At 53.6% G+C, this 57,671-nt stretch carries 41 protein-coding genes (2 of these 41 cut by a window edge); 20 read left to right on the plus strand and 21 right to left on the minus strand.

Annotation, left to right across the window (positions count from 1 at the left end; genetic code table 11):
• Together paaC and paaD are read left to right on the plus strand one after the other, a co-directional pair.
• Positions 1 to 513, plus strand: partial view of a 1,2-phenylacetyl-CoA epoxidase subunit PaaC gene (paaC, locus tag C8N40_RS10975; RefSeq protein WP_108211826.1) — the 3' portion only. Its footprint begins 243 nt before the window's first position; the window shows 513 of its 756 coding nt (coding positions 244-756); its start codon lies beyond the left edge, outside the window; it ends in the stop codon at positions 511 to 513.
• Between the two features lie 104 nt (positions 514 to 617).
• Positions 618 to 1,103: a 1,2-phenylacetyl-CoA epoxidase subunit PaaD gene (gene paaD / locus C8N40_RS10980; RefSeq protein ID WP_108211827.1), complete on the plus strand. Its 486-nt coding sequence runs from the start codon at positions 618 to 620 to the stop codon at positions 1,101 to 1,103.
• Between the two features lie 73 nt (positions 1,104 to 1,176).
• On the opposite strand, the gene C8N40_RS10985 is transcribed toward paaD, so the two are convergent.
• The 3 genes from C8N40_RS10985 to C8N40_RS10995 all read right to left on the minus strand — a co-directional run bounded on the left by C8N40_RS10985 (position 1,177) and on the right by C8N40_RS10995 (position 5,150).
• A complete protein-coding gene (locus C8N40_RS10985) occupies positions 1,177 to 1,980 on the minus strand; it encodes an META domain-containing protein (protein ID WP_108211828.1) in 804 nt (267 codons plus the stop codon).
• Positions 1,981 to 2,215: 235 nt separating this feature from the next.
• Positions 2,216 to 3,949 (minus strand): M3 family oligoendopeptidase, encoded by a 1,734-nt coding sequence (locus C8N40_RS10990; RefSeq protein WP_108211829.1) that lies wholly within the window; start codon positions 3,947 to 3,949, stop codon positions 2,216 to 2,218.
• Between the two features lie 115 nt (positions 3,950 to 4,064).
• The gene (locus C8N40_RS10995) at positions 4,065 to 5,150 is read right to left on the minus strand and encodes a ferredoxin--NADP reductase (protein ID WP_108211830.1); all 1,086 of its coding nucleotides are present in this window, start codon (positions 5,148 to 5,150) and stop codon (positions 4,065 to 4,067) included.
• A 259-nt stretch (positions 5,151 to 5,409) separates the two neighbouring features.
• Between C8N40_RS10995 and C8N40_RS11000 the strand changes: the two genes are divergently transcribed.
• The 3 genes from C8N40_RS11000 (at position 5,410) to C8N40_RS11010 (ending at position 7,673) form a co-directional block, all read left to right on the plus strand.
• The gene (locus C8N40_RS11000; protein WP_108211831.1) at positions 5,410 to 5,979 is read left to right on the plus strand and encodes an HNH endonuclease; all 570 of its coding nucleotides are present in this window, start codon (positions 5,410 to 5,412) and stop codon (positions 5,977 to 5,979) included.
• Positions 5,980 to 6,033: 54 nt separating this feature from the next.
• Positions 6,034 to 6,741 (plus strand): peptidoglycan DD-metalloendopeptidase family protein, encoded by a 708-nt coding sequence (locus tag C8N40_RS11005; RefSeq protein ID WP_108211832.1) that lies wholly within the window; start codon positions 6,034 to 6,036, stop codon positions 6,739 to 6,741.
• A gap of 89 nt (positions 6,742 to 6,830) precedes the next feature.
• Entirely contained in the window at positions 6,831 to 7,673 is an 843-nt protein-coding gene (locus C8N40_RS11010; RefSeq protein WP_108211833.1) for a mechanosensitive ion channel family protein, read from the plus strand.
• A 401-nt stretch (positions 7,674 to 8,074) separates the two neighbouring features.
• On the opposite strand, the gene C8N40_RS11015 is transcribed toward C8N40_RS11010, so the two are convergent.
• Positions 8,075 to 9,283, minus strand: coding sequence for an ABC transporter permease (locus C8N40_RS11015; RefSeq protein ID WP_108211834.1), 1,209 nt, complete (start codon positions 9,281 to 9,283; stop codon positions 8,075 to 8,077).
• Between the two features lie 65 nt (positions 9,284 to 9,348).
• Here C8N40_RS11015 and C8N40_RS11020 point away from each other — a divergent pair, with 65 nt between their 5' ends.
• From C8N40_RS11020 to C8N40_RS11030, 3 genes are read left to right on the plus strand one after another with little or no spacing between them, the layout of a single operon-like run.
• Positions 9,349 to 10,575, plus strand: coding sequence for an exo-beta-N-acetylmuramidase NamZ family protein (locus tag C8N40_RS11020; protein ID WP_108211835.1), 1,227 nt, complete (start codon positions 9,349 to 9,351; stop codon positions 10,573 to 10,575).
• Positions 10,576 to 10,577: 2 nt separating this feature from the next.
• Positions 10,578 to 11,504 (plus strand): methionyl-tRNA formyltransferase, encoded by a 927-nt coding sequence (gene fmt, locus C8N40_RS11025; protein WP_211318079.1) that lies wholly within the window; start codon positions 10,578 to 10,580, stop codon positions 11,502 to 11,504.
• A gap of 3 nt (positions 11,505 to 11,507) precedes the next feature.
• The gene (locus C8N40_RS11030) at positions 11,508 to 11,996 is read left to right on the plus strand and encodes a dihydrofolate reductase (protein WP_108211836.1); all 489 of its coding nucleotides are present in this window, start codon (positions 11,508 to 11,510) and stop codon (positions 11,994 to 11,996) included.
• A 69-nt stretch (positions 11,997 to 12,065) separates the two neighbouring features.
• Here the strand turns inward: C8N40_RS11030 and porU2 are convergent, their stop codons facing one another.
• Both porU2 and C8N40_RS11040 read right to left on the minus strand, forming a co-directional pair.
• Positions 12,066 to 17,105, minus strand: coding sequence for a putative type IX secretion system sortase PorU2 (porU2, locus tag C8N40_RS11035; RefSeq protein ID WP_108211837.1), 5,040 nt, complete (start codon positions 17,103 to 17,105; stop codon positions 12,066 to 12,068).
• Between the two features lie 25 nt (positions 17,106 to 17,130).
• On the minus strand, positions 17,131 to 18,228 hold the full coding sequence (locus C8N40_RS11040; protein WP_245905080.1) for a putative type IX sorting system protein PorV2: 1,098 nt from the start codon (positions 18,226 to 18,228) through the stop codon (positions 17,131 to 17,133).
• Positions 18,229 to 18,511: 283 nt separating this feature from the next.
• On the opposite strand from C8N40_RS11040, the gene C8N40_RS11045 reads away from it, so the two are divergent.
• Both C8N40_RS11045 and C8N40_RS11050 read left to right on the plus strand, forming a co-directional pair.
• Entirely contained in the window at positions 18,512 to 18,850 is a 339-nt protein-coding gene (locus C8N40_RS11045) for a PadR family transcriptional regulator (RefSeq protein WP_092099323.1), read from the plus strand.
• A 2-nt stretch (positions 18,851 to 18,852) separates the two neighbouring features.
• On the plus strand, positions 18,853 to 21,357 hold the full coding sequence (locus C8N40_RS11050) for a PspC domain-containing protein (protein ID WP_108211838.1): 2,505 nt from the start codon (positions 18,853 to 18,855) through the stop codon (positions 21,355 to 21,357).
• A gap of 476 nt (positions 21,358 to 21,833) precedes the next feature.
• On the opposite strand, the gene C8N40_RS11055 is transcribed toward C8N40_RS11050, so the two are convergent.
• From C8N40_RS11055 to mce, 3 genes are all read right to left on the minus strand, one after another.
• Positions 21,834 to 23,282, minus strand: coding sequence for a CCA tRNA nucleotidyltransferase (locus C8N40_RS11055; protein ID WP_108211839.1), 1,449 nt, complete (start codon positions 23,280 to 23,282; stop codon positions 21,834 to 21,836).
• 174 nt (positions 23,283 to 23,456) lie between these two features.
• Positions 23,457 to 24,032: an L-threonylcarbamoyladenylate synthase gene (locus tag C8N40_RS11060; protein WP_092099326.1), complete on the minus strand. Its 576-nt coding sequence runs from the start codon at positions 24,030 to 24,032 to the stop codon at positions 23,457 to 23,459.
• A 101-nt stretch (positions 24,033 to 24,133) separates the two neighbouring features.
• Positions 24,134 to 24,535, minus strand: a complete 402-nt coding sequence (gene mce, locus C8N40_RS11065; RefSeq protein WP_108211840.1) for a methylmalonyl-CoA epimerase — start codon at positions 24,533 to 24,535, stop codon at positions 24,134 to 24,136.
• 181 nt (positions 24,536 to 24,716) lie between these two features.
• Here mce and C8N40_RS11070 point away from each other — a divergent pair, with 181 nt between their 5' ends.
• From C8N40_RS11070 to C8N40_RS11085, 4 genes are all read left to right on the plus strand, one after another.
• On the plus strand, positions 24,717 to 25,931 hold the full coding sequence (locus C8N40_RS11070) for an IscS subfamily cysteine desulfurase (RefSeq protein ID WP_108211841.1): 1,215 nt from the start codon (positions 24,717 to 24,719) through the stop codon (positions 25,929 to 25,931).
• Between the two features lie 88 nt (positions 25,932 to 26,019).
• Positions 26,020 to 26,433, plus strand: coding sequence for a Fe-S cluster assembly scaffold IscU (gene iscU, locus C8N40_RS11075; protein WP_108211842.1), 414 nt, complete (start codon positions 26,020 to 26,022; stop codon positions 26,431 to 26,433).
• A gap of 14 nt (positions 26,434 to 26,447) precedes the next feature.
• Positions 26,448 to 26,855 carry a hypothetical protein gene (locus C8N40_RS11080; protein ID WP_108211843.1) on the plus strand — a complete coding sequence of 136 codons (408 nt, stop codon included), beginning with the start codon at positions 26,448 to 26,450 and terminating at the stop codon, positions 26,853 to 26,855.
• A 12-nt stretch (positions 26,856 to 26,867) separates the two neighbouring features.
• Complete coding sequence (locus C8N40_RS11085) at positions 26,868 to 27,194, plus strand: HesB/IscA family protein (RefSeq protein WP_092099331.1); 327 nt, start codon at positions 26,868 to 26,870, stop codon at positions 27,192 to 27,194.
• Between the two features lie 77 nt (positions 27,195 to 27,271).
• Here the strand turns inward: C8N40_RS11085 and C8N40_RS11090 are convergent, their stop codons facing one another.
• From C8N40_RS11090 to C8N40_RS11120, 7 genes are all read right to left on the minus strand, one after another.
• Entirely contained in the window at positions 27,272 to 28,111 is an 840-nt protein-coding gene (locus C8N40_RS11090; protein ID WP_108211844.1) for a thermonuclease family protein, read from the minus strand.
• 87 nt (positions 28,112 to 28,198) lie between these two features.
• A complete protein-coding gene (locus tag C8N40_RS11095; RefSeq protein ID WP_108211845.1) occupies positions 28,199 to 30,205 on the minus strand; it encodes a tetratricopeptide repeat-containing sensor histidine kinase in 2,007 nt (668 codons plus the stop codon).
• A gap of 113 nt (positions 30,206 to 30,318) precedes the next feature.
• Positions 30,319 to 33,972, minus strand: coding sequence for an AAA family ATPase (locus C8N40_RS11100; RefSeq protein WP_108211846.1), 3,654 nt, complete (start codon positions 33,970 to 33,972; stop codon positions 30,319 to 30,321).
• A 36-nt stretch (positions 33,973 to 34,008) separates the two neighbouring features.
• Positions 34,009 to 34,623 (minus strand): hypothetical protein, encoded by a 615-nt coding sequence (locus tag C8N40_RS11105; protein ID WP_108211847.1) that lies wholly within the window; start codon positions 34,621 to 34,623, stop codon positions 34,009 to 34,011.
• Between the two features lie 133 nt (positions 34,624 to 34,756).
• Positions 34,757 to 35,989: an exonuclease SbcCD subunit D C-terminal domain-containing protein gene (locus C8N40_RS11110; RefSeq protein ID WP_108211848.1), complete on the minus strand. Its 1,233-nt coding sequence runs from the start codon at positions 35,987 to 35,989 to the stop codon at positions 34,757 to 34,759.
• Between the two features lie 194 nt (positions 35,990 to 36,183).
• The gene (locus C8N40_RS11115) at positions 36,184 to 36,582 is read right to left on the minus strand and encodes a rhodanese-like domain-containing protein (protein WP_108211849.1); all 399 of its coding nucleotides are present in this window, start codon (positions 36,580 to 36,582) and stop codon (positions 36,184 to 36,186) included.
• A 96-nt stretch (positions 36,583 to 36,678) separates the two neighbouring features.
• The gene (locus C8N40_RS11120) at positions 36,679 to 36,978 is read right to left on the minus strand and encodes an ArsR/SmtB family transcription factor (RefSeq protein WP_108211850.1); all 300 of its coding nucleotides are present in this window, start codon (positions 36,976 to 36,978) and stop codon (positions 36,679 to 36,681) included.
• A 1,006-nt stretch (positions 36,979 to 37,984) separates the two neighbouring features.
• On the opposite strand from C8N40_RS11120, the gene C8N40_RS11125 reads away from it, so the two are divergent.
• Together C8N40_RS11125 and C8N40_RS11130 are read left to right on the plus strand one after the other, a co-directional pair.
• A complete protein-coding gene (locus C8N40_RS11125; protein WP_146173551.1) occupies positions 37,985 to 38,662 on the plus strand; it encodes a T9SS type A sorting domain-containing protein in 678 nt (225 codons plus the stop codon).
• 66 nt (positions 38,663 to 38,728) lie between these two features.
• Entirely contained in the window at positions 38,729 to 39,145 is a 417-nt protein-coding gene (locus tag C8N40_RS11130; protein ID WP_146173552.1) for a hypothetical protein, read from the plus strand.
• Positions 39,146 to 39,213: 68 nt separating this feature from the next.
• On the opposite strand, the gene C8N40_RS11135 is transcribed toward C8N40_RS11130, so the two are convergent.
• Positions 39,214 to 40,065: a universal stress protein gene (locus C8N40_RS11135; RefSeq protein ID WP_108211853.1), complete on the minus strand. Its 852-nt coding sequence runs from the start codon at positions 40,063 to 40,065 to the stop codon at positions 39,214 to 39,216.
• Between the two features lie 259 nt (positions 40,066 to 40,324).
• Entirely contained in the window at positions 40,325 to 42,544 is a 2,220-nt protein-coding gene (locus tag C8N40_RS11140; RefSeq protein ID WP_108211854.1) for a bifunctional alpha,alpha-trehalose-phosphate synthase (UDP-forming)/trehalose-phosphatase, read from the minus strand.
• Positions 42,545 to 42,934: 390 nt separating this feature from the next.
• On the opposite strand from C8N40_RS11140, the gene C8N40_RS11145 reads away from it, so the two are divergent.
• Complete coding sequence (locus tag C8N40_RS11145) at positions 42,935 to 43,534, plus strand: DUF2179 domain-containing protein (RefSeq protein WP_108211855.1); 600 nt, start codon at positions 42,935 to 42,937, stop codon at positions 43,532 to 43,534.
• Between the two features lie 138 nt (positions 43,535 to 43,672).
• Here C8N40_RS11145 and glgB read toward each other — a convergent pair whose 3' ends face one another.
• Genes glgB through C8N40_RS11160 form a run of 3 tightly spaced genes read right to left on the minus strand, consistent with a single transcriptional unit; the run spans position 43,673 to position 51,368 of the window.
• Positions 43,673 to 45,991 carry a 1,4-alpha-glucan branching protein GlgB gene (gene glgB / locus C8N40_RS11150; RefSeq protein WP_245905081.1) on the minus strand — a complete coding sequence of 773 codons (2,319 nt, stop codon included), beginning with the start codon at positions 45,989 to 45,991 and terminating at the stop codon, positions 43,673 to 43,675.
• On the minus strand, positions 45,984 to 49,322 hold the full coding sequence (treS, locus tag C8N40_RS11155) for a maltose alpha-D-glucosyltransferase (protein WP_108211856.1): 3,339 nt from the start codon (positions 49,320 to 49,322) through the stop codon (positions 45,984 to 45,986). Before treS ends, glgB begins: the two co-directional genes overlap by 8 nt.
• 24 nt (positions 49,323 to 49,346) lie before the next feature.
• Positions 49,347 to 51,368, minus strand: coding sequence for an alpha-1,4-glucan--maltose-1-phosphate maltosyltransferase (locus C8N40_RS11160; protein WP_108211857.1), 2,022 nt, complete (start codon positions 51,366 to 51,368; stop codon positions 49,347 to 49,349).
• Positions 51,369 to 51,583: 215 nt separating this feature from the next.
• Here C8N40_RS11160 and treZ point away from each other — a divergent pair, with 215 nt between their 5' ends.
• The 3 genes in view from treZ to treY are tightly spaced (at most 3 nt apart) and all read left to right on the plus strand, a layout consistent with a single transcriptional unit that may run on beyond the window.
• Entirely contained in the window at positions 51,584 to 53,434 is a 1,851-nt protein-coding gene (gene treZ, locus C8N40_RS11165) for a malto-oligosyltrehalose trehalohydrolase (protein ID WP_108211858.1), read from the plus strand.
• Positions 53,435 to 53,437: 3 nt separating this feature from the next.
• A complete protein-coding gene (locus C8N40_RS11170) occupies positions 53,438 to 55,861 on the plus strand; it encodes a DUF3536 domain-containing protein (RefSeq protein WP_108211859.1) in 2,424 nt (807 codons plus the stop codon).
• Positions 55,862 to 55,863: 2 nt separating this feature from the next.
• A protein-coding gene (gene treY / locus C8N40_RS11175) for a malto-oligosyltrehalose synthase (RefSeq protein ID WP_108211860.1) crosses the window boundary here: on the plus strand, positions 55,864 to 57,671 show its 5' portion. It continues 898 nt past the right edge of the window; 1,808 of the gene's 2,706 nt are visible here — the first part of the coding sequence; its start codon is at positions 55,864 to 55,866; its stop codon lies beyond the right edge, outside the window.

A 57,671-nucleotide genomic window follows, 5' to 3' on the forward strand; every position in this document is an offset into this window, starting at 1 on the left:
CAGCTGGTAGAGCTGCCAAATGGCGAGTATGATTTCAGTTTGATCCGCCACTTCCTCTACGACAATGCCGAGTTCATCCGCTTCGAGATGCTGGCCCAGTCAAGTTACGAGCCAATTGCCAAGGTAGCCACCAAGCTCAAAGGGGAGGTAAAATACCACGTGCTGCACGCCAATACCTGGATCAAGAACCTCGGCTCCTCCACGGAAGAAGCCATCCTTCGCTTGCAATCCTCGCTTAACGAGGCGCTGCCTTATGCGCTGGGGATGTTCGAAAAATCGAAGTATGAGCAGGAACTGATTGATACGGGTGTGTATGCCGGAGAAGAAGCGGTGAAAGCGGAATGGCTCAAGCGCATACAGGCTGTCATCGAGAAAACGGAGCTGAAGCTGCCTGACCTGGAAAGCACAGCACCCAAGTATGGCGGACGCTACGGCGACCACACTGAGCACCTGCAGCCGCTACTGGACGAGATGGCCGAGGTATTTAAGATCGACCCGACAGCTGAATGGTAATTTTTTTGACGAAGGACTATGTGACAAAGGACAAATGACTCTGTTTATCAGTAAAGCATCTCTTTTGTCCTTTATCACACAGTCTTTTGTCTGGAATCAAAAGTATGAACCTGACCAAAGAACACATATTAACCCTGCTGGAGGAGGTGAAAGACCCGGAGATACCGGTGCTGTCGCTGGTGGATTTGGGGGTGATCACAGGCGTGGACATTTCGGAAGAGGGGCACGTAACCGTGAACATGACGCCCACCTTCGCCGGCTGCCCGGCCATGGACTACATGAAAAAGGACGTGGAGCGCACGCTGGAGAAGCATGGCATCGGCAAGTATACGGTTAACATGAGTTTCGACAAGCCCTGGGACAGCAACAAGCTTAGCGAGCGAGGCCGGCAACACCTTAAAGAATTTGGCCTTGCCCCACCGCCCAAGTATGACCTGATTCTGGACCTGGATATTCTGGAGCACGTCAGGTGCCCTTACTGCGACAGCGAGGACACAAGCTTGAGAACCCCATTCGGCCCTACGCTTTGCCGCTCCATGCACTACTGCAACAACTGCCGCCAGATGTTTGAGCAATTTAAGCCGCTATAATCAGCCTATAAAGTATAAACCAGCAGCGCCGGCTAAAGTATAGCCGGCGCTGCTGGTTTACAGAAAGTATAAATTACTTCTGGGGCTGCAGGACCATGACCTCAGTTCCGTTATGCAGCAGCCGCAGCTTATCGTTCTCAATTTTATACTCAAACTCGCGCTTGCTCAGCTCCTGCAGCACCTGGCTCTCTATGTCCATGTCCGGACAGGCCATGCGGGTGGCAGCTATCGCGCCGAAGTATAATTTTTTGCCTCTGGCTTCCATGCCTCCGGAAATTCGGTTGCAGCCTGCGTTGCCAGACACGCTGCTTTCAGACAGAGAAAAGCTTAGGAATGGTACACGCTCAACGGCCACCTCTTTCCCACGGAGCTGCTGCAGCACCCAGGTTCCCTCCAGCCTGGCGTCGCTGAGGTAGTTGCCGCAGCCGCTATACTCCTGCCCTTTGTAGCGCACCGTTACCGTATAGGGGGATTTTTTACCGGACATCGTATCCTCGCAGGGCTGGCGCAGCAGCCGTACTTCCAAAGGCCCGGAACTTGTCTGTGCTTTGTAGATAGTTCCTTCCTCCCCGGGAATCCTTTCAGCAGCCGGCATTGGTACTTTTATACTTTCTTCTCCCTCACTCAGCGTTTTAAACACGAGCTGCCCTTCCTCATCCAGCTCCAGCGACCAGAACGGCTCGTTTCCTGTGGCAACAAAATCAATGCCCCGCTCAAATTTCTCTTGCCAGAGCTTCGGGTTGTCCTCCACCTGCTCTGCTGTGGGCGTTTGTTGGGAAACGCTTTCCTGAGCAGTAACCGCTTTTTTGGAGGCGCAGGAACTGACCATCATAAGTATAAACAGTGACAGGGGCAGGTAAAAATTGGTTTTTAACATAGTTTTAGTAGAATAATTGGGTAAAATAATAAACGCTTTCCGCTCTGCTGCGGACGCTCAACCCCAAACCAAAAGCTATGCCAGTATTAAGCTTCTGCTATACTTTGTCTTTGCCAGGAATACCACTACAAAAGTAACCCTCCGGCAATCAGCCTTATACCTGTAAAAAAAGAATCGCCCCGCTGCCAAGTAATGACAGCGGGGCGATTTATAAGTATAAACAGAGAGTCTGTATTTATAGCTTCTCCATTTCGCCGCGCACAAAATCCACCAGGCTCTTGATGTACTCGGTGCTGAAGTCGAACTTAATGCCGGCTGCCTCATACACCTCGCCGATGGAGACCGTGTAGCCCAGGCTCAGGGCGCGTTTGTAAGCCGCCAGCCCTTCGGCAGCGTTCTCCTTATAGTTCTTCCAGACAGCGATGGCGCCGAGCTGGGCCATCGCATACTCGATGTAGTAGAACGGTACCTCGTAAATGTGCAGCTGTTTCTGCCACATAAACGGCTTATACTTCTCCAGCCCCTGCCAGCTTACGGTTCTGTGGTTGAATGTCTCGAAAATGTTGAGCCATTCCTGGTGGCGCTGCTCCTGCGTTTGCTCCGGATGCTCGTAAATCCAGTGCTGGAACTTATCCACAGTGGCCACCCACGGGAAGGTTTCCAGTACGCTTTCCAGGTGCGTTTTCTTGGCGCGGCGCAGCTCGTCCTCATCCTCGAAGAAAGCATCCCAGTAATCCATGGAGATTAGCTCCATGGACATAGATGCCAGCTCTGCCACCTCTGACGGCGGATGCTTGAAGGAGTTAAGCCACAGGTCGCGGGTAAGGAAGGAATGCACCGCGTGGCCGCCTTCGTGCAGCATTGTGATCACGTCGCGCAGGCTGGAGGTAGCGTTCATAAAGATAAACGGCACCCCGATCTCATCCAGCGGGTAGTTGTAGCCACCCGGCGCCTTTCCTTTTCTCGATTCCAGGTCCAGATGTCCCATCTCGCGCATGATGGCCAGGCAGTCGCCCAGGTAGGTATCCAGCCTGTAGAACACCTGTATGGTTTTCTCCAAAAGCTCCTCCCCTTTCTTAAAGGGCTCCAGCGGTTTTTTGCCACTCGGGTCTACGTCCAGGTCCCATGGCCGGAGCGTATCCAGCCCCAGCTGTTGCTTGCGCTCTTCATCGATTTGCGTGAGCAGCGGCACGATGGTTTCCTCTATGGATGTGTGGAAGTCGAAGCAATCCTGCGGCGTGTAGTCGAAGCGGCCCATGGCGGCAAACATATAGTCGCGGAAGTTCTCAAAATCAGCGTTGGCGGCTACCTGGTGGCGCAGCTTTAACAGCTCGTCGAACAGGTTGTCCAGCTTTTCGTGATCCTGGTAGCGACGCTCCTGCACCGCGCGCCAGGCCTCTTCCCGCACCGCACGGTCTGTGCGCTTCAGACGGTCTGCGGCACGCTGCAGGGTCATTTCCTCGCCATCCAGCGTCACGGTCATGGCACCGGTAATGGCCGCGTAGTGCTGCTGCTTGGTGCTGATCTCCGTTTGCAAGGGCACGTTCTCTTCCCGGAAAATTTCCAACGCCCGCTCTACTCCCCGCAGGTAAATTTTGTACTTTTCCTTGTCGAGCCCGTTGACGTACGGCGAGTGCATCAGCTTCAGATTCAGCTCGTGGTCCAGCGGCGCAATGTTGGGCTCTATCTCCGAAACGAAGTACTGAAAAGCCTGTGTGGTTTCCTCATCCTGCGTGTTGCAGGTCATGCGGATGTAGCGCCAGCCAAGGTCCTCAGAAAGCACGCTCTCAAGCTCGCTGCGGTCATGCATCCACTGCTCCAGCTCTTCTACGTTGTTTATTGGGCGGGCTTTTAACTCCTCAAAGTATGGTTGTATAGTTTCCCATTTCTCCACCTTAAAATCCTCGGACAGGTAGGTACGCGGCAGACGCTTGGGCAGGGTAAGGTCAGTTGTTTGTTGTATTGTCATTACAGCAATGTATATTTCAGAAGTACAATATAGGCACTTCTTACGAAAGTACAAATAAATAAGCAGAACCTGGAAATGTTTCCAAAGATTCTGCTTCTGTATACGTTTTTATGGACTATCCTATCTCAATAACTACGTTAGGAGTTAGCGGATGCCCCACACAGTTAAGGGTATAGCCCTCTTCCATCTCGGCATCAGAGAGCCCCTCGCGCTCTTCCAGGTGCACCTTTCCGCTCAGGCATTTGCCGCGGCAGGCGGTGCAAAGGCCGGCCTGGCAGGAGTATGGCAGGTCGATGTCCTGCTCCAGGGCTGCCTCCAGTATGGTCTGGTCCGGCTCCACCACAAAGCTATATTCGGTGCCTTCGTAAATTACCGTCACGGTCTGGGTGGTAATCTCCCCGTCATCTTCTGATGAAACCACGGTGCCGTGCTGCTCCTGCTGTTGCTTGTCCTGCAGCTTGTTGCTCACGAAACTCTCCCGGAAAATCTGGTCTGCCGGCACATGCAGCACATTCAGCGCGTGCCGCACTTCGTCCATCATACCTTCGGGTCCGCACATAAAGTATACGCCGTTGCTTATCTTGGCCAGCTGCAGGCGCTCCAGTATCCGGATAATCATACTTTGGTTCATGCGGCCGCGGTAGTCGCAGGCCTGCCTGGGCTGGCTGTAGATGTAGACCACACGCAGGCGCTCCGGGTAATCTGCCTCCAGCTGCTGCAGCTGTTCCTTAAAGATGACGGAATCCTCGTTGCTGTTGCCGTAAAGCAGCGTCACCTTGCTGCTGGGCTCCTCGTGCAGCACCGCCTTCAGGATGGACATAAGGGGCGTGATGCCGCTGCCGGCACCGAACAGCAGCACCTGCCGCTGGTTGGTGGGGGCGCAGGTAAGGCAGAAATTACCGAGTGGCTCCATCACCTTCACCTCCTGCCCCACCTGCAGGGTGTCCAGCAGGTAGTTCGACACCAGGCCGCCCTCCACGCGCTTTACCGTTACCGACAGGCGCGGGGCCTCGTGCGGGGTGCTGCACAGGGAGTAGGAGCGGCGCACTTCCTTGCCCTCGATGGGCAGTATAAGCGTCAGGAACTGGCCGGGCTTGTAGTCTATTTTCTGTTTCTGGGGATGTTCAAAATGTATGGTGGCGGCGTCTGCCGTTTCGTGTGTAATCTCTACAACCTTCAGGTTTAGATAAGGGCTACTCATGTTAGTGTATACTTTGCTCTGATTAGTCTTGTTGTAAAACTTCTTTTGGTGCTGAAAGTTACGACAATCCCTCCTGTTACAGGAAAGTATCGTATAAATTTTAGGATGCGGGTGCCGGCTACACAATAATATTTTTGAATATTAGTTGTAAAATATATTAAAAAAAAGCTGAACTTTACCGAACGCTGCCATGGCGATGGTTCCCACCTGTGCCCATGCTTGTGTAATCAACGCATCCTTTTAACATGAAAACAACAACATGCTGTACAAACTAACGCTAAAAAACTGTGAAAAAACGGTAGTGGTGGACGACACTACTTATGACTACATCCAAAGCAATGCATACCTGCAACAAATTGAGTTTCTGAAGCACCTGCGCATCCACTCCAACGGGTATGCCTTCTTCCAGAAAAACTGGCCGCTCAAGAACGGGAAATACCGCAACGAGACCATTTATCTGCACAAGATGATTGGCGAGCAACTGCTGGACAAGCCGGAGAGCGACCTGAAGCTGTACGTGCACTTTAAAAACGGCAACAAGCTCGATTGCCGCCGCGAGAACCTGGAGTGGGCCCCGCTCTGCAAAATCGTGCGCAACACCACCAAAACCGAGAACAAGCTCGGGGTGCGCGGCGTGCACAAGGAGGCTCAGAAATACCGGGCCATCATCCACCATAACAAGCAGCGTATCAACCTGGGCACTTTCGAGACCCTGCAGGAGGCCGCCCTGGCTTACAGCAGAAAATCGGAAGAGCTCTTCGGTAAAACCAAAAGCCTGAAAACCTTCTCCAAAGTGCTGGAGGAAGAGGAGTCTGCACCATTAAGCTAATTCTGCTTAACTTGCATAAAAGGTACTTCCTTTACGTGCCTTTTATGCAAGTATATGAACGAAGAGACAACCCTTAGCGACCTATTAAAGCTTCACCGCCACACCTTCGCCCCTGTTCTGGACACTGACCTGAACGCCGACAGCGTGTGCTTACTCGACTTTTCCGAAAAAAACGAGCTGCTGCAAGAAACCGACCTGCAGGATACAGTTGCTTTCAATGCCGCCGTGGCGCAGCTGCTGCAACAGCAACAGGCCACCACAGGCGTAGGGGGTTATCTGGAGGACCGCTTTATTTACCGCCGCAGCCGCCATTTTGATGCCGAGACCCAAAGCCGCAACCTGCACCTGGGCGTGGATGTATGGCTTGCTGCCGGCACAGCAGTTTATACCCCGCTGGACGCCACCCTGCACAGCTTCCAGGATAACGACAACTTTGGCGATTACGGCCCGACCATCATCCTGCAGCATGAGCTGGAGGGGGTAAGGTTTTATACCTTGTACGGGCACCTGAGCCGCGCCTCTCTGCATGGCCTGCGAGCAGGGCAACGCTTTTCCAAAGGCGAAAAAATAGCCGAGGTGGGACCCTACCCTGAAAACGGGCATTGGCCGCCGCACTTGCACTTCCAGGTTATTGCTGACATGGGTAACAGGTATGGCGACTACCCTGGCGTGGCCACCACAGCAGAGCGAGCCAAGTATGCGCAGCTATGTCCCGACCCCAACCTGGTGCTGAACTGCCGCCACCTGCCGCCTTGCTACTGAGTTCTTAAACACGCATAATTCCCTGTAATTCGAGCCATCAACTTTAAACTCTCAACTTTAAACTCTCAACTTTTAACTCATAACAACCTATGGTACTGGATTTTGATTCTATCCGGGAGATGATCGTGAACTTTGCCGTGCTGTATGGCCTGAAACTGCTCGTAGCCATTTTCCTGCTGGTTATTGGCGCCTGGGTTATCAAGCGGCTGAAGACCTTCCTTAACAACATCATGCTGCGCAAAAGCGTTGATGAGTCGCTGCGGCCTTTCCTGCTAAGCATACTCAGCATTGCGCTGTGGGTGCTGCTGCTTGTGCTGGTTATTGCTCAGCTGGGTTTAGAGATGACCTCCTTTATTGCGGTGCTGGGCTCCGCCGGCCTGGCCATCGGCCTGGCCTTGCAGGGTAGCCTGGCAAACTTTGCCGGCGGGGTGCTCATACTTACCATCAAGCCTTTCCGGGTGGGCGATTTTATAGAGGCGCAGGGCCAGAGCGGCACCGTTCAGCAAATCAACATTTTCAACACTGTCCTGAAGACCGCTGACAACAAAACCATCTTTATCCCCAACGGCCCGCTGGCTTCTGCGGTGGTGGTCAACTATTCGGTGGAGAGCACGCGCCGCGTAGAGCTGCTCTTCACAGTATCTGTGAACAATGACATTGGCAAGGTACGCCGGTTGATAACAGAGCTGATAAGCCAGGATGAGCGTGTGCTGAAGGAGCCGGCCCCGGCTATTGTGGTTACGAATTTTGCAGAGCATTCCATTACGATAAGCACCCGCATCTGGTGCAAGCGCGAAGACTACTGGGCACTGTACTGGGACATGAATGAGCGCGCTAAGGATACTTTCGAGCGAAATGACGTCGCCCTTCCGGTGCCACGCCGCGAGGTGCTGCAGCAGAGCGGAGGCGCACCGGCCAAAGCAGCGGTTTAAGGGTTTCTCAAAGTATAAAGCAGCCTTCTCACGGCTGCTTTATACTTTGGATATGCCTCTTTATACTTTGGTTCCGGCTTTTAAAAGGCAGCTTGCAGCAGCATAAGCACAAGCGCTGCAAAAAGCCCCACAGTAGTTAGAAGCAGCACCCTGGAGTTTCCATACTTCAAAGAATAAAGGCTACTTAAGGAGAGTGTCAGAAAGATAGCACCCCAGCTAGCCGCCACTATTGTATACAACTCCGGAGACTTATAGAAGTATGGCACAGGACCTTCGTGGCAATGGGGTAACCGCTAGTTTCAACTCGCACTGCTATCCGGTACCACTCCTCCAGGTTCATCCAGCTAAGCGCAGCGGCACCTGTTAGTAAAGCAACTGCAGTAAACCTGAGTTTGCCGGTTTTAGTCAAACTTTATCGCTTTTACCGGTTTGATGCGGGCAATCATGGCGGCAGGTATAAGGATGGCCAGCATGGTCAACACCAGGGTAAGTATGTTCAGGATAAGGATGGCCGGAATGTTCCAGTTAATCGGCACGCGGTCCATGTAGTAGTTTTCCGGGTCCAGCGGAATGATCTCGAAATAGTATTGCACCGCGCAGAAGCCTATCCCGATGATGTTGCCCCACAGCAGGCCCTTGAGCGTCAGCTTGAGGCCCCTGAAGTAAAACACCTGCCTTATCTGCGCGTCGGTGGCCCCCACGGCCTTCAGCACGCCAATCATGTTTATCCTTTCAATGATCATGATAAACACCGTGGAAACCATGTTGAATGTAGCTACGAAAATAATGAGCACCAGAAAAATCACCACGTTCTTCTGCAGCAGCCGGAGCCAGTCAAACAGCTGCGCGTGGCGATCAGTGATTTTCTCGAGCTGCAAATCGTAATTCATACTTTCAAACACCTGCTCTGCGGCCTGGTCTATCTGCTCAAAATCGTGGAGCACAACCTCTACCCCGCCCACCAGCGTGTCCGGCCAGTTGTTCAGCTCCCGAATCAGCCGGATATCCCCGATCACGAAAACCTCATCGAATTCCTCCAGCCCGGTATTGTAAATGCCGGTAACCTGCAGCTTGCGGGCGCGGGGCGGGTTCTGGATAAAGTAGAAAATCGCCTCATCGCCCACACCCAGTTTTAGCTTGCTGGCTATACTCTTGCTCACCAGCACGTTCAGCGAGGCAGCCGTATCCGGGAAGGAGATCAGCTTGCCGGCCTCCAGGTTCTGCTGCATGGCGGTCATGTCATAATCCTTATCTACGCCTTTCACCACCACGCCCAGCACCTCGTCTTCTGTTTTGATAATGGCTGTTTTGCGGGCAAAGCCTTGCACTTTTTTGATACCCGGTATTTCCTCCGTCACGCCGATGTTCTGGCTGATGGGGGCGCCTTCGTAGGAATTATTGGTATCATACTTGCTGATTTGCAGGTGCGCGCCAAAGCTGAAGATCTTGTCCCGGATCTCGTTGCGGAAGCCCTCAAGTATGGCAAAAGACACAATCATGATAGCAATGCCTGCTGCTATACTTATAATTGCTATTTTTGTAACCGACTGCGTGAAGGAGCCGGCCTGTACTTCTGATATTTTATCGGATATGTATTTGGAGATGTTCACGCGTGTAAATCAGATTAACGGCCTTAAAGATAGGTATCAATTTTGACTTCTACCTTAGAAAAACGATGACAAACCCTTACCTGCTACTATCCGCATCTTTGCTGCTCGCCCTGGGCGGCTGCAACGCAAAGCAAGTTCCTGCCAACACGACTTCCGAAGTGCAGGCCACAGCCGCTGCCCCTGCTCCCGAACAAGCCCAGCCACTTAAGCTAGGTGCCGAGCAAATGGAGCTATACTTGTCCCAGCTACAGGGTAAGCGCGTTGGTATGATTGTGAACCAGACCTCGATGGTCGGTCAAACGCACCTGGTGGACACGCTCCTGAGCCGCGGAATAGAGATAAAAACAATTTTCGCCCCCGAGCACGGCTTCCGCGGGGAGGCTGACGCAGGCGCGCACATTAAGGATGGCACCGACTCCCGAACCGGCCTGCCCATCATATCGCTTTACGGCAGCAATAAAAAACCAAAGCCCGAGCAGATAAAGGACCTCGATGTGCTCCTGTTCGACATTCAGGATGTGGGCACCCGTTTCTATACGTACATCAGCACCATGCATTACGTGATGGAGGCCGCCGCCGAAAACGGCAAGGAAGTACTGGTGCTCGACAGGCCAAACCCTAACGGACACTACGTGGATGGACCTGTTTTGGAGAAGGAGCACATCTCGTTTGTAGGGATGCACCCCATTCCGATTGTGCACGGCCTGACGGTAGGCGAACTGGCGAACATGATAAACGGGCAAAAGTGGCTGGATGGCGGGCGTCAGGCAAAACTGACGGTTATCCCGATGGACAACTACGACCACAACATGCCATACAACCTGCCCGTAAGGCCTTCACCTAACTTGCCTAACGCCCAGTCTATTGCGCTGTATCCATCCATTTGCTGGTTCGAAGGTACGGATGTGAGCGTGGGCCGCGGCACCCCTACGCCGTTCCAGATCATCGGGAGCCCATATTATCAGAAAAAGGATTTCAGCTTTACGCCGGTTAGCACGCCGGGCGCCACTAACCCGCCGCATAAAGACGTCACCTGCTATGGCCTGGACCTGACAGACCCGTCGCATGCCCAGCCGTTCACACTGGCGTACCTGCTGGAGATGTACAACAACTCTACTAACAAGGAGAAGTTCTTCAACAACTTCTTTGAGAAACTGGCCGGCACATCAGACTTGCGCAAACAGGTAATTGCCGGTAAAACGGAGGCTGAGATAAGAGCCAGCTGGGAGCCTGCGCTTACCGAGTACAAAACGTTGCGTAAGCAGTACCTGCTTTACCCGGACTTTAACTAAGCATGAGAGATTTACGCATCGTGTTTATGGGTACGCCGGATTTTGCCGTGCCTACCCTGCAGACACTCGTCGAACATAAGTATAAGGTCGTAGCCGTTATCACCGCACCCGACAAACCGGCCGGCCGTGGGCAAAAGCTCAGCCAATCGCCAGTGAAGGAGTATGCCGTGGCCCAAGGAATCCCGGTACTGCAGCCGACAAACCTCAAGTCAGAGACGTTTCTGGAGGAGTTGCGAAGCTACAAGGCTAACCTGCAGATTATCGTCGCTTTCAGAATGCTGCCGGAGGCGGTTTGGGCCATGCCCGAGCTTGGTTCTTTTAATATCCATGCTTCCCTGTTGCCGCAGTACCGCGGCGCGGCGCCCATCAACTGGGCCATCATCAACGGCGAGAAAGAAACCGGCGTTACCTCCTTTTTCCTCAGGCACGAGATTGATACCGGTGACATGATTTTCCAGGAGCGCGTGCCGATACTGGACGGGGACGATTTCGGGACACTGTACGAGAAGCTGAAGTATACCGGAGCGGAGCTTGCCCTGCGAACGGTGCAGGCCATAGAGGGCGGTCAGGTGCATACGCAGCCACAGGTAGTTTCTGCCGAAACCAAGGCTGCCCCGAAGATCTTTAAGGATACCTGCCAGATTAATTGGAATCAACCTGCCGAACAGGTGCGCAACTTTGTACGCGGCCTGAGCCCCTACCCTGCTGCCTGGACCATACTGAATGGCAAGAACTTCAAGATTTTTAAGGTAGAGGCATTAGAAAGTACAGGTTATACATCCGAGCCTGGCGCCATCCATACCGATAACAAAACGTATCTGCACATACAGACAGCAGCCGGGGCCATCGCCATACTTGACCTGCAGATGGAGGGCAAAAAGCGCATGCCGGTGCAGGACCTGCTGCGCGGGTATAAATTTGACTTATAAGCTATGCTAGCCATTATAGTAGCCGCTGCAGAGAACAACGTCATCGGGAAAGACAACGACCTGATATGGCACCTGCCAGCCGATTTGAAGCATTTCAAAAGCCTGACCATGGGGCACCCGATGATCATGGGTCGCAAAACCTTTGAGGCGATTGGCAAACCGCTTCCCGGCCGAACCTCCATCATCATCACTTCCCAGAAAAACTATCAGGCGGAAGGCTGCGTGGTGGTCCATTCGCTGGAGGAGGCCATTGCTAAAGGCAAGGGGCTGGATACCGAGCAGGTGAGTATCATTGGGGGAGCGAATGTGTACAAGCAGGCATTGCCGCTGGCTGACATCGTATACCTGACGCGTGTGCATGCAAGTTTTGAGGGTGATGCTTACTTTCCGGAGTTGCCAGACGATGCGTGGCAGGTGGTAGAACAGGAACACCACGAGCCGGACGAAAAGAATAAGTATAGCTATACTTTTCTGACGCTGAAACGGAAATAGTAAAGTATAAAGTATAAAAAAGGGGCGCTGGTTTCAGCGCCCCTTTTTTATACTTTATACTTTGTGCGGCTAGCGCAGGATATAAAGCTTACCGTAGCCGTTCTTAAAGGCGCCATCGCCGAAGGTGTGGCGGTGCTTCATCTCCTCCTCGCCCCTGGTCATCACCACACGGTAGAGGTAAACCCCATTGGCCAGTTTATCACCATACATATCGGTGCCATCCCAGGCATACTCCGTTTTATTGTTACCGATGCGCAGCGGCCCAAGTTCCTCCTTCATGATTTCCTTCACCACCTTGCCCGTTACCGTCAGGATCTGGATTTTGATATTCTCCGGGATAGTGCCGCCGGTGATAGTGAAGATAAAGTTGGTTTTAGTGGAGAACGGGTTGGGGAACGGGTAAAAATTCGAGATACTCGACTCGCCCACCACCTTAAAGCCAATCTTATACGGAGAAACACCCGACTCTTTGCCAACCGCATCGGTAGCCCTTACCTGCAAAGTATAGCTGCCATCTGGCAGCTTGGCAGGTTTATACTCCAGCTTAAAGTCGTTTGTCTCCGTGGCCGGTGTGTAGGTTACTTCAGGGTTATTCACCAGGTTGATTTCCTTCTGCACCTGTTCGCCATCAATCAACACCACCGACATCTTGGACGGATCCTGTAGGAAAACATGACGGTTCTCGTCTTTCACCGTCACACTAATCAGCGGGCTCGGTGAGACAATATCTCCGTCGAGGATGTGAATGCCGTCAAAGGCCACATCCATAATCGGGTGCAACCTGGATTTCACACCGAAGTCTACCTCGTATATATTGTTAGAGTACTCCTGCTCCAGGATGAGGCGTGGGTTTACATAGAAACTTATTCTGTAATCGCCGTCCAGTTCAGAGGTGGCAAGCGTATGATTAAAATATACTGTTTCGTTTGGCCCCACCGGCTTTATTTTAAAGCGCGAGGTAGTGGAAGAAATGCCACTTCCAGAAAAGACTACCTCTACTGTAAGCGAGTCCGTAAAGGCTGTAGAAGTAACGTTTTGGAAAGCCATAGGCACCGTCAAGGTTCCCCTGCCGGCCAGTTGCGTCAGTTCTTCACTGCTTGCCTTCACCAGATCGGGCCTTATCACGCCTTCCGGAACCGGATCATACAGTATAAACCACTCCTTCAGTTGCGGCGCTGTACGCATGGTGGCATCTGACAGGAATGCTGACAGCTTCAGGTTCGGGTACTGCTTAGCATCAATGTGCGAAATATCAAAGTTCCTCGCATTTACTTCATCCACCAGCATAACTTCCTCTCCGGCAGTATTTATACCAATCAAGCTCAGCTTATACTTGTCATCCCCGCCCGCATAAGGCTTGATGTCATGATGTAGCGACCCCCATTTCAAAGCCGGACCAATTATAGTCGAAGTAATGGTTCCAGACTGACGGTGCGACTCCAGCGTTAAATTTAATTCTGCACTCTGTGCTGCTCTAGGTGTACCTCCCTCCCTCTCAGCCTCCTCTCTTGAAAAGGTCCTCTCCTGGGCGGTGCCTGGAGCTGCCCCCTTACGGCCAACAATTACAAACGGGTCACCTGTCTTTAACCCATCCACCAGTTTGGAACCAATGCTTCTAAGGGCTGCCTTCGCATCTTCCGGGAAAGCATCGAAAGGCACGTTATGCACAGACATAATGGCAACATGATATCCTTCCGGTACGGCGTCTATAAACCGTTTGATTTTAGCCCTGTTTGCTGCAGTGTTTAAGTTATTTGTATCGAATAAGTAAGGGGTAGCTCTACAGCCTGCGGTACCTCCTAAATTAGTAACCGCCTCCAACGTCACATCATTAAACACAACCATGTATAAACGGGGAATCGTGTTAGTAGTTGGATAGCCACATTGCCAGCTAATCTCCTCGTAACCATCAATATAAAGACCATATGGAGGATTGGTAAATTTAATATCCCCTCCCACCGTAATCAGGCTTAGAAATTTTCGTACTTCTTTAAATTCCCATTTACCGGTGCCCTGATCTAGTGGCTTAAAGGCTTCCGCTCTGGCCTCTGTAAACTGGCCCTTATGGCTTTGGGACCACCCTGCATCAACTTCGGGAATATGCCTGAAAGAGTTCTTAACCCATAATGTATCTTCCCCAATACTGTAGGTATTAAAACGTGCCCGCCAGAAGTACACGATGCTGTCGCTCTTGCTATTAATCAGGTTAACATCCCAGGTGGCAAAGCTAGCCTTTTCAGCAGTAGCCGATTTCCGCCAAGGGCTATTAAAGGTGGCTGATGTGTCTATCTCAAAAACAACTCCTCTGGACTCCTTTGCCACCAAAGACTGGACTGCCAGTGTAACATTCGTATTGCTGACGATACTATACTTGAGCGGGTAAACCGTTGCCAAGTTGTTTGAAGATAGGAATCTTTGATAGGTAAGCGAGTTATTATCTTCGTTTAGCTCTTCTATCAATTCAGGGCTATCTAATTTCACTTCAAAAATATTCATCCCTGCAATTGAAGGCCCCGAGTTTGGAAGCTTTATAGCAGCCCTATTCTGATTGTATATTGGTCCTATTTTAACAGAATCATAAACTGCAAACTGGTTGTCGGGGAAAGTACGCTTTACAGATAAATAGATAGAGTCCGTGATGGCTTTACCCAAGTTTTTAACATCAAACTCTAATACTATCGTATCTGCCAAGGCCGAAGCATTATTTCCCGAAGCGTCTTTCAAATAAAAGCTGTTTTCTTTGATTAAAAAATCCGGTTTCGATGGATTGTACAAGTGCACGGCAGGATCGCCTTGTAAAACGTATTCCAGCGCCATTGAAACGGCAAAGTCGCTGGTACCTCTATATTTAGCACGCTCAATTACTCTTCTGGATACCTCCTGCTGCACCTGACCAAGTGTTTTTCCCTGAAATGCCTCATCAGTAAGGCCTGCCTCATAAAATGCTACTGAGTACTCATGTAGATAATAATCATATCCCGTAGCTACGTGAGCAATAAATGCAATGGCACCTTTATCGGGCGTATTAAGCCAATCCTCTCCAAGAGACCTTTCAGTACCCATACTTGTACCTACATACGAATTGCCGATATTACACCCATTAACTAATATCACAGGATATTTGCCTTTGTTTCTATAGTTTGATGATGGTATAGACGGGTAACCAATGTTCAGATCAGTTAATCCTGGGCTACTATGCCCAAAAAAGGTTATAAGTGAGAGGCCTTCATTTACCTCTTTTGATATATCAATTGATTCAACTACATCGCTAAGGTTCTTCCTTGTTTTCTCTATCACATTAGCCCCTAACAAGGGGCCTTTAGCCATATCGGTGTAGGTTTTTATATAACGGGTGTATGTATTGATTTCCGCAGCTGACTTGCCCCCGCCTAAATGGAGAACATTTTTTCGCCATTCTACCCCTTCAGGCGCGGCATCATATTCTTTAACCTTGTTAAGGTAGTAAATTACCTCGCTTGGCGTTCGGGCAAATACACGGCCTGTAGGCATGGAGTGGACATAGTTATTATTCCTGAAGTCAGTTGAGAACATCATATCAGAGGCTGGCACCCCAAAAGTCGGCACCAAATCAAGAGAGCGTGCTGCCTTATCCCTAAAATTAACTCTATGTATTTCTATCCCACTGCCGATAATTAATAAATGCTTCTCTCTGCTAGAAGCCTTCATAAAAGAAGCAAACCTTCTGATACTATTAGAGGAGAATTCTCCAAAATGGAACTGATCTACCAAATCATCGATAAAGACAAGCAAGGTATCATACCCTCCTCCGGCAACAGAGTTGCGGTAAGCTGCATACTCTTTGGGAGCCGGCAGGCTGCTACCACCAACCTGCTTCATTAAAGCTTTATTGGTTACAATGATATAGTTATGCTTGTCAGGCTCGATATTCCTAAATGTAACAAGTGTTTTTGCAACTGGCACAAGAGGAGCATTAGAATTGGCAAGCAGCACCTTATGGCTAGATTTCTGACTGTTAATAACGAAGCCTTTACTACCATCTTTTACATGTCCTGCAATACGTACAATGTCATCTCCCATTGTAACATCATAGGCTACAGTAGAAGAGGATGCCTGTGCAAACTCATAGTATAAGGGGCCTGAGCGTAGCGAATCGGTGTAAAAATGCATAGCACTCCCTCCAAAAATACTTCGCTGAGGGTATACAAGCCGTGCATAAGCAAGTCCAACAGCTGCCAGCTTACCGTTAACAGCCTGCGGTACAAACTGAAAAGTGAACTTGCCATTTGCGATATTAAGATCGGATAACTGCAATTGATGAGTGGTTTTAGATACCCCATAATCACCATACTCAATATTACCCAATGTACGGGTTGTTGTTCCAACAACATTTACGTCGAACTTATGACTTCCAACATTAGGCCCCACTGTCACCAATTCAAGCTTTGGACTAGAACCACTTGCTTCAACATTAGATATGCCTGATAATTCGAAAGTTAATGTTTTAGCAACGGTACTTATTGTTGAGAAGAACCCCTCTCCTGCATCCATCCAGGGCATATTATTGGAGCTTTGACCATAATACCTGCCCATACTATAATTTGTGGTTCTCAGCAGCAGCGCCTTCTGCCAATGATAAGGCTCAGGCGTCAGTCCGTTGGGTGATGGGTTGACCTCACGCATGCGTTTGTTGCCTCCGGCCGGGTTCACAGTCAAGAAGTAGGCGGCGGTGTCGGTGTACATACTGTAAAGCTGGTGCACCTGATGCGCGGGGTTCTTGTAGAGTTCCTCATCCAGCGCACCGTCGTTACGCTCGCCGTAGAACTCCATGTAGTCCTGCGGGTCCAGGCGTCCGTCTGCTTCGCCGGCCACATAGATGGGGACTTCCTTTCCGCGGCGGAAGAGCTGCAGGTGTTGCGGATTTACACTTTCAAGCCCCAGCTGCTGCAGATAGGCATAGTCCAGCTTATAAAGGCCTGTCTCCACCACCTGTAGCTTGTGGTAGGTTTTGGAGTAGTCTATCCACTCGTTCCCGTATACTTGCTGTGCCTGGGTTGTGCCTGCCGTTAAGCCCGCCCATACAAGTATAACTGCCGTAAAAAATGCCTTTATGGTAAAAGTCTTATACATGTGCTGATTGCTAAAACCTTATACTTTAGTCGAATGCGTACCCAAGTGAAACGATAACGGAGGAAGTGTTGCGGCTGCCCACCGCATTGTTCTCGCTGTTATTGATGCGGGAGATGGCCAGATCCAGGTTCAGCCCCCCTGTTTTAATACCTACCCCAAAGTTGGGCTGTATGCGTTTGGCAGTGCTGCCATCAAAGTTCCGCGTTTCCTGGTAATTGTTCAGGCCGCCGCGCACGAAAACGGAGTTGGCGTAAGCCAGCTCCAGGCCAACATGCGGATCAACCGAAACCACATCGGACTTTAGCAGCACGTTGCGCTTTCCGTCAAAAGTGAAGTCGATGTCGGTGGCCAGGGTGGCCGTAAAGCTGTCTGTGAAGCGGAAGGATTTGCCCACACCAAGTATAACCCGGGGCAAAGTCAGTTCAGCTGTGTTTTCGGGTAAGTCGTTTCCTGTTTGTAGGTAAGCTTCCTCCAACTCCTCTATGTTGTGGGTCCAGGCAGTGAAGGTAGTGGTGATATCCTTGGCCATGACGCCGAACTTCCAGGCGCCGCGCTGCAGCTGTGCGCCTGCATCGATGCCAAAGCCGTAGGCATTCGCAAAGTCCCCCACGTTGCGGTAGATAATTTTGGCGCTGGCACCTAGCTGGAGGCCTTCTATCAGGTTGCTCTTGCGGGCATAGGAAAGTAGCATGGCATAATCTGCCACCGAGAAGAAACGGATACTGTCGTACTGGATGTAGCCATACTCATTTTGCAGGCGCCGGGTATCGGCAATGTCATCCACCCCCATCCGGATGAGCGACACGGCAAGGGCGCTGCTGGAGTCGAGGGGCATGGCAAAGCTGGCAAAGTCGTTCTTCACGATACCGGCAAAGAGCTCGGAGTGCATCAGGCTCACGTTATACTTGTGCGGCAGGCGCAGCAAGCCGGCCGGGTTCCAGTAGCCCGCTGTGGCATCATCGGCCAGGGCCGACTGCACATTGCCCATGCCCAGCGCCCTGCCCCCGGCTCCCAGGTTCAGGAACTCATTGCTATACTTTGGAGTGGATACCTGCGCCCAGGCCTCCGACACCGTCAGCAGCAACATCACCGCCAGCAGGCAGCGAAGCAAAAAATTATTCATCCTCGACAGTATAGGTTATATCAATCTATAAAAATTTTTTATTGCACTTACCAAAGTATGCCCCAGCGGCTCTCCCCCTCTCTTTTTGTGCCTCCTTAACACGCAGTGAGGCTTTTAAGTTGACTCCGGCCTTAATTTATTTTTGTCCAAAAATAATCATTTATATCAACAATTCAGCAGTCCTACAACCATTATAAAAAAAGGGCGTAAAGAAATTTAAACAGTACCTTGCTTTACATAGTACCTTATTATAACTTTGCCTCAACATTATAACGGAATCATCATGAAAGTAGAAAACACACAAGTGCAGATGCGGAAGGGAATTCTGGAGTTCTGCATACTGGAGATTATCTCTCGTGGTGAAGTTTATGCGTCCGACATGCTGGAAGAGCTCACAGCGGCCAAAATGATCGTTGTGGAGGGTACGCTCTACCCTCTGCTAACCCGCCTCAAAAACGCTCAGCTTCTGGAATACAACTGGGTCGAATCTACCTCAGGCCCGCCACGAAAGTATTACCGCCTCACCGATACCGGCAAAGAGTTTCTGGAGCAGCTCCGGCAAACCTGGTCCGAGCTAGTTGACTCCACAGAATTCATTATCCGAAACAAGAAAGCCCAGTAATCATGAAAAAGAATATAAGTATAAACTTGCAAGGCATCATCTTCCAGATAGAAGAAGATGGGTATGAGCAGCTTAGCCGCTACCTCGCCTCTATCAGAACGTACTTTTCTAACTATGAGGGCCACGAGGAGATTGTAGCCGACATAGAGGCCCGCGTAGCCGAGATTTTTTCTGCCCGCGTGTCTGCCTCCAAGCAGGTGATTACCCAGGAGGATGTGCAGTACCTCATCACCCGCATGGGTAACGTAACGGACTTTGAAGTGGAGGAGCCACAGGAGGAGGCTGCCCACGCTACGGCCGGTGCCGGTGCGGGTGCTGCCGAGGAAGGCACTGCCAGCGGCGCCTACGACCATACTTCCGCCGGACCGAAGAAACTCTACCGCGACATGAACCACAAGGTTATCGCCGGTGTATCTTCGGGCATTGGCAATTACCTGCGCATCGATCCGCTCTGGATACGGCTCTGCTTTGTGCTGCTGGTGCTGCTGGGCGTTTTCTCGGCGGGCGTTTCGGCTGCCACGGGTATGATTATCTACGTTATACTTTGGATTGCCATGCCGGAAACCAACCTGCTGCCCGAGACCAAGGTCAGAAAGCTGTTCCGCGACCCGGACGATAAGAAGCTGGCCGGTGTGGCAAGCGGCATTGCCAAATACTTTGGCGTAGACGCAACCGTGGTGAGGCTCCTGTTCCTGGTTTCCATCTTCCTGGGCGGCTTTGGCATCTTCGCCTACATTGTGCTCTGGATAGCCATGCCGGAGGCCGTCACGCTGACGGAGCGGATGCAGATGCAGGGCGACCCTGTAACGCTGGCCGGCATTGAGCGCACGCTGAAGGAGAACCTGAACATGCGCGACAGCAACGGCGAGGAGAGCACACTGGCCAAACTATTACTGCTGCCTATTCGCCTGGTATCGCAGGTGGTAAACTGGGTTGGCAGGGCGCTTGGCCCTGTGCTGGCCTTCCTTATCACCCTCATCCGCGTGACGGCCGGCATCCTGCTCCTGATAATTTCGGTAGGACTTACTGTTGCCCTCTTCTCTGCGTTCTTTGTTTCTCTTGGCATTATCACCGAACCTGAAAACTTCACCTTTGGTAACTTTCCTGCCTCCGCCGTGTTCGGAGGCTTTCCCTGGCTCGGACTGGTGGCTGGTTTCTTTGTAGGTTTAATTCCGCTGCTACTGCTGATGGTGCTGGCTGTTAGCCTGCTGATCAAGCGTACCTTCATGCGCCCTATCGTGGGCTGGTCTATGTTCGGTGTGTGGCTGGTGGCCCTGTTCACCCTGATTGCCACCAGCGTGGTGTTCGGCACCAACTTCAAACGCAGCGGGGAAGTGGTTACCTCCAGAACCATACCTGTGGGCGATGTCCGAACCCTTACCCTGGATGCTTATGACACCGGGATGAGCTTCGACCGCATCTACCTGGAGGTGCAGGAAAGCAGCGGCGCCGACGTGGAACTGGTGCAGCGCGTGGAGGCCAAGGGCAGAACGGAGGAGGAGGCACAGCAGAATGCCCGCATGGTAACCTACCGCGCCGCGTTGCGCGACTCCACCCTGCGCTTTGATGACAGCTACGAGTTTAAACCTGGTGCCGTGTTCCGCGACCAGGAACTTAGCCTGACGCTGAAGTTGCCGAAAGACAAGCCGCTGCGCCTGACCAACAGCTTTTATCACCTGCTGCCCGGTAATGCCCTCGAGGGCGACTACAGCCGCGCAAAGGTGCTGCGAAACACCTGGCAGGTTAACGGAAACCGTCTGCAATGCCTGACCTGCGCCGCTGATACTCTCGACACAGAGACTGATGCAAGTATGGGTGGCTTTACCACTGACATGGGCGAAGGCGAAAGCGTTCTCTTAAACGAGAGCGACTACAGCAGCAACTCTCAGGCGTTCGAATTCCGTGACTTCAAGCGCATCACGGTAAGCGGCCCTTACCACGTGCAGCTCCGCCAGGGCGATAGCTACGCTGTAGTGGTGCGTGCCAAAGAGCAGGACCTGAAGCGTATGGAGCTTGACATGAGCGGCGATGAGCTGGAAATAAGCAGCGATCAGAAAGTGTTCCGGCTGTTTAGTGAGCAGGATCCGGTGTTGATACAGATTACAGCACCCGACATTCATACGATTGAGTTAAACGGCGCCATCAAAGCGGATTTGGGAACTATAAAAGCAGAAAACCTGCGCCTGAACCTGTCGGGGGCAATACAGTCGGTGGCTAACCTGAACGTGCGCAACCTGCGTGTAGACGCTGCCGGCGCCACGGCGAGCACCTTCTTCGGCAAAGCCGAGCGTTTTGAACTCGACGCCACCGGTGCCTGCGTTATCCGCGCCGACAAGCTGGAAGCCAGCTACGTAGACGCCGATGTAACCGGTGCGGGCGTTGCCGAAGTATACGCCTCCAACACCCTACGCGCCGATGCCTCCGGAACAAGCCATATCGTGTATCGCGGCAATCCTAAGGATAAAGTGATCGACAGCTCCGGGCCAAGCACCGTGAAAGCGCGCTAATCTAAAAACACGAAAGGCTGATGGAGAAATATACTTCTCCGTCAGCCCCTACACTACCCCTTAGTACAAGATAAAACTATACCCCACAATAATATCAGCCCGTTCCGGGTTATACTTACAGTAGTGTTTGTTTAGTTGTTTGAGTATAAGTCACGAAGCCCAATCCTGTTTAATAACACGGATGGGCTTCGTCGCTTATAATCTTTTATGAAAATCTGCTAATTCTCTTACCGGGCACTGCCTTTATACTTTGGCCGAGGCTGAAGATTCACCGCCCATACTTTCCACCAATTAAATTATACTTGCATGTATATTTGCCATCTTCCCGCCTACTCTCGCTGTGATCTGGCGGGCGGTGCCATACTTTGCAACAAGTATAGAAGTATAGGTTAAAGTATAACCTTAGGCAAGCAGGCTTCCAAGCCACTCGCGCATGTATCCCGGATAAAATATAAACTACCCGTAAAATCGGCAGGTTAGTTGCTATCCTGATTGCCGGGAACGGCCAGGTTCTGCACCACCGGCAGGCCCTTCTGCTCTCCTAAGGCAACCATGAAGGCGTACGCCTCGGCATACTCGTTCTTAACTTTCCCCTCCAGAATGGCCTCCGTCAGCGCCTCTTTCAGCTCCCCTACCGCCTTGGATGGCTTCAGCCCGAAAGTTTCCATGATGATCTCGCCGGTGATTACCGGCTGGAAGTTGCGCAGTTTGTCGCTCTCCTCTACTTCCACCAGGCGCCGCTCCACCTTGTCAAAATTCTGCAGGTAGCGTTTCACCTTGGTGTCGTTTTTAGAGGTGATGTCGGCGCGGCAGAGTTTCATCAGGCCATCAATATCGTCGCCGGCCTCAAACAGGAGCCTGCGGATGGCCGAATCGGTCACCGTCTCTTTCACCAGGGCGATGGGGCGCAGGTGGAGGCGCACCAGTTTCTGCACATATTTCATGTGCTCGTTCAGGGGCAGCTTCAGGTCGCGGAACAGGCGGGGCACCATGCGGGCGCCGCGGTCCTCGTGGCCATGGAAAGTCCAGCCGGCCTTGGGGTGGTAGCGTTTGGTATCGGGCTTGGCAATGTCGTGCAGAATGGCAGACCAGCGCAGCCACAAATCATCCGACACCTGCGATACGTTATCGAGCACCTGCAAGGTATGGTAGAAGTTGTCTTTGTGCGAGTTACCGTTAATGGTCTCCACCCCGTGCAGCTCCACCATCTTCGGAAAAATCAGGTGCAGCAGCCCCGAGGCAAACAGCAGCTTAAAGCCATAGCTGGGTACCGGCGAAAGTATAATTTTATTTAGCTCGTCGGTAATCCGCTCCTGCGACACGATTTTAATCCGATCCTTATTGTCGGTGATGGCATCAAAGGTATCCGGGTCAATATCAAAGCCGAGCTGGGAGGCAAAACGGATGGCGCGCATCATGCGCAGCGGGTCGTCTGAGAAGGTAATGCCCGGCTCCAGAGGCGTGCGGATGATCTGGCGGCGCATGTCTTTGAGGCCCTCGAACTCATCTATCAACTGGCCGTAGCTCTCCTTGTTCAGGCTGATGCCAAGTGCGTTGATGGTAAAGTCGCGGCGTTTGAGGTCATCATCCAAGGTGCCCTGCTCCACCTCTGGCTTGCGCGAGTGCTCCCGGTAAGACTCCTTGCGTGCCCCTACAAACTCCACCTCCCAGTCGCCGTCGCGCAGCATGGCCGTGCCAAAATTCTTAAAGATGGATACCTTGGGTTTGTGCGGCAGTTTCTGGGCTACCTGCGTGGCCAGCACAATGCCATCGCCCACGCATACCACGTCAATGTCCTTGGAGGGCCGCTTCAGCACCAGATCCCTGACAAAACCGCCTATCACATAGGCATCTACGCCTAGCTCTCCGGCCGCCTCGGCTATTACTTTGAAAATCGGGTGTTCTGGTAACTGTACTTTCTCCATTCTAAAAAAATAAAAACCTCAGGCTACTGCAGCGCGGCCTGAGGGACAAAAGTACGCATAAGCCTCTCAAATTGTAAGAAAGGCTATACTTTTAGCTGTTTATTCGTTGGCATGCGCGCCACCTGCTGCCGGTCCGCAAGTATAGATGCCACACGTTATACTTTATACTTTGCCTTAATCCCGTAGGATGCGCTGGCTACCGTCTGGCTCAATCTTTACGATGCGGGATGGGTTGGAGGCCATATCCTCATCCTGGCGCCAGTTCACCACAAAGTCAACCCGCTTCTTGAGTACCTCACTAATCTCGGCAAAGGTTTTGGGGGCCGACTCTCCGCTGATGTTGGCCGAGGTAGAAACGATAGGCCTGGCCACCTGCCGGATAAGGCGGTGGCAGAACTCATCCCCCTCCACCACCCGAATGGCCACCGAGCCGTCGCTGGCCAGCACCTCCTGGGGCAGGTTTTTCGGGTTGGAGAACACGTAGGTAGTTGGCCTTTCCTGCTGCTTTACCATCTCCTCGAAATCTTCCGGCAGTTCCTCCACATAGTTTCGCAGCATGTTGTGGTCGGCGACCAACAGGATCATCGACTTAGACTCCTCGCGCTCCTTTATCTTGAAGATCTTGCGGACAGCCTCTGCATTCTCGGCATCGCAGCCTATGCCCCAAACCGTATCGGTGGGGTAGAGAATCACGTTGCCCAGCAACACCTCTTCCTCCGCCGCCTGTATTTCTTTCACTAACTGGCTCATAGTTTTATAATTGGTTGTTGGTTGTCAGATACTCGTTGCTTGTAAATCGTCGTATCTTAAAATTCTATTCAGCTAACGAATGACTAACAATCAATAACGGTTTACTTTATTTCCTGCGTCAGTTCTACCAGCACGCCGTTGGCACTCTTGGGGTGCACGAAGCAAACCAGCTTGTTGTCGGCGCCTTTCTTGGGCTGTTCGTTCAGAAGTATAAACCCCTCCCCTTTCAGGCGCTCCATCTCCGCGTAGATGTCCTCCACCTCAAAGGCAATGTGGTGGATGCCCTCCCCGCGCTTCTCCACAAACTTGCTGATGGCGCTGTCGGGCGTGGTGCCTTCCAGCAACTCTATCTTGGTGTCGCCCACCTTAAAAAACGAGGTATTCACCGCCTCCGACTCCACATACTCTGTCTTGTAGGGCTCCACCCCGAGCAGCTTAAAGTATAGCCCGTTGGCCTCGCTGAAGTCCCTGACCGCTATTCCTATATGTTCTACGTTTTTCATTTATAGTTTGTAATTAGTCTAAGTAGAGAATTTTTACTATTTTTGTACCGGATTCAAAACTACTATATTTCGCGTAAACTCTTTCAGCTGATGCGTGTTAAGGAATTAGAACCAAAACATGCCGGAAGCTGTTGAAAAGTTAAATCAAAGAGCCTAAAACATCAAAAGAAACGCAGTTACTATGTTAACACTACCGATATACCTGGATAACAATGCTACTACGCCGCTAGACCCGCGTGTGTTGGACGCAATGATGCCTTACATGACCAATATGTTTGGTAACGCTGCCAGCCGTAACCACCCGTTTGGATGGCAGGCGGAGGAGGCCGTGGATTACGCCCGCGAGCAAATCGCGTCGCTGATTAATTGTTCTCCTAAGGAAATCATCTTTACCTCAGGCGCCACCGAGTCAGATAACCTGGCTATCAAAGGCGTGTTCGAGATGTATGCCTCCAAAGGCAACCACATCATCACCGTTACCACTGAGCATAAAGCCGTGCTGGATACCTGCAAGCACATCGAAAAGCTGGGTGGCAAGGTTACCTACCTGAAGGTAGATGACAAAGGCCTTATCGACCTGAAAGAGCTTGAGGAGGCTATCACCGATAAGACTATCCTCATCTCCGTGATGTATGCCAACAACGAGATCGGTGTGATTCAGCCCATCCGCGAGATTTCTGCCATCGCCAAGAAGCGCGGTATCCTGTTCTTTACAGACGCGACGCAGGCGGTAGGTAAAATTCCGGTGGATGTAGAGGCTGATGGCATTGACCTGATGGCTTTCTCCGGACACAAAATGTACGGCCCTAAAGGGGTAGGTGCTTTGTATGTGCGCCGCAAGAACCCGCGCGTTAAAGTTACCGCCCAGATGGACGGTGGCGGCCACGAGCGCGGCATGCGCTCCGGTACGCTGAACGTGCCAGGCATTGTGGGACTTGGAAAAGCCGCTGAGGTTGCCAGGCAGGACATGGAAGCCGATACCAAGCGTATTGCCGCCATGCGTGACAGACTGGAGCGCGAGCTGCTCACCATTGAGGAGTCTTACGTGAACGGGTCTACGGAGCACCGCCTGCCACACGTATCCAACATCTCCTTTAAGTATGTAGAGGGCGAAGGCCTGATGATGGGCGTGAAAGACATCGCCGTTTCGTCTGGTTCGGCCTGTACTTCTGCGTCTCTGGAGCCATCTTACGTGCTGAAGGCCTTGGGCCTGAGCGACGACCTGGCACACTCTTCCCTGCGTTTTGGCCTGAGTCGCTTCACTACCGAGGAGGAGATTGATTTCGCCATCGACCACGTGAAACAGGCTGTGGCCAAGCTTCGCGACCTTTCTCCACTGTGGGAAATGTTTAAGGAAGGCATCGACCTGAACTCTATTGAGTGGGCAGAGCACTAAGCGTAATTCATAATGTATAATGAGTAATCAATAATTGCTCGTAATATATTAGTCATTCATCATTAACCATTAGAAATTAAATACAGCTATGGCTTATTCAGATAAAGTAATCGACCATTATACCAACCCACGCAACGTTGGTACACTTGATAAGGCTAAGAAAAACGTAGGTACCGGCCTGGTTGGCGCCCCTGAGTGCGGCGACGTAATGCGCCTGCAGATTGAAGTAGACGAGAACCAGGTAATTACAGACGCCAAGTTCAAGACGTTTGGCTGCGGCTCGGCTATCGCTTCTTCCTCTCTTGCTACCGAGTGGCTGAAAGGCAAGACTGTTGACGAGGCACTGGCTATCGACAACATGGCGATTGTAGAGGAGCTGGCGCTGCCTCCGGTTAAGATTCACTGCTCTGTGCTTGCCGAAGATGCCATTAAAACGGCCATCAACGACTACAGAGTAAAGAACGGCCTGCCGGAGCTGGAACTGCCTAAGTCTCACCACTAAGAAAAACGGACTCAATGGAGTCGACATCGGACGTACACGTTGAGAGTGCCCGTATTCAAAAGCAGATTGAGCACCACTTAGGCATAAGCGGCAGCAGTCTGCTTTTTGAGTTCCGGCAGCTCGACAATAAAACGCGCCTCGATCTGATAACGGTTAACCCGCGCCACCAGCAGTCCTTCCTCTTTCATTCGGAGGTGGGGTACGACCGCCTGGAGGTGCTGCGCAAGATGCTGGCCTACGTGAAGGACTACCGTGACCGCGAAAGCTCCTTTACCGTGCAGTGGATGGCCCGTGGCGACAAGGAGTTGAACACTTCCTACTTCAGGGCCCGTAATATGTATGAGGCGTTAGATAAGTTGTACTATGGCCGGGACATGAACACGATTACTGTTTTTAGTGTTGTATTGAATCCGGTTTCCTAAAATTTAAAGATTATGATCACAGTTTCAGATAAAGCAAAAGAGAAGGTAATAAAGCTGAAGCAGGAAGCGCAGCTTGACGATACGTTTCGTTTGCGTGCCTCTGTAGCAGGTGGTGGCTGTTCCGGTTTGTCCTACAACCTTGATTTCGACGATGAGGTGAAACCCATGGATCAGGAGTTTGAGGATAAGGGCGTGAAAGTGGTGGTAGATATGAAGAGTTTCCTGTACCTGGCCGGCACTGAGTTGGATTTCTCAGATGGACTGAACGGCAAGGGCTTCTTCTTCAACAACCCGAATGCCAGCCGTACCTGCGGTTGTGGCGACAGCTTCTCCGTATAGTATTCAGCAATAACATTTATACTTAAAAAGGCTCTGCCACTGCGGCAGAGCCTTTTTTATACTTTGGCAGCCTGATGTTAAGGCGAACAGGTTTTGTCGGCGCGGCGGCCGTGTTCGCGAATGGCTACGGCCTCCGTGGTTTTGATAACCTCGTCTTTGCAACGCTTGAGCACATGGCAATTGCTGTCGTAGTGGTATACAGCGGAGTTGGTGCTGTTGCAGATATAAACAGTGCGCTTGGTGGCTCCTGCAGGTATGGGAGCATTAGCGGTACTGGGCTTTGAGGCGCCCGAGCGTTGCTCCTTCCGGAAATCCCAGGGTGCCACGGGGTTCGGATCCTGCCACAAGCCACGTTTAAAGCGGCGGGCATCGGCCTCCGCGTTGGCCAGATTCTGGTCCCTGGAGTATTCTTTATAATGCCACGCAAAGCCATTGCGCACCAGCTCTTCATTCAGGTTCTTCCCATCCGGAAGTATAATAGTGCCTACCGTGCGGCCATACCTGTCTTTGTTGTTTACAATCAGGCGAACCGTTTTACCGAAGGCCAGATCAGAAGTATACTGCTTGGCACGTTGCCCATAGGCCTGGTTCTTCTCCGGCGTGTCCACCCCGTACAGGCGAACCGTTACTTCCTCCCCGTTCACCAGCAGCACAATCGTATCGCCATCCTTTACCCCCACCACTTTATCCCCGGCAGATGTAGCAGGGGTACGTGTAGGTTGGTCAGAATCATCTTTGCGTGGCTGCTCGGCAACCGTAATGGTATCGGCGTCTGTGGCGGCTCCATTTCCCCCCTGCCTGCTACGTTCTTCAATGGCTCTCTGGCGCTCCCTGAACTGCTGCTGCGCGTCTTTGTTATCGCTTTTGCAGGAAAACAGAGCAAGCAGTGCTAAAGGCAGGTATATAAACTTTTTCATCCTAAAACAGGTCTTGTACTTTGTACGGCATGTGCTGCACAAAGGCACAAAAGTATAAAAACAAGGGGCGGATGCCAAGAAAAACACTTACACCAGTTCCACCGCCTCTGCTTCCATCACCTCGTTTGCATCCTCCTGGGATGGCATGGCCGGTAACCTGAAGAAGAACGTGCTGCCCTGACCTGTTTCGCTTTCGGCCCAGATGCTGCCACTGTTGCGCTCTATGAAATACTGGCAGAGTTGCAGGCCCAGCCCGCTGCCCCGCTCATCCGCAGTGCCTTTGCTGCTGCTGTTGCTGCCCCCGCTGAAAAGAGAAGCGAGCTTTTCCGGAGCCATGCCAATGCCGGTATCCTTCACAGAGATGGTGACACACCCTCCATGCCGCTCTGACGTGATCTGGATCTCCCCTCCTTTCTTACTGAATTTAATAGCGTTGCCGATAAGGTTGCGCAGCACCAGGTTCACCATTTCTTTATCCGCGTAAAGGGTATGTGCGTCGGCAATCTGGCAGGTGAAGTGCAGTTGCTTAAACTTGGCCTGTGGCTCGAGTAAACGCAGGTTCTGCTCTACCAGCAGCGCCAGTTCTGTTTTCTCGGGCTTAACCGCAAGGCCGCGCATCTGCACCCGGGACCATAACAGCAGGTTATCCAACAGCCAGAGCGAGTTTTGCTGGCTCGCCTCCAGCGAGGCCATGAACGGCCCCAGCTTGTCCTGCGGCACGGCCCCCTTCGAGATGAGTTGCAACAGCCCCTGCAGCGACGTGAGAGGACCTTTCAGGTCATGTGCTATCACAGAGAAAAGCTTGTCTTTTACGGAGTTCAGTTTCTCCAGCTCCTCCTTCTGCTCAAGCAGCAGGTTAGCCTGCAAAGCCAGCTGCTCCTTTTGGGCTGCCAGGGCCTCGCTATGCTCCAGGATGTCAATGTTTTTTTGTGTAAGCAGGTCGTTGAGGCGGTGCATGCGCCGGCGGCCCAGGAAGAAAACTACGGCCAACACCCCCACCAGCAGTAGCATGGCACCGGTAAAAACCTGTGCGGCGTTTCTTCGCTCAATCATCTGCTGTTGCAGGTTCGTTTGGGCTTTCAGCAGGAGGTTCTCCTGCATGGCCTTCTCATTCTCGTGCTTAAACGCCAACTCGGTCAGCTGCATTTTAACGGCTGCAGCCTGTACGCTGTCGGCATATTCTTTCTGAAGGGTTAGATACTTGTGAGCATTCTTAAAGTCACCAATCTGGGTGTAGAGCTTGTTGAGCAGTTCGGCCGCAATCTTCACCTCATTCTTGGAGTTTATTTCCTGTGCCAGTTCCACGTTCCGGTGGGCGTAGGGCAGCGCCATTTCGGGTTGTTTGGCTGCCATATAGGCCTCGGCTAGCCCACACAGCGCGTGCACTTCATCCATCTTGCTTCCTACCTTACGGGCTAAGTTCAGGGCCCTGTGGTGGTAAGAGAGCGACTTTTCCCACTCCCCCATCTCAGAATAAATAAAGCCCGCGCTGTTCATGCTGATCAGGGACACACTGCTGTTAGGATCGAGGAGCTGAAGGGCGCGAAGCACGTAGCTTATGGCCTGGCCATAGTCTTTCTTTTGCTGATAAATCGACCCGATATTACTCAGGCTCAGAGCAATACCAATTGTATCATGCGTGGCCCTCGAAATCTCCAGCGACTTGTTATAAAGCTCGATAGATTTCTCAAGCTCGTTCTGGGAGGCAAAAGCGATGGCGATGTTGTTGTAACTGGCACTCAAACCAGCTGTGTCGCCTATGGCCTCCCTTATCCGAAGCGATTTGTAGTAATAGCTTACGGCCTCGCTGTAATTGCCGTAGATGTCGTAGGCTACCCCGATGTTGTTATAAGCCAGGGCCAGCGCCTTCTGGTTATTCAGCTCACGCGCCAGTACTTGTGCCTGGTTACCATATTTCAGGGAAGAGCTAAACGAAGAATTCCAGTATAGCTTGCTCAGCTCACAGAGCAGGAAAACCTTTTCTTCTGCATCGTGTGTGGTCTCCAGCTTCGTTTTGAGTTCAGAGATTTTATCGTTGTTGGCGAGGGCCGGATAAAACGCCAGCAGTAAAACCAGAAGTATGATGTGCTTCATGCCGAGTGGGTTAGACTCATCAAATATAATAATTTATATGAATCTTGAAATATATAAGTATAAGTTTATGTATTTCTGACTCATATACTTAGCCATACTTCATCGCAGCCTGCTTAACCTGCTATCACCTCCACTTTGCTGACGCCCCCTGCCTGCCGCTGCACTTTTATCTGGGTGCTGATGCGCTCCTTCAGTGCCTCCACGTGCGAGATGATACCGATCATCTTGCCGCTGGCCTGCAGGTTCTCCAGAGTGGAGATGGCAGCATCCAGCGTATCCGCGTCCAGCGTACCGAAGCCCTCATCAATAAACAGCGAGTTGATTTGCGTACGACGGCCCGCGAGGTCAGACAGCCCCAGCGCCAGCGCCAGACTCACCAAAAAGCTTTCACCACCTGACAGCGTGTTCATTGGGCGAACGGCCTCGGCCTGGTACATGTCCACTATCAGCAGCTCCAGGTCTTCGGCTGCGGATTTGAGGATGCGGTAGCGGTCGTTGAGCTTTTGGAGGTGGCGGTTGGCCAGCTCCACCAGCCTTGCCAGCGTGAGCCCTTGGGCAAAGCGGCTGAATTTGTTGCCGTCGGCAGAGCCAATCAGGTCGGCCAGCTGCGACCAGCGGTGACATACTTGTTGCTGCGTTTTGAGTTGTTCGGCCAGTTCCCGGTTTTTCTCGCGCTGCTGCGCGTCCTGGTCCAGGCGCTCCTGCTGGCGGGCCCGCTGGGAGATCAGCTCCCGTTGCTGTTCCGTTTTCTGCCGATGCTGCGCCTGCAGGGTTTCCATACTTTCTTCGGTCAGCTGCATTTGTTGCAGCTGCTTTAGCTCCTGCTGCACATCGCTCAAGGATTTACGGAGCTCGGTCAGGTGCTTTTCGGTCTGGGCCTTCAGGTTTGCCAGGCGATCGGCTTCGTCACGGTGCAGTAGCATCTGGCTCAATGCCTCAATCGTTTCGATGCCCTTCTGCTGCAGCACGTGCAGCAGCCCTCGGCGTAAATCCTCTAGCTTTGATTGGTTCTGCTGATGCTGCTGCAGGCACTCCGTTTGCCGGGCGCGGGCTTGCTGCAGCTCCTGCTGTTTCTGCAAGAGCTGGCGCCGCGCTTCCTCTGCCTGTGTGGCGCGTGCTTTCAGTTCCTGGCCTGCACGCGTCCGCTCCTGTTCCGTGTTTTTATCGCCGAACAACGTATAGCGCTCTGCTTTGAGTCGGGTGAGCTGCTCATGCTCCTCCTGTAAGACTTGCTTCCGCTCTTCCAGCTCTTTTAGTTTCTGCGCTTCGTTCGCTTTCAGATTCTTCACCTCCGTATTCAGCTCCACATACTTCTCGCGCATACTTTCCAGTGCCTGCTGCTTTTGGGCATAGGCCGCCGCTTGTTGCTCTAGTGTCTGCAGCAACGTATGGCGCTCTTCCGGTTTATACTTCAGGCCAAAGGTTGCGGCAAAGGATTCGGCGGTTTGGGCGTGCGCCTGCTGCTGCTCTTGCTCATCGGTAAGTATATCCTGCAGCTTCTGCAGCTGGTTTTGCAGGAGTTTATCCGATGACTGCAGTTGGTTTGAATGGGCCTGTGCCTGTACCTGCGCCTCCCGTAGCTGCTGGCTCTGGTGGTTTATACTTTCCATCTCGCGGCTCAGGCTGCGTGCCTGCGCCAGTTGTTGCTGCAAGGCTGATGCAGATTGCTGTTGTGCCTGCTTCAGCTGGGCCAGTTGGGCCACCTCCGCTATCGTTATACTTTGCGGCAGTCCTTCCGAAAGCTGCACAAACGACAAGCTGAGGCGCTGGAGTTCTGTTTCTGTCTCAGACTTGGCGTCAACCCCCAACTGCAGTTTTTGCTCCAGCGAGTCGAGTTGCAGTTGCAGCTGGTTTATACGTTGCTCCAGCTCCTTTACCAGTTCCTGCTGTTTGTCACGTTTCTGCACCTCTTCCGGCAAGTCAAAAGTATAACCGTTTTCGGCGAAGGGGTGATGGGTGGAGCCGCAAAGCGGGCAGGGTTCCTCCTTTGTCAAAGTATGGCGGGCCTCTTCATACTGCTGTATCTGCTGCTGCAGCTGCACCAGTTTCTGCAGCGCCTGCAGGTGTTCATCGGCCTGTTTATACTTTGTCTGGTTGTCCTGAAGTTTTATACTTGCCTCTTCCTGCTGCTGCCTTAGCTGCGTAAGGTGCTCGTTTATACTTTGGAGCTTCTGCTGCTGCCCCGCATGTTGCTGGGCCAGTTCCTGCAGGCGCTCATACCGGGCCACCAGCGCCGGCTGGCTCTGCGCCGCCTGCTCCAGCTCCTCCATACTTTTGTCGGCCAGTATACGTTGCAGCGCTGTGAGCTTTTCCTCTTTCTGCTGATGCAGCTGTTCCTGTTGCGTCTGTTGCTGCGCCAGTTGCTTCTGCAGGTCGGCAAGTTGTATTGCCTCCTGCTGCCGTTGCTGCTGAAGCTCCTGCTGCTCCTGCTGGTTGCGCCTGATACGCTGCTCCACCTCCTGCAAATCGCGGAGGGTGGCTTTGAACTCAGGCAGGTGCTCTTTGAGGTCCTGCAGCTGGGCGTGCTGCTCCAGCCAGGTTTTTATACTTGTCGCCTCCTGCGTCAGCTTCTCCAGTTCCTGTTGTTTGGTTTGCAGTTGTGCCTGCTCCTGCTGCAGTTGCTGCTCAAAACCTACATAGGCATTTTTGTTTTTGCTGTAAGCCTCGCGGATGGTGCTGATCTGGTGATCCAAACTCGAAACCTGCGCCAGCAGCGGATCCAGTTTCTGCACGGCTTCCTCCTGCTGCTGATGCGCCCTGGTGGCATCGGTGGCTATTTTCCCGGCGGCTTCCAGTTCAGTTTCCAATACCGGCACGCGCTTCTGCAGCGTTTGCAGCTGCTCCTGCACTTCGGCTACTTTGCTGTTGGCGCTGCGGATTTCGGCCAACTCGCCCACAAACTGGTGTGCCTGCTCATGTTGCTTTAGCTTCACGAACTCCGGCTGCAGCTGTGCCAGTTTCTGCTCCTGCACCTGTAGCGCCTGCTGGTGCTGTTGTTGTCTGGCCTGAAGCTGGGCTACCTGCTGCAGCCACTGCAGTTTCTGTTGCAGGCCTGTAATATCCGTTTGAAGTATGGCTTCCTGCTCGGCCAGCTCTTTTATACTTTGCTCGTAAGCTTCGCGCTGCTCCTCGGGCAGCAGTTGGGTATTCTTCAACAGCTGCTCCAGGCTCTCATACTTCTGCCGCTCCTGCTTCGCCTTCTCGTAGGCAAACCTGGAGATCTCGGAATAGATGCCGGTGTCGGTGATCTTCTCTAAAAGGCTGCTGCGCTCGTTGGGGCTAGCCTTCAGGAAACGGGCAAAGTCACCCTGCGAGAGCATTACCGAACGCAGAAACTGGTTATAGTCCAGGCCACACAGTTCGGCCACCTTGCCCGGCACCTCGCTGGGCTTCAGGTCGAACAGTTCATCGGCCTCAAAGGCATACAGCTCCATGTGCACGGGCTGTATGTTGCCGTCCACCTTTCCTCGGCTGCGGCGCAGGTGCCACTTCGAGCGGTAGCGCTTGCCGCTGGCCTCAAATTCCACCTCCGAAAAGCTCTCCGCCGTGTGGCGCGTCATCAGTTCCAGCGGCTTGTCGTTGCTGTGGCGGTGCACCAGCCCATAGAGGCCCACTGTGATGGCATCCAGAATGGTGGTTTTGCCCGCGCCGGTAGGGCCCGTAATGGCAAACAACCCCGCCTCCGCCAGCGGACTCTGGTCGAATCGGATCTCGTGCTCACCTTTCAGCGAGTTCAGGTTCTGGAAGCGTACGGAGAGAATTTTCATGGGTGAAGGGTGGGTGTTTTCAAATAAATAATGCAGTTAGTTTTCAATGTGCTTTTCATAGAACCTAACCTGCTCATCAGTGTTAGACAGGATAACGAATTTACCAAAGTATAAAGAACCCTGGTTTTCGTCTTCCCTACCGTAGAGTGCATAATAATCCCCCGTTTTTTCCGCCCCGTGTAGGGCTATATTAAAATCTTCCTCACTGCGGTCTGTAAAACTATGGATAGTAACCCCGTCCACCAGGACAAGGGTATTGGAGTAGAGCTTGTAAGTATCACCTGACACGGACTTCAGCACGCCGACTAGCAGGTTATCTTTTGTCCTGTAAAGTTTCTCCTCGAGTATTGTATAGTTTTGCCTCAGTTCTTTCTGCAACTTTTTTGCTCTGACCTGCTTTTTGATGAAACTTTCCTCTGCACATGCCGCCCTTTCTCGCAGGTGTTGTAAAGCAGCTTCTTCATGAACCGGTTCCAACGCAAAATCCCCCGCATCCTTTAAGGTAACCGTATAGGCCGCAGTTGTTATAGAACCACTTGTTAAATGGTGCACAGACTCCTTTTTATACTTGCCACACAGTTCTGTTAACTTCAGGGTTTGTGCTTCTGCCAAGCATGGCAACAGAAATATAAGCAACAGGAGGTTTTTCATGGATGCTATACTTTATACTTGCCGGAACCTGGATTTGAACACGCTGCCCATACTTTATCTGGAATATTACCGCTAGATTACACCCGTTGAAGAGACACTATAAGCTCACCAGACTTTTTAACTTTCTAACCTTCTAACTTTCCATCTCCTCCTGCCCCATCAGTTCCAGCAGTTCCGAGAAAGTGGCTACCAGTTCCGAATGGTCAGCATCGGGGAAGGCACTTTGGCAGCGCTTGAGAAAAACGTCCTGCTCGCGGAGGGTGTGCAGATCGGCCTCTTCCTCCACCTGCTGCTCTAAGGTTTGGGCTGATTTCTGAATAAGTGGCGGACGGTGAATGAGCAGTTGCAGCTCGTCTTTTTTCAGGCTCAGCACCTCTTCCAGTTGCTGGTTCAGGTCGGGCAGGTGTGCTTCCAGCTCCAGTTGTATTTCGGCCCAGGCCGTGAGCGCATAGGCGCTGTTATCGTATAAAGCTATCTGCTGCTTCACCTTCTCCAGCGGGCCTTTAAAGCGCACCAGTTGGCGACATACGGGTATTGCTACCTCGCGCAGGTCATTCAGTTGGCCCTCCTCAAAATCAAGTATAAATACGACTTTCTTATCGGTTACCTCGCTAAAGCTAAGCGGAATGGGAGAGCCCGAATAACGGACGTGGTGGCGGTTATTTACTTGCTGCGGGCGGTGCAGGTGGCCCAGGGCCACATAGTCGAACTCCTGCGGAAACTGGTCGGCACCAATTTGCCCTAGGTTGCCCACGTGGATTTCCTTCTCGCTTTCGGAGGCCGAGCCGCCGGCGGCAAACAAATGCCCCATGGCCACCACGGGTATACTTTGCTGTTTATACTTTTGGATGTGCGGCACAAAGGCCTGGTAATGTGCGGCGATGCCCTGCTTGATGCGCTGCTCCCGCTCCTCAAAGCTCTCGCCGGGCACCGACAAACGCACGTCGCGATCGCGGAGGAAAGGCACGGCACAGACCGCCAGCTGCAGCTCCCCCTGTTCGTTTTTCAGCTCGATGAGTTCGTCCAGTGGATCAGAAGAGGCCCCTCCGATGACGTAAATGTTGAAGCACTCAAGCAGCTCTTTAGGGGCATTGAGGGTGGAAACAGAATCGTGGTTGCCCCCTGTGATGATGATGTGGCGGCAGCAGGTGGCGCATACTTTCCGCAGAAAGTCATAGTATAACTTTAGCGCGGTATTGGAGGGAGCGCCGCTGTCGAACACGTCGCCGGACATGAGCAGCACCTCTACCCGCTCCTGCTCGATGGTTTGCAGCAGCCAGGTCAGAAAATGCTGGTGTTCTTCAGTGCGTTCGAGGTTAACGAGGCGCTGGCCCAGGTGCCAGTCTGAGGTGTGTAGTACGCGCATAGCTCTTCTTCTCCAAATCCGCCTAAAGATACATCAGAATATAGGAATATGGCAAGAAGTTTCTGCTGATAATCACCCTGAAGTATAAAAGTATGGCAACAGGAAAGCAGACTGATTTATACTTCAGGCACAGAAAAAGGGGCAGCAATAGCACCATAGCCGTTCTCTGCCCCTCTATTGTGGATTTTATACGTTTATTCCTGCCCGGTTTCGGTGGGCAGACCTGCTTCTTTCAGGGTTTGGTAGCCGCCAAGGTCATAGATGTGCTTAAAGCCGGCCTCTTTCATGAGTTCGGCGGCCTTGCCGCTGCGGTTGCCCGAGGCACAGTACAGGTAGTATACTTTGTTTTTATCCCAGTTCTGGATGTCCTGCGCAAACTCCCCGCCCCTGAAATCCGAGAGCGTGGCACCATCCAGGTGGCCGGCAGCATACTCCTCAGGTGTGCGCACATCCACCACCACTGTTTTGCTGGTTAGCCGCTGCTCCTTAAACTCGTTTGGCGTTAGGCGCTGCACCTGGGCCGGCACCTGCTGCGGGGTGCGGGTGCAGCCAAATGTGAGCACTGCCAACAGGGTTATGATAACTATTCTCATATCTTATACTTTCTTGCTGATGCTATCCTGTAAAGATAGGTATCCTGTGCTATTTATACTTATACTTTGGCACGAAAGGTAAAGCCATTGCAGGTACTATAGCTTGCCATGTATGCAGCTGATAATGGTGGTAACGGCAGCATTGCTGAGCGAGTAGTAGACATTTTTGCCTTCGCGCTGTGTCTCCACAAGGCCTTTGTCGCGCATGTTGGTCAGGTGGTGCGACAGCAGCGATTGCTCTATCTGCAGCACCTCCTGCAACTGGCTCACCGATAGGCGCTCCCGCTGCTCCAGCAGGTCTATGATACTAATCCGTACCGGGTGCGCCAAACACTTCAGCACATAGGCAGCCCTCTCCAGCTTCTTCTGGTCCACCCGAACTTTTAACTTATCCATGCAAGGGTAATCTGTAATATTAGGTTGAAAGCATACATGAACATATTTTCATATACTGTACTTTAGTACAATTTCCATTTGCAGAAAGTTCCTGCCGCCGGACTTAGGAGTATACCTTAGTCCTGATTGGAAAGTATAAAATCATGCTGCTGGTATAGCTGGTTAGAGCGTGTTCACTTGCCCCAGATCTTGCCGTTTGCTATTCTGTTTTCTGCCTCTGCTTGAGAGGTATGCAAGTCCCGGTATCATGCTGTTAGTTGCCTTGGCGACACCTATTGCTACATCAGGATAAATTTTAGATATGGATTGAACTTTATGAAGTTCTGTATAGTTCGGGCTATAACTTTTTCTTACATGAAACCCTAACACTTAACCACTTAGCCTTTCCAAGCTAATGAAAACAACTTTTACTACTGCCTGCAAGGTGGCTATACTTTGCTTCACCCTTCTTATCAACACCTCCGCTACTGCCCAAATCAGCATGGGGCCACGCATCAACAGTTACAGCCAGGACTTTAACGGGTTGCCCGCCTCAGGGACTGGTGTCTGGGAAAGTGGTGCATATTATTTTCCCGGATGGTCTGTTTATCGCTCAATAGCGAATAGCCTGATAACTGCCAACAACGGCTCCGGTAATACGGGAGGTCTATTGAGTTATGGGGCTACAGGCTCAACTGAACGGGCTTTGGGTTCCATAGCATCCCTTAACGCCGGTGAGTTCATGTATACTCTGCTCCTGCAGAATAATACGGGTACAGCTATCCAAGCAGTAGAAGTAGATTATACTGGTGAACAGTGGCGTCTCATCAATAAAAGTGCTCCACAGCACCACCTTACTTTCTGGTATGCTATCAGTAGCGAGATTACCGGGTTTGACACTTCTTTCAAATCAAATCAGGGTTGGACAGAAGTGCCAGCGTTAAAGTTTAGTGGTCCCAAATACGGAACAGATGGCGGGGCACTAAACGGAAATGCTGCAGATAATCGGGAATTACTGCGGTCTGTATTGCAAATAGAGGTTCCTGAAGGCCATTACCTCATGCTTCGCTGGCTCGATAAAGATGAAAAAGAATCCGACCACGGCTTAGCCATTGACGATGTAACAGTGACCTGGCACACGCAACCCCAGCTGATGCAGATGCCGGCACCACTTCCGGTGGAACTGGCCTACTTTAGAGCAAGCGCCAGTAAGGAGCATGTCACGTTGAGGTGGCAAACCGCCAGCGAAGACCAGAACAGTCACTTTGTAGTAGAGCGCAGCCACGATGGAAAACTCTTTGAAGGCATTGGTATGGTAGCCGGCAAAGGAACTACGATAGTCACCACTAATTATACTTACCTGGATCTGGTGCCGCTGCCTGGTACCTCCTACTACAGGCTGAAGCAGGTGGACGAGGATGAAACTTATACTTACTCTAACATTGCAGCCGTTACCCGCTCGGTAACACAGGAAGTGGCGGTTTTCCCTACCATCACCTCCCACAAACTGGAAATTAGCTCCGGATCAGGCGTTCGGCAGGTAATGGTGGTAGATGCCATGGGCCGCAGCCACCTGGAAGAGCAGTTACAGAGCGCTATAACAAAGTATAGTTTGGACGTAAGCAGGCTGGAGCGTGGCACGTATGTGCTTGTGCTGCTGGACACCGATGGCAAACGCCACGTGAGAAGGTTTGTAAAGCAATAGCAGGCGGGGTTGGTTGCGGCATGTTCGGCTAATTTCATACCTTTGGCTTTTCCAGGCCACATAAATATGAAACTGAACTTGACAACATCCTTCTACAAAAGCATTACAAACATCGCCCTTATACTTTGCCTCTGTGCAATGGCCTCTTGCCAGCCAACGGAAACAACAGACAGCGCAGAAGCCGGTGCCGTAGCCGAAACAGCGACAGCAGCAGCAGACACAACAGCAAAGAGACCCGCCCCGGAGTTTTTCGTGATACCCGAGGATATGGTTCGGAAGCGTGTTTGGATTTGCGAGGATAATGTGTCCGACATTTTCCATGTGCAGCACGATTGCCCTGTGCTCGTTAAGTGCAAGGGCTCGTTCCGGAACCTGCTGTTGCCACGCGCTATAGAAGATTATGGCCGCTACAACTGCCAGGAGTGCAGCAAAGACCTTGATAATATATTTGATAAAGACGCTGTCCGGGAGATGGGCGCGTAGCAAAAAGCCCCTGCTTTGGCAGGGGCTTTTTGCTTACTGCACTACGGCAGATTTATCTCATAGTAGAGCTACTTTTTTCCGTGCAGGATTAAGAGCGGCACCTTTGCCTGGTAGGTCATGCGCTCGGCAAGGCTCTGCGTGAACAGGCTCTTCAGAAATCCTTTCTCTCTTCTCACCATCGCCAGCACATCACCGCCAGCCTGGTTATAGAATTCCATCAGCCCCTCGTCGCGGTGCCTGTTTACCAGCTCCTGAAACGTGAGCGGCACATCCGGGAAAAGCCCCTGCATTTCCAGCCTGAAGGCGGCAGCCTCCTCGCCATCCTGCTCCCCCGGCTTTTTAACAATGTGCACCACATCAATCTTGGCTCCGAAGCAACTGCCCAGCTGTACTACCTCCCGCATCGCTGCAATGTCCTCCTCACTGTAATCCGATGCGTAGACGATGCGCTCCACTTTGGCTGGCGCGGCGTCCCGAGGCACAGAGAGCACCGGGCATTTCACCTCTTCCATCACGGCCTCAGTATTGCTCCCTATCAGCAGTTCTTCCATGGTGCTGTCGCAGCCGGTAGTACCCATCACAATCAAATCGTAGTTCTCCTGCTTGCTCAGTTGCTTGGCCACATCCGTTAGGAGCGCCTCTTTAACCAGGAAATCACAGGTAAAACCGCCGTCGCGGTTGGCGCCATACGTTTCTTCCAGATGTAGCACGGTTGCTTTCAGTTTGTCGGTAGCGTTGCGCATCTGCTCCCCCAGCAGCTCGCTTGCCACCAACGCCGTTTCGGACGTGTCTACAATAGGCAGGTGCACCACGTGCAACAGCGTGAGGTGGGCCCCCGCGTGCTGGGCGATATGCACTGCGTACTCTACGGCTTTATCCGACGTGCCGGAAAAATCCGTAGGACATAGTATTTTGTTCATTCTCGTGTTGGTTGTTTTAGTGCATGCTTGATTATATCAACATATTACTATCTATAAAGGAAATATACAATGGAACAGCTGGTATTTTTTTAACGCTCTTTAGAAATGCCAACCGCAGGTTGCACTACAGACACTGTTTCAATTAAAAGTCCAATTACTACCATATAGCAACGCTACTAGTTTTACGGCAATTGGTACAAAAAACAAAAGCCTCACCCGAACAATGTTCACCGGTGAGGCTTTTATACTTTTCAATTTATCAGCCAGTCATGAGCGCGCCGCCCGTCGCCTGCTCCTGGTTAGTGCCCTGCAGCAAGCGCTCCAGCATCTCCCGGGCCTCCTGGCAGGTATCCACATGGTACTTCGCCACAGAGGACGCATTACCTACCTTTATGGTGTAGGCGTTGCGCGGCATAGCTTTAAAGATATCCTCATCGCCCCAGTCGTCGCCCACGGCCATCACAAACTTGTGCGGGAACTTGCTCAGCCAGTAGCTTGACGCCTTGCCTTTGTTTATCTCCTGGGCCTTCACCTCCACGGCCATCTGCCCATCCAGCACCTGCAGGTTGCTGTTGGTAGCCAGGAAGTTGAGGTGGCTCACCAACTCACGGGCACGCAACTCGCCCAGGCCGGTTTCCACGCGGCGGTAATGCCACACCAGCGAATATTCCTTCTCCTCGATAAAGGAGCCGGGCGTGCGGTCAACGTACAGGTCCAGAATCAGGCGGATGTCTTTTTTCCAGTCATCCATCAGGCTGAGCATGGTTTGCCAGCCCGTGCCACGCTGTTTTATCCAAACGCCGTGCTCGGCAATAATATCGATGTTGAGGTGGCCCAGCCAGTCCTGCATGGTAGCTTTCTCGCGGCTGCTCATCACCACCACCCTGTTCTTCGGATCGTTGCCCAGGCGCTCCAGCAGGTCCATCAGGTCATCATCGGGGCGTGCCATCAGCGGCCGGTTGCGGTAGTCTACCAGGGCGCCGTCATACTCCAGGAAGAACAGGCGCGAGCTGGCCGACTCGTAGGCGTTGCTCATCTCCAGGAAGGTAGACTCGTCGAGGTAAGTGGTAGCCAGCGACAGCTGCTTTATCTTGACATAAGACAGGCGGTCCATGAACATGCTGACCCAGTGATGGATGTTGTAGCGCTGCAGCGACTCCTGCATGTTGGCCATGTGCTGCACCTGCTCCTCTTCCGGCATCGTAAGCGCCTGGTAGATGGACTCCACCATCTGGTTGATATCGTTCGGGTTGATGAGAACGGCGTCGGAAAGCTCCTTGGAGGCCCCGGCCATCTCACTAAGTATAAGCACCCCTTTCTTGTCGAGCTTGCTGGCCACGTACTCCTTGCACACCAGGTTCATGCCGTCGCGCATCGGGGTTACGAGCGCCACATCGGCCATGCGGTAGAAGGCCGAAAGCGTTTCCAGTGGGTAGGAGCGGTAAAAGTACTGGATTGGGTTCCAGCTGATGTGGCTATACTTACCATTGATGCGGCCCACCAGCTCGTCCACCTCCTCTTTGAGCTCTTTATACTTCTCCACTGCATCGCGGCTTGGCACCACCAGCATCAGCAGCGTTACCTTGTCATGAAACTCGGGGTATTTCTCCAGGAACAGCTCAAAGGCCCGCAGGCGCTGCGGGATACCTTTCGAGTAGTCGAGGCGGTCGATGGAAAGTATGATTTTTTCGGCGTTGAGGTTGCTCTTATAAATCCGCTCGCGCTTCATCACTTCGTCGGTAGCGGCAGTGCCCGCATACTTCTCATAGTCGATGCCCATCGGGAAGGAATCGACCAGGAGCGAGCGGTTTGGCGTGTTGACCCAGCCATGCATGCTGCCATAGCCCACAATGCGGTTCACCGAGCTCAGGAAGTGGCGCATGTCATCATAGGTATGGAAGCCAATGAGGTCGGCCCCCAGCATGCCCTCCAGCAGCTCCTTGCGCCAGGGCAGCAGGCGGAAAACCTCGTAGCTGGGGAACGGAATGTGCTGGAAAAAACCGATGGTGCTGTCGGGCAGCCGCTCGCGCAGCATGCTTGGCAGCAGCAGCAGCTGATAATCGTGCACCCAAATCGTATCCTCCGGACCGGCCTGCGCCACTACCGCCTCACAGTACTTCTGGTTCACTTCCACGTAGGTTTCCCAGAGCTGCTGGTCGTAAATGGCATACTGGCTGAAGTAGTGGAAAGTGGGCCAGAGCGTCTCGTTGCTGAAGCCTTCGTAGAACTCCTTTATCTCGGTTTCGGTCAGAAAAACGGGGCTCATGTTCTCCCCTACCAGGTCAGAGGCAATCTGCTGCTGCTTCTCCGGCGCTGTCACCACCAGTCCCGGCCACCCAATCCAGAGGTTATCCCCCTGTTTATAGATGGAGCCCAAGCCGGTAGCCAGGCCTCCCTCACTTGTTTTGTAGCTCAGTTCCCCGTCTTTCTCTTGCAACTTTACAGGTAGCCTGTTCGATACGATAATCAGTTTTGCCATGCTCTGTGGTAATTTCCCCGGCAAGCAGTGCAGCAGGTAGATTAGCTGTGTATAAAGTACTGCAGTTTGCGCCGGGTAATTGTTTTTTCCTGTGGTTGATACACATCAACCTACCTCACATACGTATAATCAGCGCAGCACGTTCTATAATATAGGAAAATATATATTGACGGATGATTAGCAGGTACTTGCCCTGTGCCAGACCATCTTATTCAGAAAGTGTACTTTCGCCGGCAAGTATAAATCATGGTGTCCCCGGTTTACATACTGCTCCTGGTGCTGCTGTGTTTAAATCAAAAGCATTACTTAGGCAGCAGGTTGTGCCGGCCTGGTTTGCCGCTGTAGCAGGGCTTTCGTAACTTAGCTTCTGCCCTTATAAAAGCATTAACTATGGATTTTTTCGATGGTATCGACCCGACGATTGTAGATTGGGTAATCATACCTGCCCTTATTTTCTTAGCCCGTATCTGCGACGTTACCCTGGGCACCCTCCGCATTGTGTTTGTCTCAAAAGGCAATAAGGTAGTGGCCCCCATACTTGGCTTCCTGGAGGTGCTTATCTGGCTCGTGGCGATTACGCAGGTGATGGAGAACCTGGACAACGTGGCCTCTTACCTGGCCTGGGCCGGTGGCTTTGCGATGGGTAACTTTCTGGGGTTGCGGGTGGAGCAGAAGCTGGCGCTGGGGCAAATGGTGGTGCGCGTCATTACCGTGGAGCCGGCCGATGAGCTTATCAAGCGGCTTTCCGGCCACGGCTATCGCCTTACCTGCGTGGATGCCCGCGGCACCCGCGGCAAGGTAAACCTGTTGTTTATGATCGTGAAGCGCAAAAAGCTGCAGCACGTGCTCGATATTATCCGCAGCTACAACCCGCAGGCGTTTTACTCGATAGAGGATGTGCGCTCCGTGGCCGATGTGGAGGTGCCACAGGCCAAGGAAGAGCGCCAGGTAAGCTTGTCGCGGTTTTTCCCGCTCAGAAAAGGAAAGTAGACAAAATTAAAGTATAGCTTTTCCTCTCGTGAAAAGTATAAGCTTCCGTTACTATATCATCATACAGTATAGCGCCCCGCCAAAGTATAAAATATACTTTGGCGGGGCGCTATTTATACTTTGCCCGGCGTATTTTTTCTACTGATGCTGTCCATTCGTCAGCTTAAAGTATACCACACTCAGCGGCGGCAGCTTCAGGGTCATGGAGTGGGCCTGGCCATGGAACGGCTCTGCCATCGTCTGCACCGGTTCCAGGTTGTGCACATCGCTGCCGCCGTAGCGCCTGTCGTCGGAGTTGAAGATCTGCACCCATTTACCGGCATGCGGGACGCCGATGCGGTAGTGCTCGTGCAGGGCCGGCGTAAAGTTGCATACCACCAGTATCTCCTCCTCCGGCTTGTCAGCCTTGCGCAGAAAACTCATCACCGAGTTATGGGCATCGTTCAGGTCTACCCACTGGAAACCCTCCGGGCTGAAGCTGTGCCGGTACATGCCGGGTTCTGCCTTGTAGATAGCATTTAGCTCGCGCAGTAACTGTTGTATGCCCTGGTGGTTAGGATACTGCAGCAGGTGCCAGTCCAGGCTGCTGTCGTGGTTCCACTCACTGCCCTGGGCAAGCTCGGCTCCCATAAACATGAGCTTGCTGCCCGGGTGCGCAAACATGTAGGCATAGAGCGCACGCAGGTTGGCAAAGCGCTGCCACTCATCGCCGGGCATCTTGCCCAGCAGGGAGCCCTTGCCATGCACCACCTCGTCGTGGGAGAGCGGCAGCATGAACCTTTCCGAGAAAGCGTAAACCAGGCTGAAAGTGATCTCGCCCTGGTGGTAGCGGCGGTAAATCGGGTCTTTGGAGAAGTAGTGCAGCGTGTCGTGCATCCATCCCATCATCCACTTCATGTTAAAACCAAGCCCGCCATTTTCCACCGGACCCGTTACGGCAGGCCAGGCCGTAGACTCCTCTGCAATGGTAAGCACCTCGGGGAAGGTTTTGTGCACCGCCTGGTTGAATTCCTTCAGCAAGGAGATCGCCTCCAGGTTCTCGCGCCCCCCGTGCTCGTTCGGAATCCACTCGCCTTCCTTGCGGCTGTAATCCAAGTATAGCATCGAGGCGACAGCATCCACCCGCAGGCCATCCACGTGGTATTTATCCAGCCAGAACAAGGCGTTACTGATCAAAAAGGAGCGCACCTCGTTGCGGCCGTAGTTAAAAATGTAGCTGTTCCAGTCCGGATGGAAGCCTTTGCGCGGGTCAGCGTGCTCAAACAGATGCGTCCCGTCGAAGTAGGCCAGCCCGTGCTCGTCGGAAGGGAAGTGCGAGGGCACCCAGTCCATGATAACGCCGATGCCGTGCTGGTGCAGCACATCGATCAGGTGCATCAGATCGGTTGGGGAGCCCAGCAGGCTGTGCGCCGCAAAGTAACCGGTAATCTGGTAGCCCCACGAGCCGCTAAACGGGTGGTGCATCACGGGCATCAGTTCCACGTGCGTGTAGCCCATCTCTTTTACATAGGCAGGTAATTCCTCAGCCAGTTCGCGGTAGGTGAGCGGGCGGTTGTTGTCCTCGGGCTTGCGGCGCCAGGAGCCCAGGTGCAGCTCGTACACGCTGTAGGGCTGCGGCTGGCCCGCTTTGTTTTTACGCTCCTCCAGCCAGGCCTGGTCCTGCCACTCATACGTTAGTTCGCTCACGATGGAGGCGGTTTGCGGCGGTACCTCGCGGCAGAAGGCAAAGGGGTCGCTCTTCTCCACGTGGTAGAGGTGGTATTTGGATTTGATGTGGTACTTGTACATCATGCCCGTGCGCACGTCGGGGATAAACCCTTCCCAAATACCCGAACCGTCCTGGCGAATGTGCAGCTGGTGGCTCCCGCGGCTCCAGCCGTTGAATTCGCCCATCACTGATACCTCCTCTGCGTTCGGAGCCCACACGGCAAAGTATGTTCCCGGCCGCCCGTGCATCTCCATCGGGTGCGAGCCTAGCTTCTGGTACAGACTATAGTGCTTTCCTTCCTTAAACAGGTAGATGTCGAAGTCCGTGAGAAGACTGGCATACCACACCGGCTGGTCCGGCTGCTGCTCCGCCGGTGCAGTCACACCACCGGCCTCCGCTGTCTTGGCGGCAGGGGCTTTGGCTTTGGCGCGTGTGCGGGTTTTGGCTTTCACCACCTCCTGCCCCCCCTCCTTAGCAGCTACCTGCACCGGCACCTCGTCCGCCTTCTTGGGCCTCCCGCGCTTCTTGGCGGGCGCGGCTTCCGGTGCTGTCAGGGGCAATCCCATTTCGGCGGCAGGAACCTCAGCTTCCTTTTTGCGGCCCCGCCTGGCGGCGGGCTTGGCTGCACCCGCAGTTTCTTCAGGGGCCAGCGGCTTCTCCTGCGCTCCTCCTAAAGCACCTGGGTTGGCCTCGGTTACTTTGTTTTGATCGGTAGTCTCGGGGGTATTGGGTTCTTTTCTCTTAGCCATTCTTATACTTTTTCATGATGTACTTGATGCCTCTGATAGGGATGAGCACCCAATCCGGACGGTTATTCAGTTCATAGCCCAGCTCATAGATCGCTTTCTCCAGCAGGAAAGTATGGATGAGTGTCTCAAAGTCCTCTTCCTTGGCCGGTACAATGCCAGTACCCATGGTTTTGCCCAGGTAGGCGTGCATGTAGAAGCCGCTGGCATAGTGGTACCATTGCTCGGCCCAGGCCTCCAGGTAATCCACATCCTCCTTGCGCAGCCCCTCCTCCTGGAACAGGGCGCTGTAGGCGGCATAGTGGAACGAGCGGATCATACCGGCCACATCGCGCAGGGCAGAGCGCTTGAGACGGCGCTCACTGAAGGAGCGGGCCGGCTCGCCCTCAAAGTCGATGATGTAGAAATCCTTGCCTGTGAACAGCACCTGGCCCAAGTGGTAATCGCCGTGGGTCCTGATCTTCTGGGTATCTATCTTATGGGCAAAAATCATCTTGAGGCGATCCAGGATCTCACCGCGCATCTGCAGCACCTCCTCGGCCTCTGCGCGCACCTGCTCCGACAGCTCCGGCAGGTGTTTCTGCAGGCTATCGAAGTTGCTGCGCACCAGCGAGGTGAGCGAGGAATAAAGCGAGCGCTGGTAGTGCAGCGAGAAGTTCTCCGGCACAAAGTCCTTGTTACCGTTGATGGAACCGAGCGCCAGGTGCATTTCTGCCGTGCGGCTGCCCAGCAACTCCAGGCGTTCCACGTGGGCGCCGCCTATCTGCAGCTGCACCTCCTCCGGAATCTCAGTGAAAGCCAGCGGCCGCGACAGGGAGCCGGAAACCGCATTCGCTTTCAGGCGCTCGGTCTGCGTTTTCAGGCGCTCGTAAAGGCGCTTGAGCGAGTCGCCGAAGTAGCTCCAGGCATCGCCCTGGTTGGGCACCAACTCCTGCAGCATCATCAGCACCATAGGCGGTTTGTTGCCCTCTTGCTGCTCCAGCGAGCCCAGGTAGCGCGGCACATGTTCAAAGCCCACCTGCTCGGTCAGCATCTGCACCACCTCCACGTCCGGGTTCAGGGTGCGGTCCAGCTTGCGGTATATCTTCATGAAGAAGGCGTTGTTGTATACGATGGACGTATTGCTCTGCTCAGCCGACAGGATTCTAGAGGTAAGAGGTCCTTCCATGTTCTTCAGTTCCGAGGCTACCTCCCGGTGGCTGTAGCCCACCAACTCTGCCCCCTCGTGGCGAAGCTTCTTGCGGCGCACCATCAGCTGCAGCAGCATCTGCCGGAAATCGTCGCTGTAGAGGGCGTCATACAGGATACCCTCTTTCCCGTCTATACTGACGCGGGCAATAACGGCATCAGGGCAGTGGTCGCGCAGCTGCTGCTCCAGATCGCCGGCGGCAAAGGCTATAGGCAGCTGGTATACTTCCGGCAGGCCTTCGTTGTAGCTTACCTCCACAAACAGCAGGGAGGCGCCTCCCCCTTTCAGCATCGGCAGCGGCATGTTCTGCACCACCTGCATGCGCTGCAGCGTGCGGGCCTTGCCTCCAAACCAGCGGCGCTGCCAGATGTAGTTCGGCAGCACGCGGTTCTCCAGCTCGCGCAGGGTGCGGGCATCAAACGGCTGCCGGAGGTTGCCCATTTTCAGGGCTGGCCTGGCCTGGTCCTGCACCGACTCCTGCACGACCACCTGCGGCCGCAGTTCCATCCAGTAATAGCCGTGGCCGCTTATGGTAAACAGGTATGGCTCGTCTTTTATACTTGGGAACTTGTTTTTGCTGAAAACCTCCATCGGAATGTAGCCCTTGTACTCGCGCAGATCCAGCTCCACTGCCTCCGGGAAGCGTGACAGGTTGGCTATCACCAGGATGGTCTCGTCCTCGTACTCGCGCACGAAGGCCAGCACCTTGGCGTTGCTCGGGTTGAGGAACTTTATACTTCCGCGGCCAAAGGCTTTGTAACGCTTGCGCATGTTGATGATGCGGCGCATCCACCACAGCAGGGAGTTGGCGTTGTGGTTCTGCGTCTCCACGTTCACCGATTCATACTTATACTCCGGGTCGATGATGACAGGCAAGTATAACTTCTGCGGGTTGGCGTCGGAAAAGCCGGCATTGCGGTTGTCGTTCCACTGCATCGGGGTGCGCACGCCGTCGCGGTCGCCGAGGTAGTAGTTGTCGCCCATGCCGATTTCGTCGCCATAGTATACCACCGGCGTGCCTTTCATCGAGAAGAGCAGCACGTTCATCAGCTCTATCTTGGCGCGGTCGTTGCCCAGCAGCGGAGCCAGGCGGTGGCGTATACCAAGGTTGATGCGGGCCATCGGGTCCTTGGTGTATACTTTGTACATATAGTCGCGCTCCTCGTCGGTCACCATCTCCAGCGTCAGTTCGTCGTGGTTGCGCAGGAACATGGCCCACTGGCAGCTCTCGGGTATAGCCGGCGTCTGGTTAAAGATGTCGATGATCGGGTAGCGGTCCTCCATCTTCACCGACATGAACAGGCGCGGCATGATGGGGAAATGGTAGTTCATGTGGCACTCGTCGCCGTTGCCAAAGTAGGACGCCGAATCCTCAGGCCACATGTTGGCCTCGGCCAGCAGCAGCTTGCCGCTATACTTCTGGTCCACGTGGGCGCGCAGCTTTTTGAGGAAGTCGTGCGTCTCGGGCAGGTTCTCGCCGTTCGTTCCCTCGCGCTCAAACAGGTAGGGCACGGCATCCAAACGGAAACCGTCCACCCCCAGATCGAACCAGTAGTCGAGGGTCCGGAACACCTCTTTCTGCACGGCCGGGTTGTCGTAGTTCAGGTCGGGCTGGTGCGAGAAGAAGCGGTGCCAGTAGTACTGCCCAGCCACGGGATCCCAGCTCCAGTTGCTCGGCTCATAGTCGGTAAAGATGATGCGCACATCCTTATACTTGTTCGGGTCGTCGCTCCACACATACCAGTCGCGGTACTTGGAGCCCTTCTTGGCCCTGCGTGCGCGCTGGAACCAGGGGTGCTGGTCGGAAGTATGGTTGATGACCAGCTCGGTAATCACTTTCAGACCACGCTTATGCGCCTCCCGCACAAACAGCTTGAAGTCCTGCATGGTGCCGTAGCTCGGGTTGATGCTGAAGTAATCGGCAATGTCGTAGCCGTCGTCGCGGAGGGGCGAGGGGTAAAAGGGCAGCAGCCAGATGGCGGTCACGCCCAGGTCCTCGAGGTAATCGAGCTTCTGCATCAGGCCCTTGAAGTCGCCTATGCCATCGCCGTTCCCGTCTTTAAAAGCCTTGATGTGCAGCTCATAGATGATGGCGTCTTTGTACCAGTGGATGTTGTCGTCAAACTCGAATTTTTCGTCTGCCATAATTGTGGTCAAAAGGGTTCTTGCTTATTCGTTGGTGTGGTGGTCGGATGGTAGCCAGGTATCGTCTAAATTATCATGTCCCATGCCCGGGTTGGCCTCTTCGATACGGAACACGTGCACAGGCATCTCGTGCGGGCGCAGTTCCACGAAGTTGTACTCACCGGTCCAGGTATACTTGCGCTCGGTCAGCAGGTCGTGCACCAGGTACTGCTTGTCGGATGGCATCTTCATTTTCCAGAGGGGCACTTTCACCCAGCCGCTCTGCGTGTTATGCGGGTCCAGGTTCACGACCACGAAGATTTTGTTCGTGTAATCGCTGCTCCACTTGGCGTAGCTGAGTATGGCCTGGTTGTCACAGTCGCCGAAATGGATGTTCCAGGTGGTTTGCAGGGCCGGGTTTACCTTGCGGATTTTGTTGATGAGCGTGATGACCTCGCGTATCTTGGTCAGTTTGCCCCAGTCCCAGTGCCTGATTTCATACTTCTCCGAGTCATAATACTCCTCCTTGCCCGGCACCGGCTGGTTGATGCCGAACTCATACACCGGCCCGTAGAGGCCATAGTTGGAGGAAAGCGTGGCCGCCATCACCACGCGGGTAATATGCGCCGGCTCGCCGCCCTCCTGCAGCGCATAAGGCAGAATGTCGGGCGTGTTGGGCCAGAAGTTGGGGCGGAAATACTCGCGCAGTTCGGTCTGCGTCAGCTCGGTCATGTACTGGCGGATCTCCTCGGCGGAGTTGCGCCAGGTATAGTACGTATAGGATTGCGTAAAGCCAATCTTGGCCAGGCGTTCCATCACGCGCGGGCGCGTAAAAGCCTCGCTCAGGAAGATCACCTGCGGGTACTGCTTGCGGATATCGGCTATCACCCACTCCCAAAAATTAAAAGCCTTCGTGTGCGGGTTATCCACCCGGAACACATAAACGCCCTGCTCAATCCAGTGCACCAGCACACGCTTAAGCTCGCGCCACAGATTCGGCCAGTCCTCTGTCTCAAAGTTAACGGGCAGCACGTCCTGGTACTTCTTGGGCGGGTTTTCGGCATACTGCACCGTGCCGTCGGGGCGCCACTTAAACCACTGCGGATGCTCCTTCACGTACGGGTGGTCCGGAGAGCATTGGATGGCAAAGTCCAGGGCCACCTCGATGCCGTGCTCCCGCGCCTGCTGCACAAATTCACGGAAGTCGTCTGGAGTGCCCAGCTCCGGAAGTATGGCATCGTGCCCGCCCTCTGCCGCACCAATGGCCCAGGGCGAGCCCGGCTCGCCCGGCTCGGAGGTAACGGAGTTATTCTTGCCCTTGCGGAAGGCGCGGCCAATGGGGTGGATAGGCGGTAAATAAATGGTATCAAAACCCATTTCGGCTATGCGCGGCAAGAGTCGGATACAATCCTGGAAGGTGCCGTGGCGGCCCGCCTCCTGCCCGGCAGAACGCGGAAAAAACTCATACCAGGCGCTGAACAGCGCTTTCTGGCGCTCCACTTCCAGCTGAAGGTTTTTATCGTAGGTGGTTACGTTCTCTTTCTCGCAGCACACCTCCATCAGCTCGCTCACATCGCGGCCGGTGGCAAAGGCCACATCCTCGGCCACCGAGTGGCTGTTGCGCAGCTGCTCGGCCCATTTGCGCAGGCGCTTCTGCTGGCCAGGCTTGGATTTCTCGGCGGCGGCCTCCATGAGTTGAGCTCCTATCTGCAGCTCCACGCGCACGTCCTGGTTGGCCTCATACTTCTTCTTCAGCCCTTTCTGCCAGGTATAAAAGTGATCTACCCAGCCCTCAATGGTATACTCGTAGCGGCCCATCGCATCCGGGGTGAAAGAGGCCTGCCAGCGGTCGTTCCCAAGAAACTCCATGGGCACTGTCTCCCATTTTCGGCGGCGTGTGTGGCGGTACAGCAGCCGCGCCTTCACCTCATCATGTCCATCGGCAAACACATCGGCGGTAACGGTTATCTCCTCTCCCACTACCCTTTTTGCCGGAAACCTGCCACCGTTTATCTCAGGTTTTACATTCTCAATTACTACACGTTTTGTTCCTTCGAGCTGTTCCATTAAGCGTTGTTTATACTTTACCCGTTGTACGTACTTATCCTGGATAAATATGTTTCGTTGAATATTTCGAGACAGCCTCCCAAGGCTTGCCGGCGATCCTGGCATTCCCAGCCAAATCACCAAAAAAGAGGCCTTGCCATACTTTTACACCGGAATAACGGACAACCTATTACCCGCAAAGTCAGTTAATACGTGCTGAGTTAATTCACGTTTTTATGGCCATACTAAGAGAGATAGGAGCGCATTATTCGCCGGAGAAGGAAGGCACCGTTTTTACCGTTTGGGCCCCAAAGGCAAAGCAGGTGGATGTATTGCTGCACAAGCCCGAGCCCATACGCGTGCCCCTTCAGCAGGAAGCCATGGGCTACTGGACTGCCCTGAGCGAGTTTGCCAACCCCGGCACGCGCTACACCCTTATACTTGACGAAGAGACAGAGCGGCCCGATCCAGCCTCCCATTTTCAGCCCGACGGCGTGCATGGTTCCTCTGCCGTAGTAGACCATACTTCCTTTGCCTGGACCGACAAAAACTGGAAGAACCTGCCGCTGCATGAGTACATCATTTACGAGCTGCACGTGGGCACCATTACCCCGGAGGGCACTTTCGAAAGTATGATAGAGAGCCTGCCGGAGCTGAAGGAGCTTGGCATCACCGCCATCGAGATCATGCCGGTGGCGCAGTTCCCCGGCAGCCGCAACTGGGGCTACGACGGCGTGCTTCCCTTTGCTGTGCAGAATTCCTATGGGGGTCCCGAGGGGCTGAAGAAACTCGTCAATGCCTGCCATGAGCAGGGAATAGCGGTGGTGCTGGACGTGGTCTACAACCACATGGGGCCTGAAGGGAATTACCTCAACGACTTCGGCCCCTACTTCACCGACAAGTATAAAACGCCCTGGGGTTCGGCCCTGAACTTCGACGACAACCACTCGGATGCGGTGCGCAACTACTTTATCCAGAATGCCCTGATGTGGCTGCGCGATTACCACATAGACGCCCTGCGCCTGGACGCCGTGCACGCCATTTACGACATGGGCGCCCGCCATTTTCTGCAGGAGCTGCAGGAGCACGTGCAGGAGCTGGAGCAACAAGTCGGCCGCGATTTTATACTTATCGCCGAGAGTGATTTGAACGACGTGCGCCTGATAAACCCGGTAGAGCGCGGCGGCTACGGCCTGGATGCGCAGTGGAGCGACGATTTCCACCACGTGGTGCACACCCTGGTCACCGGCGAGCAGGAAGGCTATTACGTGGGTTTCGGAAAACCCGAGCAGCTGGCCAAGGTGATGACAAAGGCCTTTATGTACGACGGGCTCTACTCCGAGCACCGCCACCGCACCTTCGGCAGCAGCACCGAGCACAACCGGGCCGAGCAGTTTGTGGTCTGCTCGCAGAACCACGACCAGGTGGGCAACCGCATGCTGGGCGAGCGCCTCTCCGAACTGGTGGATTTTGAGACGCTGAAGGTGGTGGCCGGGCTGGTGATACTTTCGCCTTTCGTGCCGATGCTGTTTATGGGCGAAGAATATGGCGAGAAGAACCCGTTTTTATATTTTGTGAGCCACGGCGATGAGGAGTTGATAGAGGCTGTGCGCAAAGGGCGCCGCGAGGAATTCAAGAGCTTTGCCTGGCAGGGCGAGGCGCCGGACCCGCAGAGCGAAGACACCTTTAACCGCTCCAAACTCAGCCGCAGTTATACTTCTGATGCCCGGCAAAACCAGCTCCGCGAGTTTTACAAGCGCCTGCTGCAGCTGCGCAAAACCTCCGTCGCCCTCCAAAGGCCCAACAAAGACAAGGTTTCGGCCCGCCTGGATGCCCAGGAAACCGTACTACACCTGGTGCATCAGACAAAAGAGCCAAACCTGTACTGCCTCTTCAACCTCAGCGACGCGGAGCAGAGCACCACATTGTCCCCGGCCCTGGAGACCTCCGGCAGCTGGAAGCCCGTCCTTCATTCCGCCTCGACAGCATGGGGCGGTGCGAACGCAAACTTACCCGGGACGATAGAGCATCAGTCGGAAGTGACGCTGCCTCCAAAGTCGTTACTTATACTTCAACAACAGCAATAGCCCATGAACAAGTATATCTGCATACACGGGCACTTTTACCAGCCGCCCCGCGAAAACCCCTGGCTCAACGAGGTGGAGCTGCAGGAGTCTGCGGCCCCCTACCACGACTGGAACGAGCGCATCTCCGACGAGTGCTATGCCCGCAACTCCGCCTCGCGCATCCTTAACAGCGACGGCAACATCATCGACATCATCAACAACTACAGCTACATCAGCTTTAACTTCGGCCCTACCTTGCTGGAGTGGATGCAGAAAAAAGACCCGGAAACGTACCAGGCTATACTTGATGCCGACAAGCAAAGTATGAAGCGCTTCTCCGGCCACGGCTCGGCGCTGGCGCAGGTATACAACCACGCCATCATGCCGCTGGCCAACGAGCGCGACAAGCACACGCAAGTCATCTGGGGTATCTACGACTTTAAGCAACGCTTCGAGCGCGCGCCGGAGGGGATGTGGCTGGCTGAAACCGCAGCCGATATCCCAACGCTGGAGGTCCTGGCCGAGTACGGCATCCGGTTCACCATCCTGTCACCCTACCAGGCCAAGGCTTTCTGTAAGATCGGGGACAAGGATTGGACGGATGCCAATGGAGGCAGCATCAACCCGCGCCGCCCCTACCTGTGCAAACTGCCCTCGGGCAAGGAGATTGTGTTGTTTTTCTATGACGGGCCGGTGTCGCAGGGCATCGCCTTTGAGGGGCTGCTGTCGCGTGGGGAGGATTTTGCCGAGCGCCTGAGCAGCACCTTTGAGGAAGGCACCAAAGAACCGCAACTGATGCACATTGCCACCGACGGCGAGACCTACGGCCACCACCACCGCTTCGGGGAGATGGCCCTTTCCTACGCCCTTCATCACATACAGGAGGAAAAACTGGCGCAGGTAACGGTGTATGGCGAGTTTATGGCCAAGTACCCGCCAAAGTATGAGGTGCAGATCATCGAGCCCAGCTCGTGGAGCTGCGCGCACGGCGTGGAGCGCTGGCGCAGCAACTGTGGCTGCAACACCGGCAGCCACCCCAACTGGAACCAGGAGTGGCGCAAGCCCATCCGCGAGGCCTTCGACTGGCTGCGCGATGAAATCACCCCGCTTTATGAGCAGGAGCTTACCAAGCTTGGCGCCGACCCCTGGTCTACCCGCAACGATTATATAGAGGTGATCATGGACCGCTCGGAGGAAAATGTGACTGCCTTTATCAAAAGCCATACTTCCCGGGAGCTCACCCAGGAGGAGCAGGTGCGTTTCCTGAAGCTGATGGAAATGCAGTACCATGCCCTGCTCATCTACACCAGCTGCGGTTGGTTTTTTGATGAGGTAACCGGCATCGAAACCGTACAGGACATCCTCTATGCCGCCCGCGTACTACAGCTGGCCCAAAACCTGGGCAGCCGCGACCTGGAACCTGAATTTGTAGAGCGCCTGCGCCAGGCCAAGAGCAACTACCGGGAGCGAGGCGATGCCGCCGCCAGCTACATGCGCACGGTGAAGCCGACCATGATAGATTTGCTGCGCGTGGGTGCCCACTATGCCGTGGCCTCCCTGTTCCGGGAACAAGGCGAGGTGATGGAGCTCTACAGCTACGCCGCCACCTCCGAGGCATATGAGTACAAACAGGCCGGCCGGCAGAAACTGGCGGTGGGGCGAGCCCGCATCAAGAGCAAAATAACCTGGGAAGAGTTAACCGTCACCTTTGCCGTGCTGCACCTGGGCGACCACCAGTTGTTTGGCGGGGTGCGCGAGTTTATGGGCACGGAGGACTATGAACGGCTGTCGCAGGCGCTCAATTCGGCTTTTGACCGCGGCTACGTCAGCGAGGTAATCATGCTGCTCGACAAGCACTTTGAGTCACACAACTACTCGTTCTGGCACCTGTTCAAGGATGATCAGAAAAAGATACTCGACCAGGTGCTGGCCCTAACCATGGAGAACCTGGAAAACGACTTCCAGCAACTCTACGACAACAACTACTCCCTCATTTCGGCCATCCAGACCATCGGCATGCAGATGCCGCGCCCGCTGCAAACCACCGTGGACTACATCGTGAACACCCGCCTGCTGCACGAATTTGAATCGGAGCAGCCCAGCCCGCAGGAGGTAAAGCGCCTGCTGGAGGAAGTGCAGCGCATGGACGTAACGCTCAGCTACGAGGACCTGGAATTTGCCCTGACGCAGCGCGTGGATCAGATGATGAAAAAGCTACAGGAAAACCCGCAGGACGAAGCCACCATGAACCTGCTGATAGAGCTGCTGGAGGTGGTGTCGGACTCCAAACTGCAAACCGACTATTGGCAGGCCCAGAACATCGCCTTCCGGATGCAGCAGGATGGCTACCAGGACCTGAAACAACGTAGCGAGCAAGGCGACCAGCAGGCTAAAGCATGGATCGAAAAATTTGAAAAGCTCTACCAAAACCTCAACCTGAAAGTATAACTATGACCTATATCCCCTCGGGCACTTACCGTGTGCAGATTTCTCCAAAGCTAAAGCTCAGCGACATCAGGCAGCTCATCCCGTACCTGCACGAGCTAGGCGTTAGCACCATTTATGCCGCCCCATTTTTCTGCGCCCGACCCGGCAGCGAGCACGGCTACGACGTTACCGCCCCTTACGACATCAGCCCGGAAATCGGCACCAAAAAGGAGCTGCAGGAAATTGCGTTGGAGCTGAAGCGCCGAAACATGGGTTGGCTGCAGGATATCGTGCCCAACCACATGGCTTTTCACCCCGACAACGTTTGGCTGATGGACGTGCTGGAGAAGGGGCCGCAGTCGCACTTTTATACTTTCTTCGACATCCACTTCCACCACCCGGACTTCAGCGGGCAGGTGATGGTGCCGTTTCTGGGAGAGCCGCTGGAAAAGGTGCTGGAGCAAAACCAACTGGAGCTAAAACTGAGTGATAAAGGCATCACGATCAACTACTTTGACAACGCCTACCCGCTGTGTGTTTCGTGTTACCGGCCCTTGCTGGAGGAAGCGCTGCAGGTGTCGGGCAACCCCGAGGTGACGCCACTGGCGGAGCGAAGCCTGAAGGAGCTGGCTCTGCATGAGGCTGAGGAAAGTATAAACCCGGCTGCCTGGGGCAACTTTAAGCGGAAGCTGTACAAAAACGAAACCCTGCGACAGGCGCTGGAGCAGGTGTTGCAAAGTATAAATGGCAAGGAGAAGAAGCTGCGGAAACTGCTGGACAGGCAGCACTTTATACTTTGCCACTGGCAGGACACGGAGCGGCAGATAAACTACCGCCGCTTCTTTACCGTGAACGACCTGATCTGCCTGCGCATGGAGAAGCCGGAGGTGTTTGAGCAGTACCACCAGTTCATCAAGCAGCTTTGCGACCAGGAGCTGGTGCAGGGGCTGCGCGTGGATCACGTCGACGGCCTGTTTGACCCGGCTACTTACCTGAAGCGCCTGCGCCAACTGGCCGGCCCGGAGCAGTATGTGGTGGTGGAGAAGATTCTGGAAGGCGAGGAGCACATGCCCGAGAACTGGCCGATACAGGGCAACAGCGGCTATGACTTCCTCGCCTGGATAAGCAATCTTTATACTTCCGCCAGCGCCCGCGAGCCGATCACGCAGGCCTATAGCCGCCTGGTAGCCGATGCCGCCACCGACTATGAGCAGCTGGTGTTCGACAAGAAGATGTTCATCCTGACCAGCTACATGCAGGGGGAGCTGGAGAATTTGCTGCGCCTGCTACAGGAGCGCCAGCTGATACCGCTGGAGCCGGAGGAGCAATGGCGAAAAGCCCTGGCAACGCTGCTGGCCGCCTGGCCGGTGTACCGCATTTACAGCAACGACCTGCCTATCGCCAAAGAAGAGATGAAGGTGGTGGAAGAGGCGTTTGAGGCAGCGCACAAGCAAGCTCCGGCTTTGAAGGAGCAATTGCAGCACCTGCACTCGCTTTTTATGCTGGAGCCGGAGGACACCGAAAGCCGGAAGCACCACAAGTTATACTTTGTGATGCGCAGCCAGCAGTTTACGGGACCGCTGGCAGCCAAAGGCGTGGAGGACACGACCTTCTACAACTATAACCGGCTGATCTCGCTCAACGAGGTGGGTAACAGCCCGGAAATATTTCACCTGAGTCCGCAGGATTTCCATGAGCGCATGATGTACCGGCAGCGCACCTACCCGCACTCCATCAACGCCACCGCCACCCACGACACCAAGCGGGGCGAGGACGCCCGCCTGCGCCTGAACGTGCTGACAGAGCTAGTTGAAGAATGGGAGCAGAAGGC

This window comes from Pontibacter mucosus (genome assembly GCF_003054055.1).
Taxonomy (GTDB): domain Bacteria; phylum Bacteroidota; class Bacteroidia; order Cytophagales; family Hymenobacteraceae; genus Pontibacter; species Pontibacter mucosus.

Bases quoted from the DNA above. Each gene is read 5' to 3' on its own strand.
- paaD (WP_108211827.1), top strand. From the start codon at position 618: ATGAACCTGACCAAAGAACACATATTAACCCTGCTGGAGGAGGTGAAA.
- C8N40_RS10985 (WP_108211828.1), bottom strand. From the start codon at position 1,980: ATGTTAAAAACCAATTTTTACCTGCCCCTGTCACTGTTTATACTTATG.
- C8N40_RS10990 (WP_108211829.1), bottom strand. From the start codon at position 3,949: ATGACAATACAACAAACAACTGACCTTACCCTGCCCAAGCGTCTGCCG.
- C8N40_RS10995 (WP_108211830.1), bottom strand. From the start codon at position 5,150: ATGAGTAGCCCTTATCTAAACCTGAAGGTTGTAGAGATTACACACGAA.
- C8N40_RS11000 (WP_108211831.1), top strand. From the start codon at position 5,410: ATGCTGTACAAACTAACGCTAAAAAACTGTGAAAAAACGGTAGTGGTG.
- C8N40_RS11005 (WP_108211832.1), top strand. From the start codon at position 6,034: ATGAACGAAGAGACAACCCTTAGCGACCTATTAAAGCTTCACCGCCAC.
- C8N40_RS11010 (WP_108211833.1), top strand. From the start codon at position 6,831: ATGGTACTGGATTTTGATTCTATCCGGGAGATGATCGTGAACTTTGCC.
- C8N40_RS11020 (WP_108211835.1), top strand. From the start codon at position 9,349: ATGACAAACCCTTACCTGCTACTATCCGCATCTTTGCTGCTCGCCCTG.
- fmt (WP_211318079.1), top strand. From the start codon at position 10,578: ATGAGAGATTTACGCATCGTGTTTATGGGTACGCCGGATTTTGCCGTG.
- C8N40_RS11030 (WP_108211836.1), top strand. From the start codon at position 11,508: ATGCTAGCCATTATAGTAGCCGCTGCAGAGAACAACGTCATCGGGAAA.
- porU2 (WP_108211837.1), bottom strand. From the start codon at position 17,105: ATGTATAAGACTTTTACCATAAAGGCATTTTTTACGGCAGTTATACTT.
- C8N40_RS11040 (WP_245905080.1), bottom strand. From the start codon at position 18,228: ATGAATAATTTTTTGCTTCGCTGCCTGCTGGCGGTGATGTTGCTGCTG.
- C8N40_RS11045 (WP_092099323.1), top strand. From the start codon at position 18,512: ATGAAAGTAGAAAACACACAAGTGCAGATGCGGAAGGGAATTCTGGAG.
- C8N40_RS11050 (WP_108211838.1), top strand. From the start codon at position 18,853: ATGAAAAAGAATATAAGTATAAACTTGCAAGGCATCATCTTCCAGATA.
- C8N40_RS11055 (WP_108211839.1), bottom strand. From the start codon at position 23,282: ATGGAGAAAGTACAGTTACCAGAACACCCGATTTTCAAAGTAATAGCC.
- C8N40_RS11060 (WP_092099326.1), bottom strand. From the start codon at position 24,032: ATGAGCCAGTTAGTGAAAGAAATACAGGCGGCGGAGGAAGAGGTGTTG.
- mce (WP_108211840.1), bottom strand. From the start codon at position 24,535: ATGAAAAACGTAGAACATATAGGAATAGCGGTCAGGGACTTCAGCGAG.
- C8N40_RS11070 (WP_108211841.1), top strand. From the start codon at position 24,717: ATGTTAACACTACCGATATACCTGGATAACAATGCTACTACGCCGCTA.
- iscU (WP_108211842.1), top strand. From the start codon at position 26,020: ATGGCTTATTCAGATAAAGTAATCGACCATTATACCAACCCACGCAAC.
- C8N40_RS11080 (WP_108211843.1), top strand. From the start codon at position 26,448: ATGGAGTCGACATCGGACGTACACGTTGAGAGTGCCCGTATTCAAAAG.
- C8N40_RS11085 (WP_092099331.1), top strand. From the start codon at position 26,868: ATGATCACAGTTTCAGATAAAGCAAAAGAGAAGGTAATAAAGCTGAAG.
- C8N40_RS11090 (WP_108211844.1), bottom strand. From the start codon at position 28,111: ATGAAAAAGTTTATATACCTGCCTTTAGCACTGCTTGCTCTGTTTTCC.
- C8N40_RS11095 (WP_108211845.1), bottom strand. From the start codon at position 30,205: ATGAAGCACATCATACTTCTGGTTTTACTGCTGGCGTTTTATCCGGCC.
- C8N40_RS11100 (WP_108211846.1), bottom strand. From the start codon at position 33,972: ATGAAAATTCTCTCCGTACGCTTCCAGAACCTGAACTCGCTGAAAGGT.
- C8N40_RS11105 (WP_108211847.1), bottom strand. From the start codon at position 34,623: ATGAAAAACCTCCTGTTGCTTATATTTCTGTTGCCATGCTTGGCAGAA.
- C8N40_RS11110 (WP_108211848.1), bottom strand. From the start codon at position 35,989: ATGCGCGTACTACACACCTCAGACTGGCACCTGGGCCAGCGCCTCGTT.
- C8N40_RS11115 (WP_108211849.1), bottom strand. From the start codon at position 36,582: ATGAGAATAGTTATCATAACCCTGTTGGCAGTGCTCACATTTGGCTGC.
- C8N40_RS11120 (WP_108211850.1), bottom strand. From the start codon at position 36,978: ATGGATAAGTTAAAAGTTCGGGTGGACCAGAAGAAGCTGGAGAGGGCT.
- C8N40_RS11130 (WP_146173552.1), top strand. From the start codon at position 38,729: ATGAAACTGAACTTGACAACATCCTTCTACAAAAGCATTACAAACATC.
- C8N40_RS11135 (WP_108211853.1), bottom strand. From the start codon at position 40,065: ATGAACAAAATACTATGTCCTACGGATTTTTCCGGCACGTCGGATAAA.
- C8N40_RS11140 (WP_108211854.1), bottom strand. From the start codon at position 42,544: ATGGCAAAACTGATTATCGTATCGAACAGGCTACCTGTAAAGTTGCAA.
- C8N40_RS11145 (WP_108211855.1), top strand. From the start codon at position 42,935: ATGGATTTTTTCGATGGTATCGACCCGACGATTGTAGATTGGGTAATC.
- glgB (WP_245905081.1), bottom strand. From the start codon at position 45,991: ATGGCTAAGAGAAAAGAACCCAATACCCCCGAGACTACCGATCAAAAC.
- treS (WP_108211856.1), bottom strand. From the start codon at position 49,322: ATGGCAGACGAAAAATTCGAGTTTGACGACAACATCCACTGGTACAAA.
- C8N40_RS11160 (WP_108211857.1), bottom strand. From the start codon at position 51,368: ATGGAACAGCTCGAAGGAACAAAACGTGTAGTAATTGAGAATGTAAAA.
- treZ (WP_108211858.1), top strand. From the start codon at position 51,584: ATGGCCATACTAAGAGAGATAGGAGCGCATTATTCGCCGGAGAAGGAA.
- C8N40_RS11170 (WP_108211859.1), top strand. From the start codon at position 53,438: ATGAACAAGTATATCTGCATACACGGGCACTTTTACCAGCCGCCCCGC.